Origin of the sequence: Caballeronia sordidicola (assembly GCF_000729995.1) — a bacterium.
GTDB classification, from domain to species: Bacteria; Pseudomonadota; Gammaproteobacteria; order Burkholderiales; family Burkholderiaceae; genus Caballeronia; species Caballeronia sordidicola_A.
On the sequence record NZ_JNFG01000205.1, the window covers coordinates 1 to 57,671 of the forward strand.

Consider the following 57,671-nt stretch of genomic DNA (forward strand, 5'->3'; position numbering starts at 1 on the left):
CCCCCGCCCTGATCCCCATCCATACCGGCAACCCAAACCCAAACCCCGAGTGCGAACGAAAACCCCACCCGAATGTCGCTAAACGCCACATCCGCGTCGCCTTCCGATAAATCTTCGCATCGCGCGCTGCCGTTATCTGATCAATCGACGCTTGATTCCAGTGGTTCCCTTCACGGTTCGCCCCAGATATCCGGAGGATACAGACCTGTTGCGCCGCGTACTACAGCGACGCAGTGGGGACTAGCCCTTATGCGCAAACACATGACTATTCGCGGCGGCCTGGTCGCGACGATCGCCGTATATACCGTCTTGCTCATTGCGGTCATCGCGGTGGGTGTCCTGGGTTTGTACGGCAGCAATTCGGCGCTCAGAGAGATGTATCGCGACGATACCGCTTCCGTGCTGCACCTTAAAACCAGCTCGGAGCGCTTGCTGTTGCTGCGTGCCGGGTTTGGCGAAGTCGAGCAGCTGATCAGCGCCGGCAAGCCCGCCCAGCGCGAAATCGCCCGGCAGCATGCGCTTCTCGACGAGAGCAACAAGGAACTGGAAGCTTTTCGGAAGCTTCACGAGCCGGCGCTGGCGGAGAAGGCGCTTATCGACGCAATGCAGGCTCGGCGCGAGCAACTGCTGGCCCAGGTGTTCCAGAAGGCGCTGACTGAGCTCGATCAGGACAATCTGGTGGATTTCCTGACCACCCAACGGGAAGCGCCGCCCGCGCTGTTCTCCGATTATCAAAGCGCGCTGAGCGCGCTGGAAAACTTTCAGGTCGAACGCCAGAAAGCCCGCTTCGATACCACCGATGCCCGTTTCGAAGCCATGCTATGGACGCTCGGCGCCGCTGCGGTATTCGCCCTCGTCATCGGCTTCTTCGCGCAGAGGATCCTGACCCGGGCGATCGTGCGGCCGATCGACATGGCCGTCGATTATTTCGGCCGGATCTCGGCCGGTGACCTGACCAGCACCGTGACGGTCCAGCGCAACAACGAGATGGGCTACATGCTCAATGCGTTGAAGGGCATGCAGGAGGGGCTCGCGCAGACGGTGCGCAAAGTGCGTTTGAGCGCGGAGACAATCGTGCGTGACGCCCAGGCGATCTCGGGCGGCAATCTCGATCTGTCGGCGCGCACGGAGCAGCAGGCGGCGTCGCTTCAGGAAGCTGCATCCAGCATGGAGCAGTTGACCGCCACCGTTAGGCATAACGCCGACAATGCGCGCAACGCCAGCGAACTCGCGGCCGGCGCATCCGACATCGCGCTGCGCGGCGGGGATGTGGTGAACCGCGTGGTCGCGACCATGGACGCGATCTCGGGCAGCTCCGACAAGATCGTGGGCATTGTCAGCGTGATTGAAGGGATTGCGTTCCAGACCAACATCCTCGCGCTGAATGCGGCCGTGGAAGCCGCCAGGGCAGGCGAGCAGGGGCGGGGTTTCGCGGTCGTTGCAAGCGAAGTGCGAAGCTTGGCGCAACGCTCGGCATCGGCGGCGAAGGAGATCAAGGAATTGATCGGTACGTCGACATTGAGCGTGAAGGACGGCAGCCAGCTCGTGGCTCATGCGGGCGCAACCATGGTGGAAGTCGTGGAAGCGGTCAGGCGTGTGAGCGCGATCATGGCGGAGATCAGCCTGGCTTCAGGCGAGCAGACCACGGGGATCGAGCAGGTCAACGTGACGGTGGCGCAAATGGAAGAGATGACGCAGCAGAACTCGGCGCTGGTGGAAGAGGCGTCGGCTGCCGCGGTGTCGCTGGAAGAACAGAGCAAGCAGTTGAACGATGCAGTTGCGCTGTTCCGGCTGAAAGCCATTGCGTGAAAATCCGGTTTTCAGCGTTCGCGCTAAGCGATGAGGGAGCGCCAGCTAGCCAAAATGTAATCTTGCATCTTGTCTATACATATATAAAAAATGGCCGCCGATACGAAACACATGCCTCGCAACAAAATTAAGATTAACGCGTTGATTTAAAGGCATTCAAGCCGATATCACCTGAGTTTTGATCAATATCGGTTAGGGGTAAACATCGATAATAGCGGACTTGTATATACATATCGGTTCCCATACAGTCGCACTGAATCGCGAATTTCCGCTTGGCGGCGATTGCGTTTCGGGCTGTCGCGCAGGCGTATTTGCGCGATGACGTATTGAAAGAAGCTGGCGACACACGCTTCACGCGACGCCACTTACTCGAGGGTATCCATGTCCGCTTCACAGACCGGCGCACAGAGCGGCGTCATCGCCGAACGCCGCACCATCGACTACATCCCCGAAGCTGAACGTCATGGCGGCCTTGCGAGCCAGTTCACGCTATGGCTGGCCGCCAACCTGCAGATCACCGCTATTGTCACTGGCGCGCTTGCGGTCGTGCTCGGCGGCGATGTGTTTTGGTCACTGATCGGCCTGATGGTCGGCCAGCTGTTGGGTGGTGGTGTGATGGCGTTGCACGGAGCCCAGGGGCCGCAACTCGGACTGCCGCAAATGATATCGAGTCGCGTGCAGTTCGGTGTGTACGGTGCGGTGATCCCCATCGCGCTGGTGTGCCTGATGTACGTCGGCTTCTCGGCGAGCGGTTCGGTGCTCGCGGGGCAGGCGGTCGCGCAGCTCCTGCACGTGGACGACGCGGTCGGCATTGTCGTGTTCACGGCGGTGATCGTCGGCTTTACCGTGTTCGGATACCGCGTGATTCACGCGATCGGCCGCGTCGCCAGCGTGATCGGCGTGCTGGCGTTCGTGTACATGTTTGCGCGGTTGCTGACGGGGCATGATATTGGCTCCCTGCTCGCGAACCGTCACTTCACGTTGAGCAGCTTCCTGCTGTCGATGTCGCTATCCGCATCGTGGCAGATTGCATTTGGGCCCTACGTTGCCGACTATTCCCGCTATTTGCCTTCTTCCACGTCGCCGCGCAAGACGTTCTGGGCCATCGGACTGGGCTCGGTGATCGGCGCACAGGTGGCGATGGTCTTCGGCGTGTTCGCCGCCGCGCTTGCCGGCAAGCAGTTCTCGCATCACGAGGTGTCGTTCGTCGTCAGCCTGGGCGGGAGCGGGGCGATTGCCGCGCTGCTTTACTTCGCCATTGCGTTCGGCAAGATCACGATCACGACGCTGAACGCATACGGCAGCGTGATGTCGATCGCGACGGTGGTCAGCGGTTTTCGCGGTGAGCAGCGTCTGTCAACGCGCAATCGCGCGATCTACATTGTCGCGATGGTCGGACTTGCGATGGGCCTCGCGCTCGCCGGCCGTCACGCGTTCCTGAAAGAGTTCTCGTCGTTCATCCTGTTCCTGCTCGCGTTCTTTACGCCGTGGAGCGCGATCAACCTAGTCGACTATTACTTCATTACCAAGGATCGTTACGACGTTCCCGCACTTTACGATCCGGATGGCCGCTATGGTCGCTGGAGCATGACCGGTATCGCGGTGTATGCAATCGGGGTGCTCGTGCAATTCCCCTTCATTTCGAGCGCGTTCTATACCGGCCCACTGGTGGACAAGCTCGACGGTGCTGACATTTCGTGGATCGTCGGGCTCGTGGTGCCGGCGCTGCTGTATTACTTTGCGGCCCGCCACAAGGCACATGTTGCGCCTGCGCATTTGATTCTGCCTGCTCAGCCGGCGTCTTCAGCAAAGTAGTGGGGCGTCTGCCGGTGCGTTGCATTGTCCCGTCAGGCGGTCACCAAGGGATGTCGTGGATCAGAGCCGAATGCACCCGCGCGGATCCCGTGTATCGAAGATAGAGCCGGCTGCATTGCGCGCATTGCCACCTGGTGCAGCGGTTATAGGGGAAGAAACGCGGTGTGATCAGGAGCCGTCAACAGACACGCATCGAGGCGCCCGGACATCACGGTGAGCTCCCGGACCATGACGTCGGACGATTTCCCATCGCGTCGTGCCAGACGGGCGATATCGAACAACTCCCCAACCTTCTTTGCACACTGCTGCGATGCTCCGATCTGTCGATGCATCGCCGAAGTTCCGACGTTTATCATGCGGCTGCCGACAGCCAGTGCCACTATCGTCGCAACGATCAGCATTGCCGATACGCCCGTTTTGCATAATAGTTTGCACTGCGATTTAAGACCTGGATATACGAGCGTCACGCCGTCTTGCCCTTCCGTCATTTTCCGGCTGATTCGCGTGACCATGCTGCTGGTCATGCTCTGCAAGTCATCGTTCATGACCAGTGCGCCGCTACCCAGACGTTCCCGACCCAGTGACCTGGTACCCACACTACGGGGCGCGGCACAGGCGTCATGTAGACGACGCGCGGAGCAACATAAACGGCCGGCGGCGGGGGCGGTGCATAGACAACCGGAGGCGGCGGCACATACGCAACCGGGGGAGGCGGCACATACACTACCGGAGGCGGCGGAACATAGACCACAGGTGCAGCGACAACCACCGGCTTCGGTGCAACGACGACCGTTGTGCCGCCCGTCGTGACAACGCCGCTGGTCGTGACCAGACCACTTGTCGTCACGGTGTGGCCATAGGTGCCTGTCGCGCTGGTCGAGGTCGTGACAACGCCCGGAGCGACTCTTGTCGCCGTACCAGAGTGATAGACGGACCCGCCGTCCGAACCGGTCACCGTGCCCGAACGGGAGCACGAAGCCCCTGCACAATTCGTCGATGCCGAATGATCGACCGTGTTGCCGTTCGAGCCAGTGATCGATCCCGATGATGAATACTGGCCCGGTGCGGTTCTGGTCACGTCGCCGGAGGTGGAGGCCGTCTTGCCGTCCGGTCCGGTGAGGGTGCCGGTGTGTGAGCAGGTGCCGCCTGCGCAGTTGGTATCGCCGGCATGCTGCACCGAATTGCCATAGCGTCCGGTTGCGGTGCCCGAATTCGAAAACTCGCCCGGTGCGTTGCGGGTTACCGTACCCGTGTTGGTCGCGAAGCCGCCGTAAGGGCCAGCGACGCCGCCTGCATGCGAACAGCTGCCGCCGCCGCACGAGCCGTATCGAGCGCCGTTATAGGTGCCGCGTGACGTGTATGCGGTGCCGTGTTGCGACCAGGCGAAAGCGGAGGCGCTGCTGAGGGCAAGCATGGCGATGGTTGCTGCGAGCACGCACTTGCGCAGGGCGCCAAGTGCGGATGCCGTGGTCGTGGCGAAAGCGGTGGTGATCGAGGGGGCGAACGAGCGGGTATTCACACTATCTCCTTGGTAGTCCTGGGCCACTTCCAGCGCACTGCGGCGTGGCGATGAGCGGACTATAGGAGTGCGCGCGAATTTAATCATTAGCGAAGATATGTCACGCGGTGTCACCGCGGCGGAAGCCCGCCAGACGGGGGTTTGCGAGCGGACGAAGCGCACCGTGACATATTTCGACATGAATTGATGCGAGTCGAAATGCGATGCAGCCGCCTGGGTTGCTGCCTGGTGACTCCAACACCAGGGTGTGGCCCCGACGATTAGTCGACCGGACACCACCGGCCAGAATCCGGGCACACAATGACCCGTGCGCCGTTCTGCAGGACTTGCTCTTCATCGAGTTGCAGCGAGGTCGAAGGGTCGACGTCGAAGGTAACCCCAAGCGCGTCGCCAACATGGGCATCCTCGATGGGAAGCTCCCAGGTCAGAAAGATTTGGGTGCAATCCTGGTCGGGTGCGAAGTCAGCCACATTAAAACCGCGGCTGCCGCGTTGTATGACGCCATGAGGCTGGCCGGTATCGAATATCACGGCCGTACCCCGGGTCAGCGGGATTCGATAATCCATGGAGGGGAAATGCAAATCCAGACCCTTGTCCTCGCTCATGAAGAGATTGCAAAACGCGGCGCCCCCATATTGCGAGCCGTCATGATGGTACTTCGCGCCACGGCAGGCCATGAGCGCTACGTCACTGGAGGCCAGCACGTCAGGCAGTCCAAGCGTGCGGGTCCAATCGGACATAGCTTGCACGCAGCGCTTGTAGTCCGGCCAGCGCATTCTCGCTCGCGCCAAAGGCATGACCTCGACGTCTCCGGGCTCAAGGACCATGCGCGATGTTGTCTCGCGTTCCCAATCTGCAAGCAGACGTGCGGAGGGCATGGGCACGTCGACTGTGCCTGTCAGCACGATGTCGCTCACGCACCGGCTGCGGATGGCGTCGCCACTCCAGAAATAGGAAGTGAGGAGGTCTCGTACCGGATGCTGTTGAGGAGGGGTGTTCATCTCTGCGCTATTGCTCGCGCTTGGGCGGTTGCGGGTTGTTTGCCGGGTTGGTGTCAATCTTGACTACCCGCTCTATTCCGGGGGCACCTGCCAGAGCTGATAGTTCTGCTTGCAGCAGATCGGCGATTTCTCCGGGGTAGACCTCGTTACTATTTACATAGACAGTGAAAGACCGTAGATACTTCGCTTTTTTATCAGGATTCCCGATCGTTTCTTTTGTCCATTGATAAAGCGAATACTTTTCCGGGCCGAGTCTTTCCGCTTCATTGACGTAGTCCGAAAACGCGTCGAACTGGCATGTCAACGAGGCGTCATGCCGACGCAGCAAATCACGTAGCGCAGGGGGCATGCACTGTGGATCTCCGCGCAAGGTCGCGGCCGCCTCGGGTGAGACGGTGATTCTGATCTGGAACAGCCATGTGTCGCTCATCGCTATCACTCCACCGTGGGCCATGCCAGATGCGGCGACGTCCAGTCCAGTTCACTGCCGACAACCATCACCCGTTCGTCGCTCGTGAACGCCATGGTCACGCCGACCGACGCGCGTCCGCTGGTCAGCGATAAATACGGTTGGCAGAACACCGCCGTTCCCATGTTCGCCACCGCCTTCCAGTAATACGGCCGATGGTCCCATCGCCCCGATTGCGCAGCAAATAACGGCCCGAGCCGGAAGCCCGCACCCGAGCGCGCGCGGCCCGTAATTTCCTGCCCCAAAACGCGCCCGGTTTCGTCGAGAACAAAGCAGCGTTTGCATAGTTCCAGCGTCGCCATGGGCGCGATGGCCTCTTCTACACTGACACCGTTCGTCAACGCCGCCGCCGCCGTGTCGAGCATGGCGAGATACGGCGCCAACTGCGCTTCGAAGCGCGCGGTGCGCACGGCGCGGCCTTCGGCAATCACATCGAATGCATGATCGATGCGTCGCGTCACAGCCACCGCCGGGGGCAGCGTGGCGCTCGGTCTGCCCAGCAAGAACCCTTGCGCGAAATCGACGTTCGATTCCACCGCCAGGATGAGCTCCTCGGTCGTCTCGATCCCTTCCACCACCACCATCATGTCCGCCCGATGCAGCAGCGACACAATGGTCGGAAGGAGAGGCTGATCCGAGGCACGGCTCTTCGCGCGGATCAACGCGCCATCGAGCTTGACGAAGTCGGGCTGGATGCGCAGCAGGCGGTCGAGGTTGGAATGGCCGGTGCCGAAGTCATCGACAGCGATCAGGAAACCGCAGCCGCGATACCGCCACGCGGCCAGCGCAAGCTCCTCGACGTCCACCCCCTCGGACTCGAGAATCTCCAGCACGACGCCGCGAGGATCGAGTCCCGCTTCGAAGACGATGGCCGCCAGCGTCTGCTCGTAACCCGGCTGGATGAAGGTGGACGGGGCGACGTTCAGGAACAGCCAGGAGTCGAGCGGCAGGCGCTTGCGGGCGTTCGCGAGATGGAGATGGTGGGTCAGTGAATCCAGGTCGCTGATGCCGGGGTTCGACTGCGGGGCGAACAGCCTGTCAGGCCGCACCGGCGTGCCATGCTGGTCGAAGCCGCGGAGCAGGGCTTCGAAACCAACCTGCTTTTGATGCGACAAGCTGTAGACCGGCTGGTAGTGGGTGAACAGGTCGAACGCACCCCAGCGGGTGACAACGACCGGCTCTTCGTCGACCCGCGTGTCGTTGTCTTCATCAAGAGCGGTGGCGCGCACACGCTCGACCCGTCGCGCCTGCTCGACGAACACCCGGTTATGGCCCGCGTGTTTCGCGCGCAATAGCGCTTCATCGGCACGGTCGAGCAATTCGATGGCGGTCTCGTCAGGCCTGCGATGCGCCACGCCGAAGCTGGCGGTGAGAAAGCCGTCGGGCCGGAGTATCGATGCAACGAGGATGCGCAGCGTGTCGGCAAGGCTGATTGCGCGGTCAGGACCAGGCAAATTGATAAGGACCGCGAACTCCTCGCCTCCCAGCCGTCCGACCACCGCGTGCGCGGGCACGGCGTCGTTCAGGACCTTGGTGACGTCCATCAGCGCTTCATCGCCGCGCGCGTGGCCGTACTGGTCGTTCAGGGACTTGAAGCGATCGATGTCCAGGAAGATTGCACTGACGACTTCACCGGGACCTTTCGTCTCGCTCAACATCTGCTCCGCTTGCTCGAGAAAAGCGCGCCGGTTCAGGAGCTGGGTCAAGGGATCGGTTGCGGCGAGCGCCCGTAGTTTCTCTTCGAGCAGGAAGTGGTTGAGCCGGAACCAATAGAAGCAGAAATGAAATGTAGTTGCTGTCGGGATGCCAATAGCTACCCACATTGCGCACAAGACATAGTCGTCGTGCGTGAAGGGCACGGCCATCACGAAGGGCAGCCCGGCCAGGTAGAACGCAATCGTCCCCAGGATGAAATGCCGCGGCGTCAGCCACAGTGGCGCCGCACAGATAGGGATGACCATGCCGGCCGGCAGCATCCAGAAGAGCGGTTTTTCCACGCCCTCGACGTTGATCACAATGCCGATCTGCAGAACGACCACATACAGCACGCCGATCAGGCCGAACAAGAAAGTAGACGGCGCCTTGGGGATGGCCGAGACCAGCAGCAGCATGGCAAGAGCACAGGTCAGGCGCGGCCAGAGCGGTAGATCGGTTCCCATTACATGGGAACGGGCGATGACGAAGATCAGGAACGCCACCACGGTAAAAGCCATGGTGACCGTTGACAGCGGCCGTTGCTGATCCATCGAACGGCGGTGGAAAGCGAGTCGAAGCTCGGGCGTGATCGTTGGCGGGAGCAAGGAGGTGAGCATGTTTTCGGGTAAGTTTTAGCAGCCTCATTAATTCATGATGACTGTCGGCTGTGCCGGGCCGAGTTGTTTGAATTACCGCAGGTTCTGAAATCACATGATCCGTGTATCGTCGGATGAAATGGATTGTCTTACTAGGCGCGATTCGGCTCAAGTGAATGTTTGCTTGACCGTATCGTTTAGTAAATAAGGCCGGGAGTGCTTTTGGGCGGCGCCGGATTGTGCGGGAGGGAGAGCGGGCGATTCGAGCGCAATGCAGTTTTTTGCGGCAAGGGGTTGCCGCGGCTGTTCACGTGTAGAGGCTCGCGGCAGCTTCGATAAATTCAGCCGCGCGTCAGCCGGGAGCGAGAGTTGCGGCGCATTTCAGCGAGTTGCCAACCAGCAAGCGCGATGCAGCCAAACAGCACTTCACGCATCCGCTTGACCAGCGCGAGCGCAATAGCTGCTTGCCGGTCCGCGCCGGCCATCTGCGCCAGCACCATGATCGCGGCCTCCTGCACACCCAACCCTGCCGGCAAGAAAAACGCAGCATGCCGAACCGCCTGGGTGAGCGCTTCCACGGCAAGCGCGCTGGCAATCGACACCGGATGACCGAAGAACGCGAGCGCCCAGTACACCTCGAGCGCACCGAGCATATATCCGCTTAACTGCCACGCGAACGCGGAGGCTAGTAAGCCCGGGCGCCGCATCAGCGTGTCTATTTCCCGGTCGAGCCGGACACCATCCAGCTTCGACAAAAACCCGCGCGACGATCCGAGCCAGCGCGCCGCCAGTTTTTCGAGCGCCTGGAACAAGCCGCCGCGCCTGACCAGAATAAAAAACACAACGGGAACGGGCAATGACAGCAACAACGCAAGACCGATCAGCCGCACGCCCGCGAACGCGTGAGAGGTGCTCGCCATCAACAACAAGCCGAGCGCTGAGAACGCATATTGGACGACTACCGTCACCAGCACTTCCACGATGACCGATGCGCTGACGCGGTTGATATCGGCGACATACCAGTGCGCGAGCCGGATCCCAACCAGCTCACCACCTACGCCCGCCGCCGGCAGCAGACGGCTGACCGACTCGCGCACGATTGCTATCCACCACAAGACGTGCAGAGGCGCGAGCCGGCCAAGGAGAACTCGCCATCCGCATGCATCGAGCAACAAGGGCAGCGCGTGGAACGGGACGAGCCAGAGCATGGTGACACCGGCTTGCGGAAACCCTCGCAGCACGTCGGCGAGACCCTCGTGGACGGCGAAAATGGTCAGCAAGCCGAACGCCGCCGGCCAGCGCGCCCAGGCAAGCCAGCGCAGTGCTGCGGTCATAGAGAACGCAACGCCGGTTCGACGGCTGACGCAGCGGCCGGGAAGACGTCGCTGAAACCGCCGCGAAGGAGGCCCGTGGTATCCATCGCCGCAGCCACACGCGGGGAGAGCAGTGCCGCGAGCTCATCGGCGTGACGATAGTCCGACATGGACGGCGCGAGCGGACTGTCGCCCGGCATGGCGGGGTGGCAGTAGATTTCGCTCACGCCGTCGGGGAGGGTGGCGAGCGCCTTGATAAAGGCCGCTTCATCCATCTGTCCACTCTGCGCGAGACCCGCGACGTGATCGTTATGCGCGATCCCATAACGGTCCAGCCGCGCTCGCACCAGCGCAATCCACGGACGCAACAGAAGCGTGCCGGGCGCCTCGCACGGCAGGCGCATCGCCCGCATACCGTACTCGCTTCCTATCTCGATCAAGAGCGACAGCACCGTCGGGTGAAGATGGAAATGCTTGTGCGTATTGACGTGATCGAGCGGCAGACCGGTCGCGGCAAAAGCCTCGAACTGCGCGCGAATTTCGTGGGCGAGTTGGGCCCGTACGCGGGGAAGAAAGAAAAAGCGCACGCCGTCGCGCACCATCGCGTTGCCAAAACGGCCCTGGTCATCGACTAGCTGTGGAATGTCGCTACGTGGCGAGCTCGCCCGGCCGTCTGCCAGGACGATATGCAAACCCACCCGCAAAGTCGGCAGACGCCGCGCGCGCTCGACGGCATCCGCAGCGGCGTCGCCCGCGACCATCAGGCTGGCAGAGGTCAGCACGCCGTTGCGATGGGCACGCTCGACCGCGTCGTTCACGCGTGTGTGCAGCCCGAAATCGTCCGCGTTCACAATCAATGCGCGCCGTGCCGGACGGGCCGCTGCTTGCGGTCGGATCATGCTTCGTGCGCGCGCAGGAAATGGAAGAACTCGACGCCTTCACGCAGGCGCCGCTTCATCATTTCCCAGCTCATCAGCATTTCGCGCACGATCTCCCAGATCTTCGATGGCCGGAAATAGAACTGTTTGTAGAACCTTTCCAACCCGTGATAGATCTCTTCACGCGACAAATGCGGATAGCCGATAGCCGCCAGTTGCACACCTTCCGCACTGACCAGGTTGATGACCTTGTTTTCTTCCAGCCAGCCGTTGTCGACCGCTTGCTTGTAGAGCGTGGTACCCGGATAGGGGGCGGCGAGCGACACCTGGATGGTATGCGGATTGATTTCCTTCGCATACCGAATGGTATTTTCGATTGTCTCGCGCGTTTCGCCGGGCAGGCCCAGGATAAAGGTGCCGTGAACCTTGATGCCGAGCTTGTGGCAATCAACGCTGAAGCGCCGCGCCATGTCCGTGCGCAGTCCTTTCTTGATGTTCAGCAGGATCTGGTCGTCGCCCGATTCGTAACCTACCAGCAGCAGCCGCAGGCCGTTCTCCTTCATGATCTTGAGCGTTGAATACGGCACGTTGGCCTTTGCATTGCAGGACCACGTGACGCCAAGCTTGCCCAGTCCCCGTGCGATCTCTTCCACACGCGGCTTGAAGTCGGTGAAGGTGTCGTCATCGAACATGATCTCCTTGACTTCAGGCATGTTGTCGCGAATCCACTTCACTTCTTCCAGCACGTTTTCCACAGAACGGGTGCGATAGCGGTGACCTCCAACCGTCTGCGGCCACAGGCAGAAGGTGCAGCGTGAGCGGCAACCGCGGCCCGTATAGATCGACACATAAGGGTGTGACAGGTAGCCGATAAAATAATTGTCGATCTTCAGATCGCGCTTGTAGACCGGTGCAACAAAGGGCAACGCATCCATGTCCTCAAGAATGGGACGCGCTTCGTTGTGTTCGATCGAGCCGTCGGCAAGCCGGTAGCTCAGACCCTTGATCCGCACGAAGGGTATGCCTTCGGATACTTCCAGGCAGGTGAAGTCGAATTCTTCGCGGCAGACGAAATCGATTGCATCGCTTGCGAGCAGTGAATTGAGCGGATCTACAGCGACTTTCGCTCCCACCATGCCGATCAGCAGCGACGGCTTGCGCTCCTTCAGCTTCTCGGCGAACAACGCATCGCTTGGGAACGAAGGGGTGCTCGTATGAATGATCACGAGTTCGTAAGCCTCGGCAATCTGGAGCGTCGCGTCGACCGACAAGCCGTCGGCGGGGGCATCGAGCACCCGGCTGCCCGGGACGAGCGCCGCGGGCTGGGCGAGCCAGGTCGGGTACCAGAACGAACGGATCTCGCGCTTCGCCTGGTAGCGCGAACCCGCGCCGCCGTCGAAGCCGTCGAACGAAGGGGCCTGCAAGAACAGCGTTTTCATGGGTGGCTCCTGAGACTCGGAACTTGCCGTGTGGAATGGCTTCATGGATTTGCTTCGTGATTCGCGACGCGCGCGGGTCCGGATGCGGCGTCGTAGCGCTCGTCGGACACGTCCGTCAGATTGACCTCCGGCGTGACGGCCTGCGGCACAATAGGGATGCGCACGCCCCGCCAGATCACGTGCGAGCCAAACGCCGCCGCGATCCATTCGGCGGACAACAGCAGGTCGCGTAGCGGAATCAGCGGCAGGTCGCGCCAGAACGAGCGCCAGCCGCGCGTGGTTCTCCAGTGCAGCAGCAGCCGCGCGCTGAGGCCGAACGAAGTGCTCAGGTCGACGATCATGTCGGCGGTAGAGTCGGCGATCGCGCCGCCGCTCCAGTCGAAACCGAGGCCCAGCAACCAGCTCGCCATCAGCCACGGCGACGTGAACGTGATGAAGAGAAACGCGAAACCCAGCGGGTTGATCGAGCGGATAGTGCGCAGCCAGCGGGTCTCGCGCAGCCAGAGCGAGACCAGGTCGCGTTCGGTCACATCGGTTACGACAGTGAGCTCGGACACATGCGTGCGAAGCCCAAGCCCACGCACGTATTCGGCCAGCCAGAAATCATCCGCAACACAATCCTTCAGTTCGTGAAAACCGCCGATTGCGTCAAGCGTCTCGCGACGCAGCGCGAGTGTTGCGCCGAAACCGAAACGGCGCCCGCCGGCCGCTCGCGCGACATGCACCGAAGGCACGAACCATTCGTCAATGAAAAGCGCGCCAAGCCGCGCCCACAGTTCACCCACTCGCCGCGCGCGATAAAGACAGGTGACCACGCCGATGTGACCGGAGCTAAGCGGGTCAGACACGGTGTGCAGGTAATCCGGCGGGACCGCGATGTCGCTGTCCGCAATCACGATGACTTCGTGGCGCGCGTGCTGCGCAAGGTTGATCAAGTTGCTGACCTTGAGGTTGACGCCGTGCACGGCGTCGTTGACGACCAGCGTGATGTCCAGGTCGGGATACGCCTCACGCAGCCGGTTCACGACCCCGACCGCGGGGTCGGTGGCCGACGACACGCCAAAGAGCAATTGAAAGCTCGGATGCGTCTGCCGGCAGAAGGTTTCGAGGTTGGCGTAAAGACGTGGCTCAAGGCCGCACAAGGGCTTGAGCACGCTGATGGTGGCAGGCCTCGTTCCATGGCTGCCCGGGCGTGTCATGCTCCAGGGCCGTGAACCGTGACGCATGAGCGCCGCGACCGTTATGTAGACGGATGAGAGGCAGCAAAGACCAATCAGCATCCATTCGGTAACGGGTAGCGGCGTCCAGGTCATGCTGTTCCCCTGCATCTATCGGTGGCCTGTCTCGCTCAGACGAGACGAGCCGGTTAGCGGGATAGTGGACCGAGCTTTTGCATTCGAGGATCACGTCCTCCTTCGGTCGATGTTCGAGCCTAGATGGGTGTCAGCGTGGGTTCCAGTGGTAGACGCTGTCGCCCGTAAATATATCGTGCACTGAATCGAGTCATCAACTGAATTTGTCGCGCTATACGGACGGAATGCGGGAGAAAAATTTCGATTTGCTTTCGTAGGGAAGGGGTGGCTGACACAATTGTAGGGATGCTTGTGATGGCATCTGCGACGGTTGGTCATCTTTATTAAGTGGGACGCAATAAGTGGATGATTGTGGATGGACCCACCGATTGCGCACTGAACGCTATCTGCGTTTCTTCATATGCATGGGCGCCAGATCGAGAGGTTCGCACCCTTAATTTTCACCCGCCTTGGCGGACGTGTTCAGGATCTTTGGCAGGTGCACGATCATTCACATACACCGCAGCATTGTTGCCTTTTCGACGGTTCAAATTCGTGTATTCATCTAGACGTCTTGCAAGCGTCACCGCGACGTCATGTTGGGTTCCTAGAATCCGTCTCGACGCTGCAAAGCTTTGACACGCGATTGTGAGGACACCATGGATGCAATTCATATTGAACGTCTCTGCAAGACGTTCAATAACGGCCGCAAGGCGCTCGACTCCATCGACCTGAAAGTCGGTGAAGGAGAAATGATCGCGCTGATTGGTGCATCGGGTTCAGGGAAGTCCACGCTGTTGCGGCACATTGCCGGCTTTACGGCATCCGACCCCGCGCCCTCGCATGTCACGCTGCTCGGCCGGCCCATCCAGCAAAACGGCAAGGTCGCGCGCGAGGTTCGTCGAATCCGCCGCGATGTCGCGTTTGTCTTTCAACAGTTCAATCTCGTAGGGCGTCTCACCGTGCGCACTAATGTGCTGCTCGGCGCGTTGTCGCGGGTGCCGTTGTGGCGGCGTCTTATCGGGCGGTTTCCGCGGGTGGAGCATGAGCTTGCGATGGCGTCGCTCAACGCCATGGGCATTGGCGACCACATCAACGAGCGCGCCAGCACGCTGTCCGGCGGTCAGCAACAGCGCGCCGCGCTGGCGCGCGCGCTTGTGCAGCGAGCCCGCATTGTCCTCGCCGACGAACCCATTGCATCGCTGGACCCCGAGTCGTCGCGGCGTGTCATGGAACTGCTTCAGTCGCTGAATGAGGATCACGGCCTGACTGTGGTGGTGTCCTTGCATCAGATCGACGTAGCGATGAAATACTGCGCGCGCACCGTGGCTTTGCGCGACGGTCGCGTGGTCTACGACGGGCCGTCCGCCAGCCTCACGCCGGCCCTGTTGCGTGACCTCTATGGTGCGGCAGCCGAAGAGCTGCTGACCGACACGGAGAGCGCACTGCGCGACGTGGAGAAGCAAGCCGAACGTGCCGTGGACCGTGCCGCTGCGAGGCCCGAAGGTGCGTCGGCACGCTCCGCTGCATTCGCGTCTGCGTCCGCCGCCAGCTCCTGAACGTGTGCGCTCATTGCGTCTTGTACATCCCGCTTTGAACACCTGCTTTGACCTCTCTCAAACCTGGACTTATTCGATGAAATCAGCCCGTCTTCTTCTGGCCGGCGTAGCGCTTGCCGCCTGTTTTGTCACGCAGGTGGCGCGAGCCGAAACGCTCAGCTTTGGCATTATCTCGACCGACAACTCGTCGGCGCTCAAGCAGCGCTGGCAGCCGCTGATCGATGACCTCAACAAGCAGACCGGTCTCGACGTCCAGCCGTTCTTCGCGACCGACTATGCCGGCATTATCGAAGGCATGCGCTTTAACAAGGTGCAGATCGGCTACTTCGGCAATGCATCCGCGATCGAAGCGGTCGACCGCGGCAATGGCGAAGTGTTCGCAAAGGTGAAGTACAAGAGCGGCGAAGCAGGGTACTACTCGCTGCTCATCACGAACGTGAACAGCAAATGGAAGACAGTCGATCAGGTGCTGAAGAACACGCACGATATCAACCTCGGTTTCGGCGATCCGAACTCGACCTCGGGCACCCTGGTGCCGTCGTATTACCTGTTTGCGAAGAACGGCATCTCGGTGCGCAGCGACTTCAAGAGCGTGCTTCCGTCGAGCCATGAAGCGAACATGCTGGCTGTGGTGAACAACCGTGTGGACGTGGCGACCAACAACACCGACATGGTCGAAACGCTGAGGCAAAATCACCCCGACCTGCTCAAGCAGGTCCGCATATTGTGGAAGTCGCCGCTGATTCCGTCTGACCCGCTGGTATGGCGTCGTGACCTGCCGCAGGCGACGAAGGACAAGCTGCGCAACTTCTTCGATCACTACGCGCAGAGCGATCCGCGCGAGCAGGCGATCATGGCGGGGATCACGGGCTTGTCGGGCTTCACGGAGTCCAGCGATGCCCAGCTCGTACCGATCCGTCAAATGGCCTTGTTCCAAAAGAAGCAGCAGGTCCAGAACGACGCGCATATGTCCGACTCGGACAAGAAAACGCAAATCGCGGCGCTTGATCAAAAGCTCGCCCAACTGGATAGCGTGGCCGCGAAGTGAAGCACAACGCCGACGCCTTTTCCCTCGACAGTGCGCGAGGCGGTTCGTTGCCGCTGAAGCTCGAACTGCGGCAGCCCAAGCGAAGCTGGTTGTCCATGTTTGGATGGCTGGTGGTAGTGGCTGTGCTTGGGCTGTCCTGGCACAGCGCGGACATGCGCCCACTCGATCTCTTCAGTGATTCCGGCAACATGCTGCAGTTCGGCAGGGATTTCTTCCCGCCGGATTTCTCCGACTGGCGTACCTACGTTCACGAGATGATCGTCACGCTGGCGGTTGCCGTATGGGGCACAGCGCTCGCGCTGGTGTGCGCCGTGCCGTGCGGGCTGCTGTCGGCCTCCAACATTGCGCCAATGTGGATCGCGCAGCCCGTGCGTCGCCTGATGGATTCATGCCGTGCGATCAACGAGATGGTCTTCGCGATGCTGTTTATTGTCGCGGTGGGCCTCGGGCCGTTCTCGGGCGTGCTCGCGCTTTGGGTGCATACCACCGGCGTGCTGGCGAAGCTGTTCGCGGAAGCGGTTGAAGCGATCGATGCACGGCCGGCAGAAGGCGTGCGTGCAACGGGCGCAAGCAGCCTTGATGAGGTCCTCTACGGCGTGCTGCCGCAGGTCCTGCCGTTGTGGATCTCGTACGCGTTATACCGGTTCGAGTCGAACGTACGCTCGGCGATGGTGGTCGGCATGGTCGGCGCGGGCGGGATTGGTGTTGTGTTGTACGAAGCGATCCGCTCGTTCAACTATGCCCAGACCTCAGCCGTGCTGCTGATGGTGATCGTGATTGTGACACTGATTGACCTGGCATCCGCGTGGCTTCGTGAACGCGTGATCTGAACCATGGGCCGGCTCCAGCCGGCCTATCGTTCATCAAAGCTGCTGCTGACTGATTGCGGCCAGCAGTTGCTGGCCTGCTTCGGAAAGCAGACCCGAATTGTCGATGGTGATGAGCCGTGCCTCGTCGGGAAGCGACAAGGCGGGACGACGCGCAAGCCGCGCTTCCATCTGCCGGGAATCTTCCCGGCCGCGCCGCTCAAGCCGGGCAGCCAGGACCGTGGGGTTTGCGTGAATGTGGACGAACTGCGTGAACGGATAACGTTCGAGCGCAGCCGGTGCATGTTGGCGCGAACCGTTGACCACGACCGGCAAGCCGCGCGTGAGCCACGTATCAATCTCGACGCCGATGCCATAGTGCAGTCCGAGACTTTCCCAATGCATCGAGAAAACGCCGTTGGCCAAACGCGCGAGGAATTCCTCATGGCTCAATGCGACATGGTTCTCGCCATCGGAAACGGGGCGCGTGATGTAGCGATGCGCGAACATCACCTGCGCGCCAATGCGTTCACGAACGAAGCCAAGCAAGGAGTCCTTGCCGGCGCCCGACGGCCCCATCACGTAGATCAGTCGACCGGTTTCCATGCTCATTCGAGGGCCTCCGAGCGGGCATTCGCGAAGGGCAGGCGCTGCCATAGAGTGAAAGGCGCATCTGGCTGCGGTTGAACAAAAAGCGCCGCTCCGTGGAAGGGCAGCGGTCCGAGCGTCTCAGCGCGGGTTTGCCACAGCGAGACAATTGCCGCACGCACCGAAGGCGAATCAAGTGCATTGGAGAGGGTCATGTGGAAGCGGAATTCATCGAGCACATACGGGTAGCCCCATTCGTGCAACAAGGCTTGCTGCCGCGCGCTCAAGCTTGACGCCAGACGTCGTTCGGTGTCTTCTGCCGAAGGACGCGCACGCAGCGAGGTGAGCGCATGCAACGCGCTGGCAGCAACCTGGCGGATGGATGCGTCGTCGTCCGGACGCGCAGCCTTCAACGCGACAAAGCGGCCCATCTCGACGACGGAGAGGGAGGCATTGAATCGATTGATGTGGCTAGCCCACTCGCGAGCCTCGGACAAAACCTGCTGGGGCGTAACACCGTCGCCAGTATGAAACGGCGCGACGAGTGTTCCGTGCCAACCATAGCGGCGCGGTGAGCCGGTCAGCGCGGCAACGGTCTGCCCGAGTGCGGTAATGGCGGTTTCCTCGGGCGTCTCGATCGAGCGTCCGGTCTCGGCATCGCGGCCAAGCCATTCGCACCCCGCGCGCCACCACGCCGAAGACGCAGGGGGTGCGTAGTAGAGCGCAATGCGCGAAGCAGGCGTCCAGGTGTTCAAGACGCTGTCGTTCGCATCGCCGCTCATATACCGTCCTCGACCAGCAATTGCACTCGGTCGGCGGCGAAGTGGGTAATGCCGTATTTGATAGGCACGCCGGCTTCGTCTACGTCCACGCTTTCAACCCACATCACCGGTTGCGCACGATTGATCTGCAAGCGCCGCGCGACGTCCGAGCTAGGCAGGATACAGCCGATACGGCTCCATTTACGCGTGTAGTCGACCACGCCGAATTCCACCAACGCCGCGCTGACTCCTTGCACGCCGGCAAGCACGCCAGGCAGGTCGGTGAAGCGCATGGCGGGGAACCAGCTGCGCGCATAGGTCAACGGTACATCGTCGGAATCATGCCGCGTCTCGATCTCGTACACGAACGTCCCTGCACGGATGGAAAGTGCTTTCGCGGTGACGGGATCGGCCTTCACTTTCGCGCTTGAAAGAACCACGCCCACGGATGCCTGGTTGTTGCGCCGCAGGTTCTCCGTAAAGCGCGTACGACGCCCAATCTGATAGTCGATCGCACCCGGTTGCACAAACGTGCCGCGGCCCTGTTCGACGCTCACCAGCCCCGTGGCGGCCAGCCGTAGCATTGCCCGGCGGACAGTGTGCCGGTTGACGTCGAAACGCCGGGCAAGTTCAGCCTCGCTGGGCAGGCGGCCATCTTCGCCAAAGCTTTTGGCCGTGATCTCCGCCGAAAGAATCTGTTCGATCTGACGCCATACCGCAACGCCCGCGCCGCGCTCCACGGCCAGGCCCGGTGTGCCAGTTGCGCCAGTTTCGTTGGATGTCATGTCGCTGTCATTCCTGTCGGTTTGAATATCGTTTTCGGCATTGTAGTGTGCCGCCGATGGCGAAAATGTGAAAGCGGGGTACTAAGAAGGAATTCTTATCCGGTTGCACAAACGTCTAGACGACCGGATGACTATTCTAGTACCGTTCAGGCTCGACAGGACGATGAAATCACGGACGCGGCTTGGGCTTCAAATGCGCCCTTTATAAACGAGGATTGACCAATGAGTACATCTGCGCAGACGCCCGCGCCGTCCGGTCCCGCGACGCGGCGGGAATGGCTGGCCATCCTGGCGCGCACGCCGCGGGCCAGGATGAAGGACGCGCTTGATACCGCACTGGACGGCGCACCGGCGCCTGAGTTCGACTGGCTGCGTGCCCCCGATATCGGTCTCGCCATGGTGCGCGGACGGGTTGGCGGCAGCGGGGATGCGTTCAACCTGGGTGAAGTGACTGTGACGCGTGCGACGCTGCGCTTGCGGGTTCGCGAGGGGCGCGCCGCGGTGGGTATCGCGGTTCACATGGGGCGGGACAAGGAGCGAGCGACGCTCGCCGCGCTCGCCGACGCGCTGCTGCAGACACCTGCTTTCGAAGCCCGGATGCAGGAGCATTTGCTGGCTCCGCTCGCTGCGCGCATCGTTGAAAACCGGGCGCAAAAACAGGCCCGCGCCGCGGGCACCAAGGTGGAATTCTTTACGATGGTAAGGGGCGACTGATGTTACCTGACAAGCTTTCAAGCAACTTTCGTAGTGCGGATGTTACGAGCATCGACCTTGCCACCCTGACTCCCGGCTTCAACGACACCGTCCATGATTCGCAGGGCGTGTTCCGTGCATTGCTCGACGCGCTGTCCCGGCCCGGCAAGGTCGTTTCAATCGATGCCGTGTTACCTGGCCTGGATCAGGAGGGCGGCACAGCGGCGACCCATGTGCCCATGGCCGCGTTCGCCGCACTGCTCGCACTCGCCGACTACTCGACGCCCGTGCTGCTGCAGCACGAGCATCGCGGCTTGAGCGACGCGCTGCGTTTTCACACCGGCGCACCGCTGACGCACGATCACGCGCAAGCGGTTTTCGCCTACCTGCACGATGCGCAATCGATGCCAGCGCTCGATGCATTCTCGCTCGGTGACCCTGAGACGCCCGAGAACGCCGCCATGCTGTTCATCCGCGTGGACTCTCTCACGGATGGCACGCCGATGACCTGGCGCGGCCCCGGTATCCGGGATACGCAATCTGTCCACATCACCGGCGTACCGGCTTCGTTCTGGCATGAGCGCGCGTTGTTGGCGAGCCAGTTTCCTTGCGGTATCGACTGTTATTTTGTGCACGGCGGATCGGTGATTGGCCTGCCGCGTACTACTCGCGTGGAGGTGGCCTGATGTACGTTGCAGTCAAAGGCGGAGAACGCGCGATCGAACGTTCATGGGACCTGCTCGCAACCAACCGGCGCGGCGATGAAGCATTCGCGGAGCTCAGTGTGGACCAGATCCGCGAGCAGCTTGGGCTGGCGGTCGCACGGGTGATGACCGAAGGTTCAGTCTACGACGAAGAGCTTGCTGCACTGGCGATCAAGCAGGCAGCGGGGGATCTGGTGGAAGCAATTTTTCTGCTGCGGGCGTATCGCACGACGCTGCCTCGCTTCGGTTATACCGTGCCGCTCAATACCGAAGCGATGCTGGCGGAACGACGCATTTCTGCTGCGTTCAAAGATATTCCGGGCGGGCAGATGCTCGGCGGAACGTACGATTACACCCAGCGTCTCCTTGATTTCAGCTTGCTCGCAGAAGGCGGCCCGCGCACGTCCAACGTCGGCATCCCAGGCACGATCGCCCCGCAGCAGGAAGCGATGCCGCGCGTGCTCGCCCTGCTCGACAAGGAAGGGTTGATCGAGCAGGAGAAGGTGCACGCGGACGCGCCCGAACCCGGTGATCTCTCGCGTGAGCCGCTGATGTTTCCGGTCCAGCGCCCGGTCCGTTTGCAGAATCTCGCCCGTGCCGATGAGGGCTTCCTGCTGGCTATCGGCTACGCCACGCAGCGCGGTTATGCAAACTCGCATCCATTCGCCGGCGAGATTCGTTACGGCGAAGTCGCCGTCGAACTGGAACTCGAAGAGTTGGGATTCGCGGTGGAGATCGGCGATATCGACATCACCGAGTGCCAGATGATCAACCAGTTCGCGGGCAGCGGCGACGTGCCGCCCACGTTCACGCAAGGATACGGCCTCGCGTTTGGCCACTCGGAACGCAAGGCCATGGCGATGGCGTTGGTCGACCGTGCACTGCGTGCGCAAGAACTGGGCGAGACGGTTTCGTCGCCGACGCAGGACCCGGAATTCGTGCTCTATCACAGCGACAATGTGGAAGCATCGGGCTTTGTGCAGCATTTGAAATTGCCGCACTACGTCGACTTTCAGTCTGAGCTCGAGTTGCTGCGACGCCTGCGTGCGGGCATCGAGAAAGATGCGCAACGTGAACATGCTGCTCAGGAAGATCTTGAAGCGCAACCCGAGCCCAGCGAGGAGAACGCCGCATGAATGCGCGTATCGAAGAAACTGCCATGGCTGAAGGCTATAACTTCGCCTACCTCGATGAACAAACCAAACGCATGATTCGTCGCGCGCTGCTGAAAGCCGTGGCCGTGCCGGGTCATCAAGTGCCGTTTGCATCGCGGGAAATGCCCTTGCCGTATGGCTGGGGAACGGGTGGCTTGCAGGTGACGTCCGCGATCATCGGACGCAGCGACACGCTGAAGGTGATCGACCAGGGGTCGGACGAAACCACCAACGCCGTGAATATCCGCCGCTTCTTCGCGCGCACGGCTGGTGTTGCGACCACCACACGTACGGTGGAGGCGTCCATTATCCAGACTCGCCACCGGATTCCGGAAACGCCGCTGACTGAAGCGCAGATTCTCGTGTACCAGGTGCCGATGCCCGAGCCGCTGTTCCGTCTCGAACCTCGCGTCACTGAGTCCCGGAAGCTCCATGCGCTGGCGGACTATGGGCTGATCAACGTGAAGTATTACGAGGACATCGTGCAGCACGGCAGCATTGCGACGACCTACGATTACCCGGTGCTCGTCAACGACCGCTATCTCACTTCACCGTCGCCTATCCCCAAGTTCGATAACCCGAAGATGCACATGAACCCTGCGCTGCAACTGTTCGGCGCGGGCCGCGAACGCCGCATCTACGCGATCCCGCCTTACACGAAGGTACGGAGTCTCGACTTCGAAGATCATCCGTTCACCATTCAGCGCTGGGATCATGAGTGCGCGTTATGCGGTTCGCGTGAGAGTTTCCTCGACGAAATGATTGTCGACGACGCGGGCGCGCGCATGTTCGTGTGTTCGGACAGCGACTACTGCCAGGAACGTCGAGCAGCACAGGAGGACGCATGAATCTCTCGACACCCGCACTCCCTCTGCTCACCGGCCGCGGACTGACGAAACGCTATGACGGCCGCGGCGGTTGTGTCGATGTGGACATCGATATCTACCCGGGCGAAGTGCTTTGCATCGTCGGTGAATCCGGTTCCGGCAAATCCACGTTGCTGAACGCGCTTGCGCTGCGTACGCCCGTGAACGACGGCGCGTTGCACTATCGAACCGTGGAGCATGAACTGCTCGATCTGTTCACGTTGCCCATGCCGCGCCGCAGAATGCTCGCACGTACCGACTGGGGTTTTGTGCATCAGAATGCACGGGACGGACTGCGTCACGGCGTGTCGGCCGGCGCGAATATCGGCGAGCCGTTGATGGCGAACGGGGCGCGCCACTATGGACGTCTTCGCGAAACAGCTTCGGACTGGATGAACCAGGTCGAACTCGATGCCGCGCGTATCGACGAGTTGCCTTCCGCGTTTTCAGGCGGCATGCAACAGCGGCTTCAGATTGCGCGCAATCTTGTGACGAAGCCGCGCCTTGTGTTCATGGACGAGCCCACAGCGGGGCTGGATGTTTCGGTGCAGGCGCGGCTGCTGGACTTGCTGCGTACGCTGACCGCCAAGCTTCATCTCGCTGCCCTGATTGTCACGCATGATATTGGTGTTGCGCGTTTGCTTGCGCATCGCCTGATGGTGATGAAGGACGGGCGCGTGGTGGAGAGTGGACTGACCGACCAGGTGCTCGATGACCCGCAACATCCCTATACACAGACGTTGGTTGCGTCCGTGCTGCCAGTTTGAGGTACGAGAATGAATGCCAATGCCGATCTTTCCAATGAGCTTGCGTTTGCTGAACGCGCGGCGCTGATGCTGCGTGCGCGAGGGGTCGAGAAGACCTTTACGCTGCACCAGCAGGGTGGCGTGCGCATTGCTGCGCTGAGCGGTGTGTCGCTCGATGTAGAACGAGGCGAGTGTGTCGTGTTGTCGGGGCCTTCGGGTGCCGGCAAGAGCACGTTGCTGCGCTGCATGTACGGCAATTACCTGCTCACGCGTGGCACGGTTGCCATCCGCGACGACAGTCGGACATCGCGATACCTGTCGCTGTCCGATGCGCTGCCGCATGACGTGATTCGCTTGCGCCGTACTACCATGGGCTATGTAAGCCAGTTCTTGCGCGCTATTCCGCGGGTGTCGTCGCTCGACCTCGTCAGCGAGCCGCTGATCTCCCGCGGCATGGATGAGGAAGACGCACGGGCACGTGCCGGCGCGCTGCTTGAACGCCTCAACGTGGCGCGGCGTCTGTGGACGCTTGCACCGGCTACGTTCTCCGGCGGTGAACAACAACGCATCAATATCGCGCGCGGGCTGATCGCTGAGCAGCCGCTGTTGCTGCTTGACGAACCCACGGCGTCGCTCGATGCCGAGAACCGGCAGGTGGTGGCGGATCTGATCGTGGAGGCACGCGAGCGGGGCGCGGCAATCGTCGGTATTTTTCATGACGAGGACACGCGTGAACGTGTTGCGACTCGACTGATTCAACTCAACGCTCCCGCCGGGCAGGCGGCAACGGCGTCAACGGCGCCAACGGCGCCAACGATTACGGAAACCTTGCAGACATGCTGATCAAAAACGCGCGCATCGTCACTCGCGATGAAGAGTTCACAGGCGTAGTACGAGTAGCCGACGGCCGCATCACCGAGATAGCGCCCGGCACCACGTCAGTTACCGAAGCCGAGGACTGGGGCGGCGATTATCTGTTGCCCGGACTTGTCGAGCTGCATACCGACAACATCGAAAAGCATATTGCGCCGCGCCCCGGCGTGTTGTGGAATCACGACGCAGCCATCCTTGTGCACGACGCCCAGGTGGCTACGGCCGGCATCACGACGGTCTTCGATGCACTCGGCATCGGCTCGCGTGGCGGCGTAGGCGTACGAGGCAAGGAGATACAGACCAACTGCGCGCGCTCGATCGAGCGGCTGGCGGAGACCGGCATGCTGCGTGTCGATCACTTCCTGCATCTGCGATGCGAAGTGGCGGCAGCGGACGTGCTCGAGGTATTCGAGGGGCTGGTATCGCATCCTTTATTGCGCCTCGTCTCCGTGATGGACCATACGCCCGGTCAACGCCAGTGGCACGATCCGGTGCAATGGCGGAAGTACCAGGAGCGTCACGGCAAATGGACCGATGACCACGCGAGCACGGTGCTCAATGAACTGACTGACGACCAGCATCGGTACGCGCGGGTTCATCGCAGCGAGATCGTTGCGCGCTGCAAGACGCTCGGTCTGCCACTTGCGAGTCATGACGACACGTCTGTCGAGCATGTGCTGGAAGCGGTGGGTGACGGTATTGTCCTCGCCGAATTTCCGACGACGCTGGCCGCGGCGCAAGCGGCAAGGGATCATGGCATTGCGACGATCATGGGAGCGCCGAATGTCGTGCGCGGCGGCTCGCACTCGGGCAATGTATCGGCGCTAGAGATGGCACGGGCGGGATTGCTCGACATCCTGTCGTCGGACTACGTGCCTTCGAGTTTGCTGACCGCGACGTTCGATCTCGTCGATAAGGCCGGCTGGTCGCTACCGCAGGCTATGCGCACGATATCGTCGGCTCCGGCCAAGGCAGCCGGGCTGACGGATCGCGGCGCGATCGGCCTTGGCCTCAGGGCTGATTTCGTGCGCGTCGCAATGGCAGGTCGCTTGCCGGTGCCGCGCGCGACATACCTTGAAGGGCGACGCGTGGCGTGATTGCAGGATTGTTGATTCTGACTGAAGAATCTCCTGCCTTTCGCGGGGTTCTTCAGAAAGAGCAAAGCGCTGGCACATGCGAACTTCGAAGCATCGAATGAGCGTCGCCGTGATGCCGCTTGCTCTTCTCGCGCCGACCATCAGTGCGATCGCCATTGGGACCATCGAGTTCGTTAGGCTAAACGCGTTAAAGCGTCGCGCTCAGAATCGGTCGGCCCTGAATGGGTGCAGATCGACGAGGGGTTTTTCGCCCGTCACCAATTCCGCGATAAGCCGCCCCGTAATCGCACCGAGCGTCAGCCCATGATGCGCGTGCCCGAATGCAAACCACAGGTCGTCATGCTTGGGCGCGGCGCCAATGATCGGCATCATGTCAGGCGTGCAGGGACGGTTGCCCATCCAGGGTGCATCGTCGAGACGTCGTTCCAGCGGGAACAAAGTGCGTGCGATCGGTTCAACCGCATCCAGTTGCACGGGCGTCCTGGGTGCGTCGCGAAGTGCGAGTTCCGCGCCCGTCGTCAGGCGGATACCGCGTGACATCGGCGCGATCAGGTAACCGTTTTCAACATCGAGTACCGGATGGTTCAGGTGCGCGTCCGACCTCGCCGCGTAGTGCATGTGGTAACCGCGCTTGACCGCGAGCGGCAGGTTGTAGCCGAGCTGCCTGGTGACATCGCCCGACCAGGGTCCCATCGCGATCACGGCCGTTCTCGCGCTCACCAGACCCGCCTGCGTATCGACGGTCCAATGGTCCCTGAGCGTGGTTGCATCGCCGATAAAAAACCGCCCGCCCAGCCGATCGAAATACTGCGCGTAAGCGGTGACCAGCGCGTTCGGATCGCTGACGGAATCGGCCGCGGTGTAGCGAAGGCCGCCTTTCAACGACGCGTCGAGATCAGGTTCAGTCTGACGGAGACGCGCTGGATCGAGGGCGTCGAAGCTCACGCCGAACTCGCGCTGCCAACGCTGCACGACGGCCATTTCCGAATCTTGTTTTGCACTCGTCCTGAACACCTTGATCCAGCCACTCGGCCGCAGCAACGCGCTCGCACCCGCTTCGGCCGCGAGCATCCGATGCTCCGTCACGCAATGCTCGATCAACGTCGCGTACCAGCGCGCGATCACAGCGTGCCGCGACGGATGTGAATTGCGCCAGTATCGCCATAGAAACGGCGCGAGCTTGAGGATGGCGTTGGGGTGATAACGGACATCGAGCGCAGTGTTGCGCGAATACTTCAGTAGAGCGCTCAACGCACGCGGAAACGCGTACGGATAAACCCCTTCGCGCTGGATCAGTCCCGCGTTGCCAAACGAGGTCTCGTTGCCCGGAGGCTTGCGATCCACGAGCGCGACCGAGCGGCCACGTTTTTGCAGATGCACCGCGATCGACACACCGACTATGCCGCCGCCGAGCACGACAGTATCGAACTTCATACGCGTTTCCTGGTGAGTTCAGGCAAGCGCGGTCACGGCGACTTCAACGTCGCAGCCGGGCTTCATCAGCAACGCCTGGACGCAGGCGCGAGTGGGAGCATGACCTTCGGGAATCCATGCGTCCCACACGGCATTGAATTCTGCGAAGTGCTTCGGGTCGCTCAGCCAGATACTGGCCGATATCAGCCGGGTCTTGTCGACACCGGCAGACGCCAGCAACGTATCGATTCGCGCGAGGATATTGCTCGCCTGCTCAGTGATCGATTCGTTGGCGTTGTCCGGGACCTGGCCCGCAAGATGGACATAACCATTCGCGATCACTACCTGACTCATGCGCGCGTTGGTTTGAAGACGTTTGATTTCGTTTGACATGATTTAGACGGCCGAAGTGCCGGTCGTGCTTTCACCGGCGGGATTGAATATGGGTGGCGCAGTGACAATCGATTTCAGCGATACCGTCGGTTGCGTCAGCTTCGATAAATCGGGCCGCGGGCGGCGTAGAACCGGCGAAGTTTCGAACGCTTGCTCAAGCGCATGAGCGACGGCGAGCGTCTTGTGATCGCCATGAAACGGCCCGACGATCTGCAATCCGAACGGCATGTTGGCGTGATCGACGCCGCATGGTATGGAGATAGCAGGATGCGTGGTCAGCGTGACCACGTAGGTGAGGGCAAGCCATCGATAGTAATTCTCCTGCGCCCGTCCGCCGATCTGCGCTGCATACAACTCCTGCCACGGGAACGGCGAGACCGGTGTGGTCGGCGAGAGGATCACGTCGTACTCGGCGAATGCAGATTGGAAACGCTTGAAGATGCGGGTCTGCTCGGCTTGCGCCCAGGCGCTGTCGGCAAGCGTCATGCTTGCACCCAGTTCGTAGTTCGCCCGGGTGTTGGGTCCGAGCGAGTTCGGGTCGCGCGCATAAGCGTCACGTAACCCCGCGACGAAACTTTCCGCGCGGATTACGTCGAAGCAACGGTGGACATCGCCGAGATCGAAGCTTAACGGCTCGCAGGTATGGACCATCGGCTTGAGCGCGGCCATGCGCTTGCGAAAAATCTGGCGGATGTTGTCATCGACATCGCAACTGTCGAAATCCTCTGTCCAGCCGATGCGCAACGTGCTCAGGTCAAGCGCTTGCGGCGTGGCGAAACTCAAGCTGTCGGACTCGTAGCCAAGCGGATCAGTCGCCGACATGCCCGCGGTCGCAGCGAGTTGCAGGCAGGCTTCGGCAACGGTCCTGCCCATGGGGCCGACGACGGATATGGGTGTCCAGCCCAGCAGCTTGCGTGAGTTCGGCACGAGTCCGGGCGACGGCCGGAAGCCGACCACGCCGCATTTCGATGCGGGTATGCGAAGCGAGCCGCCGGTGTCGGACCCGGTGCAGACCGGCAGCATGTCGCAGGCCAGCGCGGCCGCTGCGCCACCGGACGAACCGCCTGCATTCAGCTCGGGATTGAACGGGTTGCCGGTCGCGCCCCACACCGGGTTGCGCGTGTTCGCGCCCGCGCCGAGCTCCGGTACGTTGGTCTTGGCGACCAGGATCGCGCCCGCTGCGCGCAGGCGTTCGACGAGCAGGACATCGCGTGCCGGGACATTGCCGCGGGACATCGGCGAGCCGTAGGTCGTGAGAAGGCCTGCTGTATCTTCCAGGTCCTTCACGCCGAGCGGCAAGCCATGCAGCAAGCCGAGTGGCTCGCCGTTCAAGACCTGGCGCTCGGCGGCTTTAGCCGCGATGCGCGCTTCGGGGTAGCACGTGGCCGTGACCGCGTTCACCGCCGGATTGATGGCTTCGATCCGTTCGATGCAGGCTTCGAGCAATTCGACCGGCGATATCTCTTTCGAGCCGATCATGCGGCGCAGTTCAACAGCGGATCGGGTGATCAGTTCAGTGTTGTGACTCATGAAGTCTCCTTATTCAAGTCCTTCCCAGGCTCACGTAAGCTCACGTAAGCGACTGGCCGGTGCGGTCCTTCAGCCAGATTACCGGCACGAGCGAGATCGCGCAGGCCGCGGCGACATACCATGCCGGCGCGAGCGGATTGCCGGTTCGCGCCACCAGCCAACTCGCGATGAACGGCGAGAAGCCGCCGAAAAACGATGCGCTCACCACGTAGGTCAACGCAATGCCCGTCGCCCTTACATGCTTCGGAAACAGCTCGGGGATCATCACGAGGACCGGCACGATCTGGCCGGCGACGAACACCGCGAGCAAGCCCGACACGATGCATAGAGCGGTCATCGAAGGGTGGCTGCCGAGGAACGCAAACGCTGGGTACACGGCCAGCAACATGATGACACGCGAGATCACGAGCACGCGCTTGCGGGTGAAGCGGTCGGCGAGCTTGCCGGCCAGCGGCGCGGCCACGAACAGGACCAGCGAACTGACGACGCCCGATGCCACCGCTGCCGTCGGCGAAAGATGCAGCGCGCGAACTGCATGGCTCGGCAGGAAAAACGCCGTGATGTACACCGACACGGAACCGCCGAGTTCGGCGAAGGTGCCGAGTATCGTCAGCTTCAGGTGCGTGGTCAGCGCAGCTCTCAACGCGCTTTGAGGACGAGGCGCACCGGGGGCGCGAGGTGTGCGGGTTGTGCTAGTCACCAGCGTTTCTTCCAGGCGCCGGCGTATCAGCATGCCGGCCGGCGCCGCGATAATCCCAAGCAGGAACGGCAGGCGCCAGCCCCACTCGAGCACGGCCTGCTTTGGCAACGCGACGTTCACGATCGTGGCGACCAGCGCGCCGAGTGCGAGGCCAAGCGCCGTTGCCGCAAAGTTCCAGCTCGCGAAGAAGGCGCGGGTTTGGTCGGTCGCATACTCGACCAGCAACGTCGTGCCCGGCCCGAACTCCCCGCCCGCCGCGAAGCCCTGGATCAGCCGTGCGGCGAGCACGATCAACGGCGCCGCCATGCCCGCGACGGCGTAGGGCGGGGCGCAAGCGATCATCGCGCAGCTCAGCGCCATCATCATGATGGTCAGGACCATTGCCTTCTTGCGGCCCACGCGATCCGCATACGCGCCAATTACGATCCCGCCCAGCGGCCGCACGACAAAACCGACGCCGAACACGCCTATCGATAACAGGAACTGGTTGACCGGCGATGCGCCCGGGAAGAAAAGCTGGCCGATCTGGATCGCGAAATAGCTGTAGATGGTGAAGTCGTAGAACTCGAGCGCCGTGCCGAGCGTCGTCGCGGCAATGACGTGCGTCTTCGACAAACCGGCCTTGCCCAGTGCGAGTGTTGACACGATCAGCGTCCTTGAATATTGGCGAAAACGACGTGAGTTATCATATACGAGAAAAAATAAAATTCTCGTATCCGACAAAAATATCGAGCGCAGCTACAAAGGCAAACCGATGGCGAAAGCGGGTGTTGTGAGGGCAAGGACAGTGAAACGCGATGGGCCGCCGGCCTTGGATCACAAGACGGTCGGCGCGTGCATCCGTGAAGCTCGCAAGGCGAAAGGGCTGACGCTGATGGAGTTATCGGAGCGATCGGGGATTGCCGTGTCGACTATTTCGAAGGCCGAACGCGGGGACATTGCGTTGACCTACGACAAGTTCGCCGCGCTCGCACATTCCCTGCAGCTTGAGTTCGACGCCATTTTCGGGCGCACGCGGCCGTTGCCCAAGCTTACCGCACGACCGATGACACCTTCTTTCACGGCGTCGGGCAAGCAGGTGATCTACGACACGCCGAACTACGAGTACGGCATGCTGGCGAGCGACCTGACCGGCAAGCGCATGGTGCCGATGCGCGCGCACATCCGTGCCAGGGATGTGTCGGATTTCCCCGAATATATCCGCCATGCGGGCGAAGAGTTTGTGTTTGTGCTCGGCGGCTCGGTGGAGTTGCGTTTCGAGGATGGCAAGGCGTTCACGCTTGAATCCGGCGACAGTCTTTACTTCGATAGCGCGGTCGGACACGTGTATGTGACCACCAGCAAGGACGACGCGGAAGTGCTGGTATGTTGCGTCGATGCCGACGCGAATCGCCCACTGGACGCGATCTAGTTTTCATGAAACGGAACACGTGGTCGCGCCGTTCAGGATGCGCCTGTCAATGCAACAGCGAGCGCTGCGGGAACGCCCGCGCCGGCCGCTAGTTGCGGCGTTTTATGCCAGTCCGCACAACGCTGCAGCGCGCGGCGCAGGTCGGTGGTCAAGCCTGTTCCCACCCGCACGCCCGGCTCTATATACAGCGACTTGAGTTCGAAAATACCTTGCGTACGGTGGGCTTTTGCATCGACCCGTCCGATCAGACGCCCACGATGCAAGATGGGGAGTACGAAGTAACCGTACTTGCGTTTTGCGGCCGGCGTATAACACTCGATCACGTAGTCGAACCCGAATAACGTGCTCGCGCGCTTGCGGTCCCATACAACCGGATCGAACGGCGACAGCACCGTGGTCACCGTGGAAACAAGGCGGCCGGCGGCTACATCGTCCAGCTTGTCCGCGAGATCGCGGTGCACGAACGCGTCTGCCTTCCAGTCATCGACTCGCACGGGTATCAACTCACCGGCATCGGCCAGTTCATGTAGCGCCGAGGTGTACGGACGGCGCGGCATGCGGTAATAATCCGCTACCCAGTCGGCACGGACGACGCCGAGCGCGCGGCAGGCGCGCTTGAGCAGTTCCTGCGGGACCGCTTCGGCGGGAGGCAGGTCGCGCGCGTCATTCCAGTCCGGCAGCACGCGCTCGGTCACATCGTAGATCCGATGAAAATTGCGTCGTTCCGCGACCATCAGTTCACCGGTCGCGAACAGCACTTCCAGGTGACGTTTCTCGGGTTTCCAATCCCACCAGCCGGCGCCATTACCGCCTTCGCGAGCGAAGTCCGCTGAACGAATCGGACCGGTCGCACGAATACGCTCGAGCAGCTGCTCGATGTCGTCGCGATATTTTGCATGCCAGTCCGCCGCATATTTCCAGCCCATCCCGACAGGATCAAGCATCCGGTGACGCAACAGTCCGTAGTCTTCTATCGGCACGAGGCAGGCCTCATGCGACCAGTATTCGAACAGGGAGCCTTCGGCCAGATGCTCGTCGAGCCATTGCGGCTGATAGTCGCCAACGCGGCTGAATAACACAAGGTAAGGACTGCGAGCGACCACGTGGATGGTATCGATCTGCAACTGCGCCATGCGGCGAATTGCGCCAAGCACATCCGCTTTTGTCGCCTTGCGGCGCGGCGGCGTAAGCAGGCCTTGGGCTATCAGATGCAGGGTACGGGCGGCCGACAGGGGAATCGTCTTCATGCGGTGGGCTCATCAGCGGAGGCGCTTCGGTCGGATACGTTACCAGAGGACCGGTTCGGGCGCGCAGCGGCGAATCGCCTTTGCCGGATCTCCAGAGCATGCCGATTTCCGGGCTCAGTTTGCAATCTCGAAGGCGCTGCACACGCGGATCCTCTCCGTCATCTAAGCATTTTCCCCTACGTGCAAATCGCTTGACTGCGAAAAAATGGCAATCTACATTTTGAGCCTGTTCATACATGTACTTTTTATAACGCATAGGTAGGACGGCTTGTTCACTGCCGCAGCACGTCCGCTATTTTTACTACCGGGGGGTCTATGAAGCTGGGCCGATACGCTGCGTGTGCGGCGTTGTTGTCGTGCAGTTATGCTCACGCGGATTCTGGTGTAACGCTTTACGGTATCGTGGATGAGTTCTTTCAGTATGTTAATACTGGCAATCGCTATACCGCGGCCATCGGATCAAGTTCCGAATGGGCCAGTCGTTTTGGATTAAAAGGCTCCGAGGATATTGGCGGCGGCAATAAAGTCAATTTTCAAATCGAGAATGGCTTTAATCCAAACGATGGCACTTTCGCTTCCACGGGCCAGATGTTCAACCGGCAAGCGTGGGTGGGTTTGTCGGGTAACTGGGGTGAAGTGAGATTGGGGCGCCAAAATTCGCCAGTCTTTTACGACCAGGGTTATCTGGATGCATTTGGAGCAGCGACCCAGGCGTCCGGATTCAGCAACTTGATGACCTACGTTGTGCGCACGAGCAATACCGTGTCGTACCAGTCGCCGGTCATGGCAGGCCTGCAGGCGGGGGTCTATGCCGGGTTTGGCGATACTGGCGGATTGCGCTCGGCGGGTTCGAGCTATCAGGCTGATCTCCAATACAACAGCGGGCCGATCGCCGCTACCGTGGCATGGCAGGCCGTGAAGAACGCCACCAATTCCTCAACCGATACCGCCGTTGAGGCTGGAGCCTCCTACACCATCCAGAAAGCCACGATTTATGCCGGCTGGGCCGCCAGCAGATGGACCGACATTAATTTGAATGTCAACGTTTATGGTATTTCCGGAAAATATCAATTCACGCCCGCAGTCTTTGTCGCGTTAGGCTATACCGCGTTGCATGATAAAACCGCCGCTGCCGATAATGCGAATCAGATTGCCGCTATGGCTCAATACGATCTCTCTAAAAATACCAGTGTATACGGCACCGTTTCTTATCTGACCAATCATAATCAGGCGTCGTATACGCTGGCAGGATCGGCGAATTCAGGCTTGCCGCTGGCTTACCCGGGCGCGAATCCGCACGGCGTCTCGATAGGCATGTTCCATAAATTCTAATTTCATTTCGGCGTGACACGTACGAAACATGTTCATACATGTTCGCTAAAAATTATTTTCTTCCTGCCTACGCTTAGGACGGTAAGGTCGCCTCGATCGAGGGCGCTCCAATGAACAAGCGTTTGAACAATCTGGGCGCGTAGAAAACGGAAATGGTCAGCGGGGTCTTCCCCGCATCGTTTCCGGCCGATCTCGGGAAGCTGACACTGCTTTCTCCAATTGCGGGAACGGTAAGCGAAATGAAGGAGGGCACGATAAGCAAGGCACATGCTCTCACGCTGCCGCAGCGTGCCGACAGATCATCGGAAGCACCGACTTGATAGTGTCGGACGGGGATTCGGAAGTAAAATGCGCGCATACGACACGTGGAAGCTGGTGCAAATCCAGCACGGTCGCGCCACTGTGATCGGTTCAGCACGAACCGGAAGTCAGACCTCGGCGTCGTATACCTCTTTTCTGACTTTGGGGCGCGCACTCCCCGGGAGACATCCACATGACCGATAGCCGATACTGCCCGCCATCCCGGCTCACTGCCAGAGCCGCATCCCCTCGAGTAGACGGCTTGGCCGGCGTCGGTGTACAAGACCCCGCATAAGTGAATTCGGCCGCCCCCTTGCGGCGTGATCGATTGTGCAGGCGAGGTGGGCCGTCCGCCGTTTGCCAAGACCAGCATCCGCGGCATGGGCTGCATCTGCAAGGCGCGAGAACTCATCGCAACGCAAAAGCGGCTTGGCCGCTGCGTGCGTTCGCGGGTTGATCTTGCCTGTCGGAACGAGCCTTAGCGCGGCGGCATCTCCACAAAGTCCGACATCGACACGCTGCGTCCACGCTCGCAGCCTGTCATCCAATCTACCAATAACAAGGCATTTCCAGTATGAAGTTCCGTCATTTCATCCTCACCTCTGCGCTGACGGTTTCGGCATGGCAGGTTGCACAGGCCGCGGATGACTCATCGTTGCCGCAGCCGGAGCAGCTTCCGTCCGCCGCCACGCTGCCGAATATTCTCGTCACCGGCGATACGCAGCATCTGCCGCAATCGTTCGATCAACGCTACGCGTCGACACAGGTACTCACCCGCGCGGATCTCGACCGTCTGTCGCCTATTGAACCGAGCATCACGCAAGCCCTCGCAACCCTGCCGGGCGTCACCATTTCACAGAACGGCGGCCCCGGCTCCTCAGCCGCCGTCAGCATCCGCGGTTCATCGGGCAGTCAGGTCGCGGTGTTCATCGACGGTATCCGCGTTGGTTCGGCGACCACGGGCCAAGCCGCGTGGGCCGATCTACCGACCTCTGCCTTTGACCGCGTCGAGGTTATCTCAGGACCGGCGGCTGCCTCGTTCGGCGCGGATGCAGTGGGTGGCGTTGTGCAACTCTTCACGAACCGTGCGGCAAATCAGCCTAACCAAACCACGATCTCAACAGGCGGCGGTTCGAACAAAACGTTCGATACGCAGGTCCGCACTTCAGGCAGTATTTCGTCCACGGGTCCGCTCTCGGCTCTGGCCGGACTGACCTATTCGCTGGGTCTGCACGACTACAATACCGCGGGCATCGATGCGACCCAGCCCGGGGCCTACGGGCACGAGGATGGCCGCAATCCGTACCATGCTCAGGACGTGGATGCGCGTCTTGGCTATGCGCATGACAACTGGTCGATCTCCACATTCGCTCTTTATCACCGGTCCGACCTGTCCTACGACAATGCCGGCGGCGATAACCAGCAGCTCGATCATCAGTTGACGACGGGCGTTGCGTTTCATCTGGACATCACGCCGTTCACGCAGTTCGACCAGTCTGTCGGCTACGCGACGGACCGCCAGTTCCTCTATGCGAACAACCCGGCCATCCCGACCGATGAAATCGACTCCACGCGCTTCAGCACGTCGACATCGCTGACCCACCAGGAACGCGGGCTCGCGCTCTTCAGTCTGCCGCTGTCCGGCGAAAGCAAGCTCGCCTACGACTTCACCCGCGAGCAAGCCTTCCTCCCGGTCGATATCCCCATGGGCGTGCCGACGCGCAACGATTCAGCCGTATCGCTCCATCAGTCGGTCACGCTGGGTGCGTTGACGGTGTTTCTTGCAGGCCGCCACGAGATCATTCAGGGCCAGTCGGTTAATACGGGCAATGTTGCAGTTGCTTATGCAATTACGCCCGTTTATACGGCACGCATTTCGTATGGCAACGCATTCCGTCTGCCGACTTTCAACGACCTGTACTACCCGGGTTTCGCGAACCCGAACCTGCAGCCTGAGCGCAGCGATACGGTCGAGGCAGCACTTGATGCCGCCACGTCCTTCGGCACCTTTACGGCCGCGGTATATGACACCCGCGTGCATGACCTCATCACTTACGACTCGCTGACCTTTCTCCCGGTGAATGTAGGCCGCGCGCACATCCAGGGGATCGACCTGTCGTACAAGGGCACGCTTGGCAACTCGACACCCGTCAGTCTCGCGATCGGCATTTTGAATCCGCAGGATGTGACCGACCAGACGTGGCTTAACCGCCGTCCGCGCCAGACCGTCAGCCTGAACATCGATCACACGTGGGACGAGTTCCACCTGCATGCGCTGAGCACGGGCGTCTCGCTGCTATACGGCGGATCGACCTACGATGACCAGTTCAACGCAACGTACCTGCCGTCGTACACAACCGTTGCGCTGAGGGCCGCGTACAAGGTCAATTCGCATCTCACGGTGTCCGCCAATCTGTCGAACCTCTTTAACCGGCAGTACGTCACCGCCTACGGTTACAACACGTTGGGCCGCACGGCATTCGGCAAGGTCGCTTACACTTTCTAGTCACTTGTCGCCATGACCTTGCGAGCCCATTTATGAAGCGAATCCTGATCATTGGTATTGGCGCCGGCAACCCCGACTATGTGACGATTCAGGCGGTCAACGCGCTTAACGAAGTCGATGTCTTCTTCGTGATGGACAAGGGCATCGCCAAGGAAAAGCTGGTTGCGTTGCGTAAGGAAATTTGCCGGCGTTTCATCAAGCGCAGTGACTATCGCTTTGCCGAAGCAAGCAGTCCCGAGCGAGCACGAGACGCTGCCGATTATCGGGCGAGCGTCGAGGATCTCAATGAAGACAAGCAGGTCGTCTTCGAGCGGCTTATCTCCGAAGAGTTGTCCGATGGTGAGTGCGGGGCGTTCCTGACATGGGGCGACCCTACGCTTTACGACAGCACCATCCGGATCATTGACTCGATCATCAGGAAGGGCGGTCACGATCTCGTGTTTGAAGTGATCCCGGGGATAAGCAGCATCCAGGCTTTGGCCGCACAGCACAAGATACCGTTGAATCGCATTGGAGAGTCGATCGGGATAACCACGGGGAGGCGCATAGCCGAGGGTTTTCCGAACAACGTCGACAGCGTGGTGGTGATGCTGGATGCCGAAGGCGCCTACAAACGTTTCGCCGATCAGGACATCGACATTTACTGGGGTGCTTATATCGGCACGCCGGACGAGATTCTGGTGTCCGGAAAACTGAAGGATGTAGTCGGAGATATCGAACGGATTCGCGCGGAAGCGCGGAAGGAAAACGGCTGGATCATGGATAGCTATCTGATGCGAAGGAACTCAACTCGCGAGGATAACTAACGGTTATCACGCGGGACTCTGCCAATTGAATCCCGCACTCACGAACGGTGCTCTCAATAGAACCTCCGGGTGACGCCGACCTTGGGAACGTCTCGCGCGCGACCCGGTTTGCAGTCTGATCCCATCGGTCGAGTTGGCTTTTTAATCATTGGCTTGTTAATAAAGTCGAACATCGCATGCGTAGCCGTCATGCGGCATCGAGAACCCTCGGTCCGTCGTTGCTTTCGGGGCCTCCATCTCCTAATCTGATCGAAGAGGCTCGGGTCGAGGAAAGCCGGTGAGCCTTCATGTACTTTATTGGGGGTCCGAATGATCTTTGATCGAACCGAGACAGCCGTGGTTTTCATCGACCCGCAAGTCGATGTCTTAAGTAAGGAAGGCAAGAACTGGGGCGCGGTCGGAGCAAGCGTGACAGAGAATAAGACGGTGGAAAACATGCTGCGGATCTTCAAGGCGGCAAAGTCCGCGAGGCTCGCAGTCTTTATATCGCCGCACTACTTTTTTCCGACGGATCGCGCCTGGAAATTCAATGGCCCGTTGGAGACGGATGAATTCGCCACCGGTACGTTTGCGCGCAGCGGTGGGTTGAGTCTGGATGGCTTCGAAGGCTCTGGTGCGGACTGGCTCGACGTCTTCAAGCCCTACATCAACGACGGCGAGACAATCGTTGTCAGTCCACACAAGGTGTTCGGACCGCAGACCAACGATCTCGTTCTTCAACTGCGCAAGCGCGGAGTGAGGAGGGTGGTACTGGGAGGCATGCTTGCGAACATGTGCGTGGAGTCACATCTGCGTGATTTGCTCGAACAGGGATTCGAGGTTTTTGTTGTCAGCGATGCCACTGCCGGCCCGCGTCATCCGGTCTGGGGCGACGGGTACAAGGCGGCGATGATCAACTACGCGTTTCTCGCGCACGGCGTGGTCAATACCGACGAAGTCGTGGCTTCAATGCAATGAAATCCCCGTCAGGACGACAGCCCTGACGGGGGCGATGCGACCCCTTAGGCGAGGTCGAATCTGTCGAGATTCATCACCTTCACCCAGGCTGCGACGAAGTCCTGGACGAATTTTTCCTGCGCGTCCTCGGTTGCATAGACTTCACTCAGCGCCCGGAGCTGGGAATGTGCACCGAAGATCAGATCGACAGCGGTGCCGGTCCACTTCCTCTCGCCGGTCTTGCGGTTACGCCCTTCGAACGCGTCCCGAGCGGACGAAAGCGGCAGCCATTCCGTTTCCATGTCGAGCAAGTTGCGGAAGAAGTCGTTGGTCAGCGTTTCCGGTTGGTGAGTGAATACACCATGCGGACTTTTCCCCGCATTGACGTTCAAGGCACGCAAGCCACCGATCAGCACCGTCAGCTCCGGGGCGGTCAAGGTCAGCAACTGCGCCTTGTCGATCAGCAAAGCCTCCGGCCGAGCCTTGACCTTGCCCGACAGGTAATTGCGGAAGCCATCGGCAACCGGTTCCAGCGCCGCGACGGATTCCACGTCGGTCTGTTCCTGCGAGGCGTCCGCGCGACCCGGCGTGAACGGCACGGTGACCTGATGGCCGGCGTTTTTCGCCGCCAGCTCGATGCCGGCGCTGCCAGCCAGCACAATCAGGTCGGCCAGCGAAATCTTCTTGCCGCCGGACTGCGCGCCGTTGAACTCGCCCTGAACGCCTTCGAGAGCCTTGAGCACCTTCGACAGTTGCGCAGGCTGGTTGACCTCCCAATCCTTCTGGGGCGCCAGACGAATGCGCGCGCCGTTTGCACCGCCGCGCTTGTCGGAGCCACGGAAGCTAGACGCCGACGCCCAGGCGGTCGATACCAGCTCCGAGACGGACAGCCCTGACGCCAGGACCTTCTCCTTGAGCGAAGCGACGTCCGCTTCTGCGACCAGAGGATGGTCGACCGCCGGGATGGGATCCTGCCACAGCAGCTCTTCAGCCGGCACTTCCGTGCCGAGGTAGCGCACGCGCGGTCCCATGTCGCGGTGCGTCAGCTTGAACCAGGCGCGGGCGAAGGCGTCGGCTAACTGATCAGGATGCTCCCAGAAGCGCCGCGAGATCTTCTCGTAGGCGGGGTCGAGGCGCAGCGACAGGTCGGTGGTGAGCATTGTCGGCCGCTGCTTCTTCGACGCATCGTAAGCGTGCGGGATCGTTTCGGCGCTGTCCTTGGCGACCCACTGGTTGGCGCCGGCGGGGCTCTTGGTGAGTTCCCATTCGTGGCCGAACAGGTTCTCAAAGAAGCCGTTGCTCCATTGCGTCGGCGTGCTGGTCCAGGTGACTTCCAGGCCGCTCGTGATCGTATCGCCGCCCTTGCCGCTGCCGAAACTGTTCTTCCAGCCCAGCCCCTGGTTCTCGAGATCGGCCGACTCGGGCTCGGGACCCACATTGTCGGCGGGACCGGCTCCGTGCGTTTTACCAAACGTGTGGCCACCGGCGATCAGTGCGACGGTTTCCTCGTCGTTCATGGCCATGCGCGCGAACGTTTCCCGGATATCGTGCGCCGCAGCAAGCGGGTCCGGATTGCCGTCGGGACCTTCCGGATTCACGTAGATCAGGCCCATCTGCACGGCGCCCAGCGGATTTTCCAGGTTGCGTCCGTTATCGGTACGGCTGGCCTCTTCGCCGTGCTTTTCTTCGTCGGCTACGATCACGCCACCGTCGTTGTCCTTGCCGGCGGCACCCTTGCCGTAACGGACGTCGCCGCCCAGCCAGGTCTTTTCGTTGCCCCAGTACACATCCTGATCCGGCTCCCATGTGTCCTCGCGGCCACCGGCGAACCCGAAGGTCTTGAAGCCCATGGTCTCTAGCGCGACATTACCGGTGAGGATCAGCAGGTCGGCCCAGGAAATCTTCTGGCCATACTTCTGCTTGATCGGCCAGAGCAGGCGGCGGGCTTTATCCAGGCTGACATTGTCCGGCCAGCTGTTGAGCGGCGCGAAACGTTGCTGGCCGCGCCCGCCGCCCCCGCGGCCGTCAGCGATACGGTATGTGCCGGCACTGTGCCAGGCCATGCGGATAAAGAGCGGGCCATAGTGGCCGAAGTCCGCCGGCCACCAGTCTTGCGAATCGGTCATCAGCGCCGCGAGGTCCTTCTTGACTGCAGCCAGGTCAAGGCTCTTGAAAGCCTCGGCGTAATTGAAGCTGTTGCCCAGCGGGTTGGATTTGCCGGAGTGCTGGCTGAGCAGGTCCACCCGCAGTTGTTTCGGCCACCAGTCTCGGTTCGTCGTGCCGCCGCCGGCGGCGTGATTGAACGGGCACTTTGCGTCATTTGACATGCGTTGTCTCCTTGAGAGGACGGACCCACTACTTGTTTTAAGGACGTCTAGCCTTCATCGTGCGGAATTGATGACGCCGTGCCCGGTGGTCTGCCAGGAAATGCCGTGGTGGACTTTTACTGTTGATCACCGGAAGCGCCAACCTGTTACTCGGGCAAACACTGTCGTAGCCTACATTGAACGAGCGCTGCTTGCGTTGGCAAGCCTACTCCAGTTGAATATAGGCTTGTGTGACCATCAGCAGAATTAGATTCGTGCAATGCCAGTGATAGCTCACCGCTATATCGCAGCGGGCGCTTTCTTGCCTCGGCACGATCGTGCGAAACCCGCTTGCTCGAGAGCTCTTCAAGATTTGCGACGCTTCCTGTCATGGTCAAGCATAAGCCATGCGCTGATGGCGCTCGCAAGCGCAAGACCCGATGCAATTAGCACGATCACGCGGAACCCCAAAACAAATGACTCGCGCGTGGCCTCCATGACGCGGGCGTCGGGATTGACCGCGGCACCGAGAAGCGCGCGCTGCTCATTCACTTGCTGTTGCATGGCTTGAGAGAGGCCGAGTGGCAAAAGGTGCGCGTCGAGCGATTTATTGAATAACACCGATAGGACAAGGCCGAAGACCGCTACGGCGAGAAGTCCGGCGACGCGAGATATAGCGTTGTTCACCCCGGATGCGACTCCCGACTGATTCTCCGGAACGGCGTTCATGACCGACGTGGTGAGCGGGGCAACGCAAATCGCCATGCCCAGGCCAAGCACGACGACTGGCGCGAAGAAGGTCTTTAGGTACGAACCGCCCACTCCGGGCCATGCCAAAAGCGCAAATCCCGCAGCGACAATGATGGAGCCCACGGTGAGTGGCGCCCTCGCGCCATAGGTTGCGACCAGTCCGCCCGTCCATCGTGAAAGCACGAAGATAATCAGGATCAACGGCAATAGTGCGGCTCCGGCCTCAGCCGCTGAATAATGATGGATCTGAATAAGCGTGAACGGCAGGAAATAAAGTATTCCCCCGAGGCCAGAATAGAGAAAGAACGTAATCAGGTTTGCACCCGCAAATGTGTGCGATCTGAAGAGCGCCAATGGCACCATCGGAGCGGGGCATCGAGCCTCGCGAATCAGAAAGGCGATGAGTGCTATCACGCCGACCGACGCCGCTACCAGAACGCCCGACGCTTTTTCAGAAGCCTCGATGAGTGCGTATGTAATTCCGCCGAGTCCTATCGATGCTAATAACGCTCCTGTCCAGTCCAGCGCTGCATCGAGTTTTTCGTTTTTGCTCTCGTTGACCCGCCATAGCGTGATGCCCACAACGACCGCCGCCAATGGCAGATTGAGCACGAATACCGATCGCCACGAAAAGTGTTCGACCATCCAGCCGCCAAGCACGGGGCCTCCTGCGCCCATCATCGCGGTGAATCCCGACCAGGTGCCGATCGCGCGCCCGCGCGTGCTGGGCGGGTAGGCGGAGCTGATGAGAGACAGGCTGCCGGGCACAAGGAAAGCGGCGCCGATTCCCTGAACTGTCCGGGCAGCTATCAGTCCTCCGATAGACCCAGCGAACGCGCACCACGCCGATCCGATTGCGAATAAAACCGTACCGAACAGGAAGACCATTTTCCTGCCGTAGCTATCGCCGAACGAACCTCCGACGAGCAGCAGCGACGCCAGCGACAACGCATAAGCCTCAACCACCCACTGGAGGTCTTTCGAGGTCGCGTGAAGCCCACTCTGTATTGCAGGCAGCGCGATGTTGACGACCGTTCCGTCGATAAACGCCAGGCTGGAGCCAAGTATCGCGGCGATCAATACCCAGACGTTACCCGTCGATGTACTCTCGACAGCTTGAGTTGTTCTCGAATGTGACCCGTCGGGCGCGTGCCGATCTGATGGTTTCATGGGGCTCAAAATAACACGTTGTTATCCATGATCTTGCATGGGTTGCAAACGGTTTTCTGATGCCACCTTGACGGATTGACGCTATTGATTCGGAATGGGTGACAACTTCATTGTGGTCTGCGTCAGACCTGAAACTACGCAAGTGAAGCCCGACGCCACTGCATTCAACGCGATGTGCCAGCAGCGCAAGTATTTTTCAGCAGGACCAAAGTACCAGCGGCAGCCACCAAAACCCATCGCGCAGGGTGGTTATGCGGGCCTCGATCAGAAGAACGCGCCTGTCGGCGGAAGCTGTCCGGTCAGCAGGTTCTGCCCAAGCAGGCGCTCCTTGTAAAGGCGTGGATTGTGCGAGGCAATCACCTTGATGTTGCGCCAGTGCCGGTCCAGCGCGCCCACGCGCGAAACGACCGTGCCTGATCCAAGATCGATCAGCCAGGTGGCGATCTGCGGAGCGAGATCGTCGATCACGACCTTCGCTTCCGCCGCCGAGAGCGTGGCAGCAAGCGTGGTCTCGTACTCATCGCTTGTTCCGTAGCTGTCCCACGCACGTTGCAGCGCTTCGATCGCACGATCTGCCGTCGCTTCGACGCTGGCCGCGTAAGCGCGGATTCGGCCAAGCAACGCCTGCAACACAGGCTCGTCGGTGGGATGCGCGGCTTCGCCATGATAGAAATTGCGCCCGCGTGTACGCAAAACCTCGACGGCGTCCAACGTCACGCGCCGCGCGATGCCTGCAATGCAGTTGCTCAGGTAGACCTGATGAAAGGTGAATCCCCAAGGCGCGGCTTCCTCCGTCCTCGGTGGATCAACCGGATAGACCTGCGCGGCGGGCACACTCACCGCATGAAATTTCGCTGTACCCGAGCCTGTCAGGCGCTGGCCGAATCCCTGCCAGTCGTCATCGTTGCCGACGCCTTCGCCGCGATCGAGCACATATTGCACGGCCCGGCCTTCTCGGCTTTCCACGGTGACACCAACGAATGCGTCGTTATAGAGGTTGCCGGTCGCATAAACCTTCACGCCTGATCCGACGTAGACATGCCGGTTTTCGTCCCATTCGAGCTTGCTCAGCACCTGGCTTGGACGGGCGCCGGCCGCCACCGCATCGGTTTCGACAAAACTGAGTCCAACCGTTTTCTTCTGCCTCGTCAGATCGAGGACGTGCGCATGGAAGGGATGATCGCGCCGTCTGAGAGACGCTTCGACCTGCCACAGATGATTGCGAAAAGCATGGGCGATGTTTGAATCCGCCGCGGCAATATCGCGCGCTACGACGAGAAGTTCGCTTAACGAAAGACCTTGGCCGCCCGCATCGGACGGCAGGCGCAACGCGCCGAACCCGAGGGCCTTGAGTCGCGCGATCTCTTCGTGCGGCAGACGATGTTCCCGTTCCCGCGCGGCCGCACTCGACGCGATATCCGCGATGGCTTCGGAGAAACCGAGCGATGCGGACAATGGCGAGACGAGCTTGGGTCCGCCGCCGTGGTTAGTCGTCGTCTCAGACATGCTCATGCCGCCTCTGGAAGTGGGTGGGATCGTCCATTGCCCGTCAAACCTTGATGCTGTAATCCGCGACGTTGATTCGCGAGTGGATGATCTTGCGTTCCGCGAGCCAGTCGGCGGCGCGTTGGAGTTGCGCAATGAAAGCGGCGTCGTCGGGTTCGTGGAATTGATTCACGCGTTTCAGGTTGGTCAAATAGTCGCGTACCTGATCCGGGTATTTGGCTTCCTTCTGTGCGAGCTGCTCAGATTCGGCGGAGTGCGCCGATTGCCATGCGCCTTCGACGTAGTACGCGTCGATCACCGCGCGAATCAGCTCGGAATTCTCCTCGGTGAATTTCCGGCGTGTCACCAGCGAGCTGTAGTCGATCAGGAAATCGAGGTCGCGTCCCTCGTTGAAGATATCCTTTGCGTCGTTCGAATAGCGCGAGATGTCGACTGCCGGCGACCACATCGACCACGCATCGACTACGCCTTGCGCAAAGGCAGGTGCGGCATCGGGAGGATTCAGGTAGACGAACTCGACCTTGCTACGGTCGACGTGGTTCTTTTCCAGTGCGGCGATCAGCAGGAATTCGCCAAGTCCCGAGCGGTTGACGGCGACCTTGCGCCCCGCCAGATCGGCGACCGAATTGATGCCGCTCGATTTCTTCACGATGATCGCAGTCGAGCGAGGCGAATAGACGTCGAACGCATTGAAGACGATCGGTGAACCGGCCAGCATCGCCGCCAATGCGGGCGTGGTCGACCCCCAGAAACCGAAGTCCGCGCTGCCGCCCACCACTGCCTGAATCGACGGCGCGTGGTTCGGAAACGGTCCGACCCATTCGACCTTGATGCCTTTCGCGCCGAGCGTCTTGTCGAACACGCCGCGTTGCTTGGCAATGTCCGGAAGGCTGCCGTATCCCCAGCCGATGCGAACCGTATCGGTGTTGCGCGTCAGCTTGCGCGGTTCGGCTGCTTGAGATGCTTGAGCCGCTTGGGCTGGAAGCAGGCTGCTTGCGGCGACGCCGGCCAGCAGTCCACCCGCCGCGCGCAACAGTTGGCGGCGGCTCAGTGAAGAATCGTTCATCCTTGTCAGGTCCTTGGAGTCATGCAGAAAAGCGCTCAGTGAGACTGAACGCCAAGCTCTTCGAGCAATGTGGACCGCAGTTCCTGCGGCGTATGGTTTTTGGGTTGGAAGGAGGCAGCAATGCGTCCCGAGCGCATGACGAGAATCCTGTCGGCGAGCGTGAGCGCTTCGTCGACGTCATGCGTCACAAGCAGCACGCCCGGGTGATGACGCGCCACGAGTTCCTTCACGAGTCCGTGCATCTTGATCCGCGTGAGCGCGTCGAGCGCCGCGAACGGTTCGTCCAGCAACAGGAGCGCGGGTTCGGGAACGAGGGCCCGCGCCAACGCGACGCGCTGCGCCTGCCCGCCCGACAGGTTGCGCGGCCAGTCCTCCTCGCGACCAGTCAGCCCGACTTCGGCGAGAGCTTGCGCCGCACCGGCCCGACCGACCGTGGTTTCATGACCGAGCGCGACGTTCGCGGACAACGTCGCCCAAGGCAGCAGGCGAGGCTCCTGGAACACGACGGAAGGGCGCGCGGGCGCGCGGATCCGCCCTGCATCAGGCAGATCGAGCCCGGCCAGCGCGCGCAGCAACGTGGTCTTTCCACACCCGCTTTCACCCAGGAGCGCGACAAATTCACCTTCGTGGATGTCAAGATCGAGCGCGTCGATGACAACACGCGAGCCATAGCGGCGTTGCAGGCCACGTACCGATACAGCCAGCGGGGACTGGCTGACGCGATCTTCGATCAGCGCTGAAACGTCGGAATCCCGGGACAGGACAGTGCTTGATGTCATTTCTGCTCTCCTTTGGCGTAGTTCGCGTGCCATGAGAGGAGATGAGATTCAAGGAAGCGCACCAGCGCATCTGCCGCGACGCCGATGATCGCGTAGATGATCATGGTCAGCAGAATGACATTGGTCTGCAGGAATTCGCGTGCATCCATTGCGAGGAAACCGATCCCCTTTGTCGTTGCAAGCGTCTCGGCGATGACCAGCGCGAGCCACGCGTGAGCGAGGGCATAACGTACGCCTGTGAGGATCGATGGCATCGCTCCCGGCAGGATGATTCGTCGTACGATCGCGGTCCAGTCCAGCCCGACTACCTTGGCAAGCTCCATCAGCTTTGGATCGATCTGGCGGATGCCAAGCATGGTGTTGATATAGATGGGGAACAGGACCGCGAGCGCAACCAGGAAAATTTTCGCAACCTCGCCCACGCCGAACCAGACGATGACGAGCGGGAGCATGGCGAGGAAAGGAACCGCGCGCACCATCTGGATCGAGCGGTCGAAAAGCGCTTGTGCCAGCGGCGAGAATCCGACCGCGATGCCAAGTACGAGGCCGATCGCGCCGCCAATGACGAAGCCCGCGGAGGCTCGCAGAAGCGACACGCCGAGATGAACGAAAAGATCGCCGTTCCTGGCCAGATCCAACGCGGTTTCGGCGACGTTGCTTGGGGCCGGGAGTACCTGCGGGGAGATCAGTCCAATGCGCGCGGCAACCTCCCAAAGCACCAGCGCCAGAACGGGGACGAGCCAGGAAAGCCACCTGTAGAGCGCACCTTTTGAAATACCTGGGCGCATCCGTCTCGACGAGACATAGCTGTTGCGAGAAGAAGGTACGTCAGCCATGTCGGTTCCAGATTAACCATGAAAAAACTGCTCCGAGAGGGAGCTGTTACGAGTCGGTACCCCTTGGTGCGGCCGAGTTTCGCCCTCAAAACTCGGCTTCTCGGCTTCTTAATCCGATCTACTCAAGGCAGGAAATGGGCGCATCCGAGTACATGGCCGTATCAATGCGTCACGCCATTGTCAGGATCAGGTTCACCCGGGGACGTCGCTTTGGCGCGGGCGAACCGGGCGAACCATGAGCCCCTGATAAAACGAATGCCGCTCGGGCAACATCCGGGTATAGGGCGCGTTTCGGTAATGCCGGTACCTTGGCAGCGAGCCTGTTATTAGAGGCTGTCTTGTGCCACGATGACAAACAGTTTTTTATGCTTTGCTTTTCAGTTTCTGCACATTGCTCAACGAGCGGCTGTTTTCGCCTGCAAGCCTGGCGATCAAACCTCGCTCGAAAACATGGACGGGATTCGGGTTTGTTCCGCCCTCCGACGCTTATAAGAAAGCGTCCAGCGAGAACGCGAGCGCTACATCCCTCAAGGGGACTTCCTTCGGGGCATGCGTGGCTTTCGCGATCCTGAACGCACGCTAGCTTTCCTATCGTGCTTCGGCCCGATTCGGCAGCACTTCGCGCTCAAGCGACACCTGCTGCGCGCCTCGCTCTATCGCAAACAGCTCGCCGTACGTTTCGATGCGTGGCATCGATTCACTGAACTCACCCAGAATCCGTCCACATTCTGAGCCAAGGCCGTACTCTTTGAGCTGTTGCGTCGTCGAAAATCAACGTGACAAAGCGCTCAGAACAAGTGCTTGATGCCGGCGGATACTGCCACCTGTTTATTCGTCGCCGAGGGCGACAGATAACCGATTTGAGCGACCGCCGGCCGTCCCAATGAGTCAGTGCCGCTCGCGTGCTGGAACGCACTGGTCAAATATAGTTCGGTTGCCTTCGACAACGAATAGGCCGCACCCAGATTCAACTGTTCGTACTTGGCGCTGCTCTTGTCGCCGACGCTTCCGCCATCCGTGAAGTCGAACGATGTACCAAAGCGTAGGAACGGGGTGGCCTGGTAGCGCAAGTTGACGCCGACAGTGCTGAGCGTTGTCGATCCGCTGTAGCCTGACGTGTTAAGCGCGGCCGTGGAGCCAAGTCCGCGGAACTGGGTGTTCGAGTAGTTGGCGCCGACAATCACCGGGCCGGCCGTGTAGGTCGTCGCGACCGAGATAGTCTGCTGTGTGTGGGCAGATGCGAATCCGGCGATTGCCGGGTTGGATTCGGCCGCCGTCGCCGACCCCGCTGAACCAAGGTTATTGCCTGTGGCGCTGGCATTCGCGTTGGTGCCATACAGCGAGTTGTTCGGATTCCTGGCGTTTATGATTGATGCTGCAAACGAAAAAGCGGCACCGGTATAGCTGGCGCCCGTCGACCAGAACTGGTTCTGCGTGACGTTGCCGGCGACGCCGCCTAAGCTGTACAGCGCGCCAAACCGGAAGCCGTTGTACGGGTCCGACAGATACTTGATCGAATTGTTGATGCGGTGCGTAAAGTTCAGGTTGTCGTAGTCGCTGGGATGGATCGCGAGGTTGCCCCAATACCATGCGTAGAGTAACGGGGACACGAATTCGACAGAGGTGTCGCCCTGACGTCCCAATGTGACTGTGCCGTAGCGGTTCGCAGTCAAGCCGACCCAAGCCTGGCGGCCGAACTCGGTACCGCCTTGTCCGAGCGTGCCGTTGTTGACGCTAAAGCCGTTCTCGATCTTGAAGATTGCTTTCAATCCGCCGCCCAGGTCTTCGGCGCCCGTCAGACCCCAACGGCTTGAGGCTAGTCCCGACGAGCCGCTATCGAACTGAGCAACCTGTGCTCCACCGAGTGGTTTGCCTGAACCGGATGTCGCCGCGGTCTGCACATTATTTGCGTATGTGATGTTGCCGGTTACGATGCCATATAGAGTGACACTGCTTTGGGCACTCGCGGTTCCCGCCAGGATAGAAGAAATACTGAAAGCAAAAATCAATTTTTTCATAGTAATCCGAAATAGTTAATGAATTGGCCATGACTGACCGAGCGGCTCTATAAGAGACGCACAGTCTGCCGCGAGGATTTTGGTGCTTTGAGGGGCTTTTGATTCAATCAGGAACAGGTGTGAACGCATTGCCTGACATGTCATTCTCTTAATTATTCCGATGACCGGTCAATATTATTTCGTTATATGAATCAATTTATTTAAGATGCGGTTATGTGAAGGGCTCTGCTATGGATATTCTTGATGACGCTGATTGGCGGCGGCGCCTGAAGGGTTGGCCGCGCCGGCATTGCATGAGTACCGGGGCGCTGGCGATCCTGCATCAGGAGAACGCTTGCCTGAACGGAGACATCGAGCGCCTCGGTGGGCTCGTCGAGAATCTATAGCTTCGGTTCGGACGCAATGGCGCATGCTATGCCCGCGCGCGCGGCTTCCCCGCCTGAAGGCTGATGCGGACGTTGCCGTGTGAGGCCTTGAGGGGAAGCGGCTGGAGTGCATTACCGTGTATGCACGTGCCGGTTACTTTGATGTGGGCTACGTCGCCGATCCGCTCGGTTTTATCCCTGGAATTCCGTTGAGCGGCTGGCGGGATGAGCCGTGACGCTTCTGCATCACATCACCGTGACTGCTCGACGTGGATCGCGTCGCTTACCGCGTTGACCCCCGCGTTGACCCCCGCGTTGCCCCTTAAGGCGGGCAAAAGGGTTGAAGTTTCCGACTCCTCGGTAAGGAGCGACAATGCTTCATCGGCTGACATCGGCCTGCCAAACAAGTAGCCTTGCATCTTCCGGCAACCCAGGTCACCCAGGATACGGACTTGATCTTCTGTCTCGACGCCCTCAACAACGCAATCCAGATTCAGGTTTCGACATAGATCAACGACCGATTTCACCACTTTTTGACTCGTGGTGTTCGTCGCAATATCGGCGACAAAACTTCTATCAATCTTGATCTTGTCCAGTGGGAGCCTATGCACATAGCTCAGGCTCGAAAATCCTGTGCCGAAGTCGTCAAGCGAAATATGGACACCGAGTTGCTTCAGGCGTCGAAGTGAGTCGCTCGCCACGTCGAAATCACTCACCAGCGCTGTTTCTGTAATTTCCAGTTCGATTCGGTGCGCAGGCACGCGGCTCGCCGAGATGATTTCGACGATCCTCCGGGTCGCTTCGGGAGACGCGATATCGCGAGTTGACAGATTAAACGAAATTCGCACGTGATCCGGCCAGCGCTTCGCACTTTCAAGCGCTCTTTCCAGCAAAATATCGCTGATCAACAGGATGCGATTCGATCGCTCCGCGCGCCTTATAAACTCCGCTGGCGGAACCATGCCGAGCGTACTGTTAGTCCAACGCGCCAGCGCCTCGAAGCCCGCAATATGCTTTCCAGGTAACTCAATAATAGGTTGAAAATCCAACGACAATTCGCGCTCAAGATCAGCTTGCGCCAGCGCTTGCTCAATAAGCCCCGATCTCCGCCACTCAATTTCGTGATCTGTCGAGAATATGACCGGCTTGCCCCTCGAATTCTGCTTGGCGTTATATAACGCGTAGTCGGCTCGTTCAAACAGCACGTCGACGCGTTCGACGCTACCTCGCGATACCGCGAATCCGATCGAGGCAGACAGCCGGGCAGTCATATCCGGCAAATGGTAAGGCAGCCGCAGTACACGGCAAATCTCCGTTCCGCGCTGGGTAATGTCACCGTCGGAAAGGTCCCCGCGCAGCAACACACCGAACTCATCACCTCCGAGTCGCGCCAGAAAGGCGGACGCATCCTCGAATTGCTGCAATCTGCGTCCTACTTCCGCCAGCACCCAATCGCCCATGGCATGACCATAGGCGTCGTTCACCAGCTTGAAGCCGTCAAGATCCACCAGACCGATCACCGCACCGTGGCAATCCTGAAACATGGATGGACCAGCGCCATCCAGACAGGCAAAGAATGCGCGTCGATTCGGCAGTCCCGTCAACGAGTCGAGATTGGCCAACCGGAAGTTGTCGTCACTGAGACGCTGAGTCTCAATCTGCCTCAAACGCAACTCCTCTCGCGATTCTATCAATCGGGCAAAGTCCCGGTAATAGGTCAGCAAGATGACGACCATCGCAACCGATACGAGAAACAGGTTGACCGCGATCGAGACGAATACAAGTTTCCCGGTCAGCGAAAAGAAAATCACGAACGGTATGATCACAATCACAGTCAGCGATAGCGCCGCCGCACGCAGATGCATCAAACAAAAAATGCACCCGATGACAGTAATCGCCATGTAAAAAGCGACGTGACTTTGCTGATATGCATCTCCGTACGGATATAGGCTCAGACCCCACGCCGTAAAAAACACGGCCAGTACCGCTGCGAGACGGACCGTCCGGCGCAAGCGTCTTTCAGCCGTAGCCGCATCGACGTCATGATGGCGAGTGCGCAGCCACCAGGCGAAGCGGACAACGCAAACCAGGCAGAGGCAGGCCGGCACCCATATGGACAGCAGGGCTGGAGTCGAGTGGACGTGGGTGATTGCCAGTCCTGCAGAGTTCGTGGCCAGGATGAAGTACAACAGCGGTATCTGTCGAGAAAGCGCGATGAACTGCGAGCGTGCCAGCGCGGCGTTTTCCCCTGACACGCGGAACATCGATATACATGCGCTAAAGGCGCCTCGCCAGCGGGGAAGCCCCATGCGGTGAATTTGGTCGACCATGACTACGTTACATCCTTGAGGGGGAGTCCTTGGTTTGGCCCGCTCCGCTCCAGCGGCAGAGCGGCTTTTGCATGTGTTGGCCGGCGATTCACGGCGTGGACGCCGGGTAAAACAAGACCTCCCGGAACTCGGCTTCAAAAAGTGCCAGGGTCTCTCCCGTCCCGGTCAATAAGTCAATAATCCGGGCTGCTTTCTCCTGGAGTGGTCGTCATGACTTCTGGCAGGCCGTTGCCGTTGTGCACAAACTTAAGAATTCCGACAAGCTCCATGCTATTCAGTAACCGCGTATTATCGACTCTGTCCGGATCAGGATTCATTTGCAGGAACGTTCATTACGTATGTATACGGCCACTGCAAATTCTTCTGAAGGGATAGCGCATTTTTTTTGAATTCGGACAACGAATTTATTGAAATCTGAATATTGATTAAGGATTTTCCTACGCTGAATGTAGGTTAATCCTTAGCTCGGATTAAATTTGCCGAGACATGATTGCGTCCTCACTACCGCCGTGGTAAGGCAGATAATCAGGACATTGCCTGGCAGAAAACCCAACGGGTCGATTACTGTCCATCACGGAGGTCGTCACCATGAATCATGCAGCGGCCGACGCCCGCGAAGCGCCCGTCATCCTCATCGCGGACGACACGCCCGCCAACCTCGGCGTGGTCGTCGAGAGTTTTACGAACCGGGGCTTTCGTGTACTCGTGGCCCTCGACGGCACTGAGGCCATCGAGCGTGCGCAATTCTCAAAACCGGATCTGATCCTGCTCGATGTAAAAATGCCCGGCATCGACGGTTTCGAGACCTGCCGGCGCCTGAAGATGGACGAGCGCACGCGCGAAATTGCGGTGATCTTCATGACTTCGCTCGCCGGCAGCGAGGACATGGTTGAGGGATTTTCCGCGGGCGGTGTCGATTACATCACCAAACCGGTGCGGATCGATGAAATGATGGCGCGCGTGGGCACCCATCTGGCACTGGGCGCAATGCACAAGCAACTCGTGGCGCAGAACCGCCAGTTGATGGACGAAGTGGCCATTCGTCAGAAGGCCGAGGCGGCCCTGTCTCACGTGCGCGACGAACTCGAAGTACGCGTCGCGCAACGTACTGAAGAACTGGCGCGCACGAATGCGAACCTCACATCGGAGATCGATGAACGCAGGCGCGTCGAGGCTAAACTGCTTTCGAGCGAAGCACGCTTTCGCACCATCGTCGAGACGAGTCCCGTGCCGCTGTGCATTGCTTCGTTGAACGGCGGACAACTCCTCTATGCGAATGAGCCGTTGCGCCAACTGTTCGGCCTTGACGCGGGTGAAGAGGTGTCCGCCAATATCAAAGATTTCTATACGAATCCGGCGGAGCAGGACCAACTCGTCCAGCACCTGTGCGCGGAGGGGAACTTCCGCAATGCCGAAGTCCAGTTCAGGCGATCGGATGGCACCGTATTCTGGGCAATCGCGACTGCCCGGGTTGCTACCTACGGCGATGAGCCTGCCGTCTATGCCGGCCTTAATGACATTACGGAACGCAAGCGCATCGAGCAGGAACTGTTCGAGTCGCGCGAGCAGCTACGCGAGTTATCGGCCTACATGGAAGCGATTCGCGAAGAGGAAAGAAAGCGCATCGCGATGGAGATTCACGATGAGCTGGGCCAGTTGCTGACTGCATTGAAGATGGACGTGTCGTTGCTCAAGATGCACCTCGCCAACGACTCGAGCGCTGCCAGAAAAACCGACGACATGCGCGAGCTGGTCGAAAAGACGATCTGGATGGTACGCAATGTCGTAAGCCATCTGAGGCCAGCCGCGCTCAACTTCGGGATTGTGTCGGCACTGGAATGGCTGGCCGAAGATTTCGGGCGCCGTAACGGAATTCCCTGCCAGTTCCGGATCAATGGCAGCGAGCCGGTGCTGTCAGACGCGCATGCCACCGCCGTGTTCCGTATCGTGCAGGCCTCGCTGACCAACGTGACACGCCATGCCGGCGCAACGAGGGCCGACGTGACGCTGACACGCTCCGCGAGCGCACTCGAACTCCACGTTAGCGATGACGGTTGCGGATTCGATCAGGAAGCGGCGCTCAAAGGCGAGTCCTATGGTTTGCTCGGCATGACCGAACGCGCCCGGCTAATCGGCGGATCGCTGTTAATAGACAGTGCACTCGGCACGGGTACGGCGGTTTCAATTCACATTCCGCTGGATGGTGAACCGGCGCCTTGATCCAGACTCCGATTTCCCGGCCGCTCAGCCCGACTGACAGCCCCCTCACGAATGCCCGGTACGGTGGAATTAGACCGGGCCCATGTACTTCTCTGTCAGTCGCAGGATCTCCTGAGACTGGTAGCTCTGGGCCAGCTGACTCAACTGATGCGCAAAAGGACGATGGCGCTTGTCGAGTTCGCCGATCCGCTGCGCCCACAACTGGATTTCGAGCATATCGCCCATTCGTGCCAGATAGAGAAGCGCCTCCATGTCCGCCGCGGATGGAGCCACGACCGGTCCGTCCGTATCATGGTCCGCGACGAGCGTCGCATCGGGTTTGTACGTCCATTGAAGCTTTAACAGTGTCGCAATCTGCTCAAGCAACCGGTTCTGGTCAATCGGCTTGCTCAGGAAAGCATCGGCACCGGCTGTCAAGCTGCGGATCTTGTCACTGCCGGCCGCACTCGCCGACGTTGCAATAACCAGCACCTTGCCCAGGCTACCCGCTTTCGCGCGTAGTTCCCGGATACTGTCCTGACCGTTGAGCCCGGGCATGAATATATCCATCAGGATCACGTCCGGATGCAACCGTTCAGCCTCTTCAATTCCCGCATGGCCATCCGCGGCCTCGAACGTTTCGAAGCCCAGCGAGGCGGGCATGTCGACTGCGACGGCCCGGTTGGCCGGTACGTCGTCAACGATCACCATGACGCCCAGAATTTTCCAAGTGGACATCGCCTGAGTGCCGGTCTCAAGACACGCTAAAGAAAGCCAAAATATCTGCCGTTATGCCGCTTGGGTACGTAGCGCTCCGCACACGATAAACGCCCATACGATTCGCTCGAACGCAATGAAGAAAAACTATCTGCAAGAACTAGACTCTGCATACGCTTTCACCACAAAACTCGACGCGTCGTTTGGCCGGCTTCCAGTGCAGCATGGCAGCCTCTTTACACCGGAACTTGGCGAGGAGTTATACGCTGCGCTCCAGGATCTCGGTATTCGATCATTCATCAAAGCCGCAGGACAATGCATCAAGTGGAGTCATGCGCTTCGACCTGTTGTAGAAGAGGTTCTGGGTGTGCAGGCGCTGCTAACGATCGGGCAGGTTCGCACGCCAACGCGCACGTTCTTCGACCCCAGCTTCGACGATCTGGAACGATGGTATTACCATGGTCTCGACGCACGGAATATCGAAGAGAGATCGGGTATCAACATGCATGCATGGTGGACGCTGCCGACGGGGGAAATCCTGGATGTAACCTTATGGTCCACATTGGCCGTTGCGTGGAACGAGCCCGAGCGTCTTGGGGCGGTGGCCGGCGGGTGGCCTGACAAGATTGCCCCCAATCTGCTTTACGTGCCCATGGTGGTCGGCGATGACTACATTGAGAAAGTCGAGCGGCGAATGGCATACGGTCACTTTCTGGCGCGCGAATGCACGGTGGCGGAACTGGAGGCCGCACCTGTTATGGGGATGCGTTCCTGGCACGAACTCCCATGACCTGCGTAGATCCAGATTATTTGACCATTGCCGCACTCAATGACGAGCCGAATGAATCATCTTCGTATGCCGCTTCGTCATACGCTTCCTCCATGACGGGCTCAGGAATCCTGCGCACGACAGGCCGCCTCGCTGCGTCAATTGCCGCCGCTGTCTGCGAGACAATCTGCCCGGTGCTTTGTTGATCGATCCATTTGCGCGCCCAGTCCAGCGCATACTTCTGCGCCGCCTCGAACTCTTTGAAACGCGGCCCGATAAGACCGGACCGCTCAATGCGTCTTCCGTGCCTCATGATCTCCGCCCGCGCGCGAAACCATTCGTTCGACACCGGATCCGCAGATGCACGGATGACGTAACCGTCGTGGTTGGCAACCTGCGCGGCCGTCCACGGTGACCCGCACCATCGTTCCAACTGCCGGGGCGAGCTTGCGGCCATCACTGCGCTCGACTGCGTCCGGATGGGTGTACCGGCCGCGCGACCGGAAAGTTGCCGCGTGATTTCGTCAAATGGATCGATCAAATGCGGGCCGTCGATCTTGTGGGGCGGCGCCTGCCAAGACTCGGGACTTTTCCAAAGCACGCTACGCAGGCCGTCGTTGCACTGGCCGCGCCCATCACGTCGTAGTGTGGGCCTGGTCATCGCAGAAGAAGAGCTAGGGAGATAGGCGAACGTGCGGCCCATTTGCGTCAACAGCTGAATGATCTTCGCGAGCGTGCCGTTCAACTGCCAGTCTTCGAGCCGGCACCGGCATGTGGGCCCGGACGGGTACCGGCCTGGCAGGCTCGACCACGGCTCGGCGGTTGACAGAATCCACAGGATTGCATTTGCCACGATGCGCGGGTCCGCGCGGGGCCTGCCGCGTCGACTCAGACGGGTAGCAGGCTTATCGGCAAGTATGGGCTCGAGGACTTCCCATTCTTCATTGCTTAGCTCATCAAAATACATGGTTCCCTCCACACAGCGTGGCCAGGCTTCAGCCTTCGCACTTCCACGGATTCGTGACTTCCGATCCTCTCGATATCCTCAATTGCGCCTAAGCTCGTCCTTCTCGACAACTTGAAGAACGTCGCACGTGACGACTGAACACATCCACCAGGTCGAAGCAAGAAACGTGAACTCACCCGTGCGAGGAAGAATCTGCACATGAAACATATGACGAAGACGCGGCCGATAGGCCCTGTCGCGCTCTACACCGATCGACGCTGCATCGAACGGAGACTGCAAGTACGTGCCGACTCCGGGCGGAGTTGAATTCAGACCGTCCATCGGTTTCCCGATTCACGGGTCGAGTCGCTGGCGCCCCGTTGTGACAGAGCCACAGCACCCTTTAACTGCACCCATTAACTGCACCCAAACGTGCACCCAAACGTGCACCGGCAAATCCGGTTCTGACTATGCAGATAGCTCCGCGTGCGCCAGCCGCTTCCTGAGAGGAAGTCGTAGTGACGCGGCAGCGGGCGGTGATGACGTCGTGCTTGCGCAACACGCCGATGCCCGTACAGCGATCGTACGATGCAGGGCGCGAGGCAAATTCATTGAAAGATCACGGGTACCGTCTACACGAGGGCCATGGACGAAATGGAGTCCCGGGCTGTTTTAGCAATGCCATCAATTTTTATCGTACGCAGGCCAAGCCATTCTTTCGATCGGCAAAACCCGATATTGCTATACGGCTTGACTGATTTTTCTGTCGGGATTTCCTTACGGGTTGTCGCAACAAGATGGCCCGCCATGCTGGTGGCGACAACCATAAACAAGCTTTGTGGGCGAAAAATTAAACCGGGCACACCGGGCTCGAGCGAGCGGTTGATGCGGCGCCGTTGCCACCGTTGTGTTGCAGTAAGACGAGAGGGACGATCAAAGACAATATGTGATGGATTACATAGTAAATGGTCGTGTGGAACTGTTGGGTAGTGGGCAGTGGGCGGTGCAATGTTATACGAGCCTTTGCTCACAACGGCGCTCGGTCGTCGGTCGGCGAGGAGAACTTCGGCGAAGGCGCGCTGCCCGATCCGGAGTGCCGCTATGCGCGCGCGACAGAGTTCGTCGAGGTCGTCAACGCGCTGTTCGATGCGAACGATCCAGCGGCTGCGGGCTCGGTATCGGTCGACGGGGCTGGTCGATATAGTGTCGCTGCATGGCCTTGGTCAGTTGGACCAGGAAGATCTGCTGCTAAACGGGCTGTTGCCGGAATTGCGCCGGCGCGGCCTGATCGACACCGAATATCGCGGCGGCGATCTACGGTCGAATCTCGAACTGACGCCGCTGTAGACCGCTGCGTCCGACGAAGGGCGGCATGGCGGCATGGCGGCACGCGGCGAACGACGGCTGAAGCGCCGACGTTCGTTCGCTGACGCCCCACCCATCTTCAATCGCGGCATGGTCCCCAACATCAATCCGAACGCGCGCGGCAGGAAGCATCCCTTGCAGCGGCTAGCGCATCGCAACGTCCGGCAGTGACGTGAAGTGGGCGTCGCTTTCGGAACCCCTGAACCGGGATAACGATATTACAAAACATCGGTTCTCCGCCTCAAGGCGCACGACTATGATGCCCTACGCCAACGCTATTGGAGGAGCCAGATCGATGCCCACGTTCTTACGATTCAATCGCCATCCGCGATCGCCGTGCACAGCCCGCGCCAGCCGTTTCGAGGGTCGACGTCCGTGAGCGGCACATCCGCTCCCACACTCGATCATGTGGTTATCAATGTCCGCGGTGAACTCGATGAAGCAAGCGCTCAATGGCAAAAGCTTGGCT

General features: G+C 60.2%; 50 protein-coding genes, 1 pseudogene and 1 riboswitch (1 of these 52 running past the window's edge). Of the genes and pseudogenes, 23 read left to right on the forward strand and 28 right to left on the reverse strand.

Going from position 1 to position 57,671, the window contains the following annotated elements:
• The first annotated feature begins 249 nt into the window (after positions 1-249).
• Both FH08_RS0142925 and FH08_RS0142930 read left to right on the forward strand, forming a co-directional pair.
• The gene (locus FH08_RS0142925) at positions 250-1,809 is read left to right on the forward strand and encodes a methyl-accepting chemotaxis protein (protein ID WP_031364273.1); all 1,560 of its coding nucleotides are present in this window, start codon (positions 250-252) and stop codon (positions 1,807-1,809) included.
• A gap of 381 nt (positions 1,810-2,190) precedes the next feature.
• Positions 2,191-3,624 carry a purine-cytosine permease family protein gene (locus FH08_RS0142930; RefSeq protein ID WP_031364274.1) on the forward strand — a complete coding sequence of 478 codons (1,434 nt, stop codon included), beginning with the start codon at positions 2,191-2,193 and terminating at the stop codon, positions 3,622-3,624.
• A 143-nt stretch (positions 3,625-3,767) separates the two neighbouring features.
• On the opposite strand, the gene FH08_RS49850 is transcribed toward FH08_RS0142930, so the two are convergent.
• The 9 genes from FH08_RS49850 to hpnI form a co-directional block, all read right to left on the reverse strand.
• On the reverse strand, positions 3,768-4,169 hold the full coding sequence (locus tag FH08_RS49850) for a hypothetical protein (RefSeq protein ID WP_051888965.1): 402 nt from the start codon (positions 4,167-4,169) through the stop codon (positions 3,768-3,770).
• Positions 4,166-5,143 (reverse strand): hypothetical protein, encoded by a 978-nt coding sequence (locus FH08_RS0142940; RefSeq protein WP_031364276.1) that lies wholly within the window; start codon positions 5,141-5,143, stop codon positions 4,166-4,168. Before FH08_RS0142940 ends, FH08_RS49850 begins: the two co-directional genes overlap by 4 nt.
• A 260-nt stretch (positions 5,144-5,403) precedes the next feature.
• A complete protein-coding gene (locus FH08_RS0142945; RefSeq protein WP_031364277.1) occupies positions 5,404-6,144 on the reverse strand; it encodes a hypothetical protein in 741 nt (246 codons plus the stop codon).
• Positions 6,145-6,151: 7 nt separating this feature from the next.
• The gene (locus FH08_RS0142950; protein ID WP_031364278.1) at positions 6,152-6,574 is read right to left on the reverse strand and encodes a hypothetical protein; all 423 of its coding nucleotides are present in this window, start codon (positions 6,572-6,574) and stop codon (positions 6,152-6,154) included.
• A gap of 5 nt (positions 6,575-6,579) precedes the next feature.
• Complete coding sequence (locus tag FH08_RS0142955; protein WP_031364279.1) at positions 6,580-8,925, reverse strand: bifunctional diguanylate cyclase/phosphodiesterase; 2,346 nt, start codon at positions 8,923-8,925, stop codon at positions 6,580-6,582.
• Between the two features lie 320 nt (positions 8,926-9,245).
• The gene (locus tag FH08_RS0142960; protein ID WP_051888966.1) at positions 9,246-10,238 is read right to left on the reverse strand and encodes a lysylphosphatidylglycerol synthase domain-containing protein; all 993 of its coding nucleotides are present in this window, start codon (positions 10,236-10,238) and stop codon (positions 9,246-9,248) included.
• On the reverse strand, positions 10,235-11,116 hold the full coding sequence (hpnK, locus tag FH08_RS0142965) for a hopanoid biosynthesis-associated protein HpnK (RefSeq protein ID WP_051888967.1): 882 nt from the start codon (positions 11,114-11,116) through the stop codon (positions 10,235-10,237). The genes FH08_RS0142960 and hpnK overlap by 4 nt, the downstream gene beginning before the upstream one ends.
• On the reverse strand, positions 11,113-12,534 hold the full coding sequence (gene hpnJ, locus FH08_RS0142970; RefSeq protein ID WP_031364282.1) for a hopanoid biosynthesis associated radical SAM protein HpnJ: 1,422 nt from the start codon (positions 12,532-12,534) through the stop codon (positions 11,113-11,115). The genes hpnK and hpnJ overlap by 4 nt, the downstream gene beginning before the upstream one ends.
• Before the next feature lie 41 nt (positions 12,535-12,575).
• The gene (gene hpnI / locus FH08_RS0142975; RefSeq protein ID WP_051888971.1) at positions 12,576-13,847 is read right to left on the reverse strand and encodes a bacteriohopanetetrol glucosamine biosynthesis glycosyltransferase HpnI; all 1,272 of its coding nucleotides are present in this window, start codon (positions 13,845-13,847) and stop codon (positions 12,576-12,578) included.
• 638 nt (positions 13,848-14,485) lie between these two features.
• On the opposite strand from hpnI, the gene phnC reads away from it, so the two are divergent.
• The 3 genes from phnC (at position 14,486) to phnE (ending at position 17,263) form a co-directional block, all read left to right on the forward strand.
• Positions 14,486-15,385 (forward strand): phosphonate ABC transporter ATP-binding protein, encoded by a 900-nt coding sequence (phnC, locus tag FH08_RS0142980; protein WP_031364284.1) that lies wholly within the window; start codon positions 14,486-14,488, stop codon positions 15,383-15,385.
• A 76-nt stretch (positions 15,386-15,461) separates the two neighbouring features.
• On the forward strand, positions 15,462-16,433 hold the full coding sequence (gene phnD, locus FH08_RS0142985; RefSeq protein WP_031364285.1) for a phosphonate ABC transporter substrate-binding protein: 972 nt from the start codon (positions 15,462-15,464) through the stop codon (positions 16,431-16,433).
• A 95-nt stretch (positions 16,434-16,528) separates the two neighbouring features.
• Entirely contained in the window at positions 16,529-17,263 is a 735-nt protein-coding gene (phnE, locus tag FH08_RS0142990) for a phosphonate ABC transporter, permease protein PhnE (protein WP_081889781.1), read from the forward strand.
• Between the two features lie 33 nt (positions 17,264-17,296).
• Here phnE and phnN read toward each other — a convergent pair whose 3' ends face one another.
• Genes phnN through phnF form a run of 3 tightly spaced genes read right to left on the reverse strand, consistent with a single transcriptional unit; the run spans position 17,297 to position 19,373 of the window.
• A complete protein-coding gene (phnN, locus tag FH08_RS0142995; protein ID WP_235210684.1) occupies positions 17,297-17,851 on the reverse strand; it encodes a phosphonate metabolism protein/1,5-bisphosphokinase (PRPP-forming) PhnN in 555 nt (184 codons plus the stop codon).
• The gene (locus FH08_RS0143000; protein WP_035568727.1) at positions 17,848-18,609 is read right to left on the reverse strand and encodes a DUF1045 domain-containing protein; all 762 of its coding nucleotides are present in this window, start codon (positions 18,607-18,609) and stop codon (positions 17,848-17,850) included. The genes phnN and FH08_RS0143000 overlap by 4 nt, the downstream gene beginning before the upstream one ends.
• The gene (gene phnF / locus FH08_RS0143005) at positions 18,606-19,373 is read right to left on the reverse strand and encodes a phosphonate metabolism transcriptional regulator PhnF (RefSeq protein ID WP_031364289.1); all 768 of its coding nucleotides are present in this window, start codon (positions 19,371-19,373) and stop codon (positions 18,606-18,608) included. The genes FH08_RS0143000 and phnF overlap by 4 nt, the downstream gene beginning before the upstream one ends.
• 222 nt (positions 19,374-19,595) lie before the next feature.
• Here phnF and phnG point away from each other — a divergent pair, with 222 nt between their 5' ends.
• The 7 genes from phnG to FH08_RS0143040 are packed head-to-tail and all read left to right on the forward strand — an operon-like array spanning position 19,596 to position 25,506.
• Positions 19,596-20,087, forward strand: coding sequence for a phosphonate C-P lyase system protein PhnG (gene phnG / locus FH08_RS0143010; protein ID WP_031364290.1), 492 nt, complete (start codon positions 19,596-19,598; stop codon positions 20,085-20,087).
• Complete coding sequence (gene phnH, locus FH08_RS0143015) at positions 20,087-20,752, forward strand: phosphonate C-P lyase system protein PhnH (RefSeq protein ID WP_051888968.1); 666 nt, start codon at positions 20,087-20,089, stop codon at positions 20,750-20,752. The genes phnG and phnH overlap by 1 nt, the downstream gene beginning before the upstream one ends.
• Entirely contained in the window at positions 20,752-21,906 is a 1,155-nt protein-coding gene (locus FH08_RS0143020) for a carbon-phosphorus lyase complex subunit PhnI (RefSeq protein WP_031364292.1), read from the forward strand. The genes phnH and FH08_RS0143020 overlap by 1 nt, the downstream gene beginning before the upstream one ends.
• Positions 21,903-22,772: an alpha-D-ribose 1-methylphosphonate 5-phosphate C-P-lyase PhnJ gene (locus tag FH08_RS0143025; RefSeq protein ID WP_031364293.1), complete on the forward strand. Its 870-nt coding sequence runs from the start codon at positions 21,903-21,905 to the stop codon at positions 22,770-22,772. The genes FH08_RS0143020 and FH08_RS0143025 overlap by 4 nt, the downstream gene beginning before the upstream one ends.
• Positions 22,769-23,557 (forward strand): phosphonate C-P lyase system protein PhnK, encoded by a 789-nt coding sequence (gene phnK, locus FH08_RS0143030; RefSeq protein WP_031364294.1) that lies wholly within the window; start codon positions 22,769-22,771, stop codon positions 23,555-23,557. The genes FH08_RS0143025 and phnK overlap by 4 nt, the downstream gene beginning before the upstream one ends.
• 9 nt (positions 23,558-23,566) lie before the next feature.
• Positions 23,567-24,379, forward strand: a complete 813-nt coding sequence (gene phnL, locus FH08_RS0143035; protein ID WP_075583455.1) for a phosphonate C-P lyase system protein PhnL — start codon at positions 23,567-23,569, stop codon at positions 24,377-24,379.
• Positions 24,373-25,506: an alpha-D-ribose 1-methylphosphonate 5-triphosphate diphosphatase gene (locus FH08_RS0143040; RefSeq protein WP_031364296.1), complete on the forward strand. Its 1,134-nt coding sequence runs from the start codon at positions 24,373-24,375 to the stop codon at positions 25,504-25,506. The genes phnL and FH08_RS0143040 overlap by 7 nt, the downstream gene beginning before the upstream one ends.
• Positions 25,507-25,707: 201 nt before the next feature.
• On the opposite strand, the gene FH08_RS0143045 is transcribed toward FH08_RS0143040, so the two are convergent.
• From FH08_RS0143045 to FH08_RS0143060, 4 genes are read right to left on the reverse strand one after another with little or no spacing between them, the layout of a single operon-like run.
• On the reverse strand, positions 25,708-26,940 hold the full coding sequence (locus tag FH08_RS0143045) for an NAD(P)/FAD-dependent oxidoreductase (protein WP_031364297.1): 1,233 nt from the start codon (positions 26,938-26,940) through the stop codon (positions 25,708-25,710).
• 18 nt (positions 26,941-26,958) lie between these two features.
• A complete protein-coding gene (locus FH08_RS0143050; RefSeq protein ID WP_031364298.1) occupies positions 26,959-27,312 on the reverse strand; it encodes a RidA family protein in 354 nt (117 codons plus the stop codon).
• Positions 27,313-27,315: 3 nt separating this feature from the next.
• Entirely contained in the window at positions 27,316-28,842 is a 1,527-nt protein-coding gene (locus tag FH08_RS0143055) for an amidase (protein ID WP_031364299.1), read from the reverse strand.
• Between the two features lie 40 nt (positions 28,843-28,882).
• The gene (locus FH08_RS0143060) at positions 28,883-30,187 is read right to left on the reverse strand and encodes an MFS transporter (protein ID WP_031364300.1); all 1,305 of its coding nucleotides are present in this window, start codon (positions 30,185-30,187) and stop codon (positions 28,883-28,885) included.
• Between the two features lie 109 nt (positions 30,188-30,296).
• On the opposite strand from FH08_RS0143060, the gene FH08_RS0143065 reads away from it, so the two are divergent.
• Positions 30,297-30,953: an XRE family transcriptional regulator gene (locus FH08_RS0143065; protein ID WP_031364301.1), complete on the forward strand. Its 657-nt coding sequence runs from the start codon at positions 30,297-30,299 to the stop codon at positions 30,951-30,953.
• A gap of 32 nt (positions 30,954-30,985) precedes the next feature.
• Here the strand turns inward: FH08_RS0143065 and FH08_RS0143070 are convergent, their stop codons facing one another.
• Positions 30,986-32,200, reverse strand: coding sequence for a winged helix-turn-helix domain-containing protein (locus FH08_RS0143070; RefSeq protein WP_031364302.1), 1,215 nt, complete (start codon positions 32,198-32,200; stop codon positions 30,986-30,988).
• A 315-nt stretch (positions 32,201-32,515) separates the two neighbouring features.
• On the opposite strand from FH08_RS0143070, the gene FH08_RS0143075 reads away from it, so the two are divergent.
• From FH08_RS0143075 to FH08_RS0143095, 4 genes are all read left to right on the forward strand, one after another.
• Positions 32,516-33,532 carry a porin gene (locus FH08_RS0143075; RefSeq protein WP_035568730.1) on the forward strand — a complete coding sequence of 339 codons (1,017 nt, stop codon included), beginning with the start codon at positions 32,516-32,518 and terminating at the stop codon, positions 33,530-33,532.
• A 340-nt stretch (positions 33,533-33,872) separates the two neighbouring features.
• Positions 33,873-34,024, forward strand: a riboswitch (adenosylcobalamin (AdoCbl) riboswitch).
• A gap of 382 nt (positions 34,025-34,406) precedes the next feature.
• Positions 34,407-36,338, forward strand: coding sequence for a TonB-dependent receptor domain-containing protein (locus FH08_RS0143085; RefSeq protein ID WP_031364304.1), 1,932 nt, complete (start codon positions 34,407-34,409; stop codon positions 36,336-36,338).
• Between the two features lie 32 nt (positions 36,339-36,370).
• Positions 36,371-37,144: a precorrin-6A synthase (deacetylating) gene (gene cobF / locus FH08_RS0143090; RefSeq protein ID WP_031364305.1), complete on the forward strand. Its 774-nt coding sequence runs from the start codon at positions 36,371-36,373 to the stop codon at positions 37,142-37,144.
• Positions 37,145-37,453: 309 nt separating this feature from the next.
• Positions 37,454-38,101: a cysteine hydrolase gene (locus FH08_RS0143095; protein ID WP_031364306.1), complete on the forward strand. Its 648-nt coding sequence runs from the start codon at positions 37,454-37,456 to the stop codon at positions 38,099-38,101.
• A gap of 44 nt (positions 38,102-38,145) precedes the next feature.
• On the opposite strand, the gene katG is transcribed toward FH08_RS0143095, so the two are convergent.
• From katG to FH08_RS0143125, 6 genes are all read right to left on the reverse strand, one after another.
• Positions 38,146-40,407 carry a catalase/peroxidase HPI gene (gene katG, locus FH08_RS0143100; RefSeq protein WP_031364307.1) on the reverse strand — a complete coding sequence of 754 codons (2,262 nt, stop codon included), beginning with the start codon at positions 40,405-40,407 and terminating at the stop codon, positions 38,146-38,148.
• A gap of 345 nt (positions 40,408-40,752) precedes the next feature.
• Positions 40,753-42,306 carry an MFS transporter gene (locus FH08_RS0143105; RefSeq protein ID WP_081889776.1) on the reverse strand — a complete coding sequence of 518 codons (1,554 nt, stop codon included), beginning with the start codon at positions 42,304-42,306 and terminating at the stop codon, positions 40,753-40,755.
• Positions 42,307-42,570: 264 nt separating this feature from the next.
• A complete protein-coding gene (locus FH08_RS0143110; protein WP_031364309.1) occupies positions 42,571-43,812 on the reverse strand; it encodes an acyl-CoA dehydrogenase family protein in 1,242 nt (413 codons plus the stop codon).
• 43 nt (positions 43,813-43,855) lie between these two features.
• Positions 43,856-44,878, reverse strand: a complete 1,023-nt coding sequence (locus FH08_RS0143115; protein ID WP_031364310.1) for an NrtA/SsuA/CpmA family ABC transporter substrate-binding protein — start codon at positions 44,876-44,878, stop codon at positions 43,856-43,858.
• Positions 44,879-44,913: 35 nt separating this feature from the next.
• The gene (locus FH08_RS0143120; RefSeq protein ID WP_031364311.1) at positions 44,914-45,657 is read right to left on the reverse strand and encodes an ABC transporter ATP-binding protein; all 744 of its coding nucleotides are present in this window, start codon (positions 45,655-45,657) and stop codon (positions 44,914-44,916) included.
• A complete protein-coding gene (locus FH08_RS0143125; protein ID WP_031364312.1) occupies positions 45,654-46,493 on the reverse strand; it encodes an ABC transporter permease subunit in 840 nt (279 codons plus the stop codon). The genes FH08_RS0143120 and FH08_RS0143125 overlap by 4 nt, the downstream gene beginning before the upstream one ends.
• 543 nt (positions 46,494-47,036) lie before the next feature.
• On the opposite strand from FH08_RS0143125, the pseudogene FH08_RS54555 reads away from it, so the two are divergent.
• A pseudogene (locus tag FH08_RS54555) lies at positions 47,037-47,225 on the forward strand (IS6 family transposase); the annotation flags it as partial.
• 56 nt (positions 47,226-47,281) lie between these two features.
• Here FH08_RS54555 and FH08_RS0143135 read toward each other — a convergent pair.
• Positions 47,282-48,511, reverse strand: a complete 1,230-nt coding sequence (locus tag FH08_RS0143135; RefSeq protein ID WP_031364314.1) for a porin — start codon at positions 48,509-48,511, stop codon at positions 47,282-47,284.
• Between the two features lie 230 nt (positions 48,512-48,741).
• On the opposite strand from FH08_RS0143135, the gene FH08_RS52805 reads away from it, so the two are divergent.
• Entirely contained in the window at positions 48,742-48,897 is a 156-nt protein-coding gene (locus FH08_RS52805; RefSeq protein WP_160172557.1) for a hypothetical protein, read from the forward strand.
• Between the two features lie 230 nt (positions 48,898-49,127).
• Here the strand turns inward: FH08_RS52805 and FH08_RS0143145 are convergent, their stop codons facing one another.
• A complete protein-coding gene (locus tag FH08_RS0143145) occupies positions 49,128-51,344 on the reverse strand; it encodes a putative bifunctional diguanylate cyclase/phosphodiesterase (RefSeq protein WP_235210685.1) in 2,217 nt (738 codons plus the stop codon).
• Positions 51,345-51,794: 450 nt separating this feature from the next.
• Between FH08_RS0143145 and FH08_RS0143150 the strand changes: the two genes are divergently transcribed.
• Entirely contained in the window at positions 51,795-53,426 is a 1,632-nt protein-coding gene (locus tag FH08_RS0143150; RefSeq protein ID WP_031364316.1) for a response regulator, read from the forward strand.
• A 69-nt stretch (positions 53,427-53,495) separates the two neighbouring features.
• On the opposite strand, the gene FH08_RS0143155 is transcribed toward FH08_RS0143150, so the two are convergent.
• Positions 53,496-54,143: a response regulator gene (locus FH08_RS0143155; protein WP_081889778.1), complete on the reverse strand. Its 648-nt coding sequence runs from the start codon at positions 54,141-54,143 to the stop codon at positions 53,496-53,498.
• Between the two features lie 115 nt (positions 54,144-54,258).
• On the opposite strand from FH08_RS0143155, the gene FH08_RS0143160 reads away from it, so the two are divergent.
• On the forward strand, positions 54,259-54,912 hold the full coding sequence (locus FH08_RS0143160) for a hypothetical protein (RefSeq protein ID WP_031364318.1): 654 nt from the start codon (positions 54,259-54,261) through the stop codon (positions 54,910-54,912).
• Between the two features lie 16 nt (positions 54,913-54,928).
• Here the strand turns inward: FH08_RS0143160 and FH08_RS0143165 are convergent, their stop codons facing one another.
• Entirely contained in the window at positions 54,929-55,858 is a 930-nt protein-coding gene (locus tag FH08_RS0143165) for a transposase (RefSeq protein ID WP_051888970.1), read from the reverse strand.
• A 611-nt stretch (positions 55,859-56,469) separates the two neighbouring features.
• Positions 56,470-56,868, reverse strand: coding sequence for a hypothetical protein (locus FH08_RS52310; RefSeq protein ID WP_152603061.1), 399 nt, complete (start codon positions 56,866-56,868; stop codon positions 56,470-56,472).
• Between the two features lie 115 nt (positions 56,869-56,983).
• Here FH08_RS52310 and FH08_RS0143175 point away from each other — a divergent pair, with 115 nt between their 5' ends.
• Entirely contained in the window at positions 56,984-57,184 is a 201-nt protein-coding gene (locus FH08_RS0143175) for a hypothetical protein (RefSeq protein ID WP_235210686.1), read from the forward strand.
• A gap of 393 nt (positions 57,185-57,577) precedes the next feature.
• Positions 57,578-57,671, forward strand: partial view of a VOC family protein gene (locus tag FH08_RS0143185; RefSeq protein WP_031364322.1) — the 5' portion only. 761 nt of this gene lie beyond the right edge of the window; the window shows 94 of its 855 coding nt (coding positions 1-94); it begins with the start codon at positions 57,578-57,580; its stop codon lies off the right edge, out of view.

Bases quoted from the DNA above. Each gene is read 5' to 3' on its own strand.
- FH08_RS0142925 (WP_031364273.1), top strand. From the start codon at position 250: ATGCGCAAACACATGACTATTCGCGGCGGCCTGGTCGCGACGATCGCC.
- FH08_RS0142930 (WP_031364274.1), top strand. From the start codon at position 2,191: ATGTCCGCTTCACAGACCGGCGCACAGAGCGGCGTCATCGCCGAACGC.
- FH08_RS49850 (WP_051888965.1), bottom strand. From the start codon at position 4,169: ATGAACGATGACTTGCAGAGCATGACCAGCAGCATGGTCACGCGAATC.
- FH08_RS0142945 (WP_031364277.1), bottom strand. From the start codon at position 6,144: ATGAACACCCCTCCTCAACAGCATCCGGTACGAGACCTCCTCACTTCC.
- FH08_RS0142950 (WP_031364278.1), bottom strand. From the start codon at position 6,574: ATGAGCGACACATGGCTGTTCCAGATCAGAATCACCGTCTCACCCGAG.
- FH08_RS0142955 (WP_031364279.1), bottom strand. From the start codon at position 8,925: ATGCTCACCTCCTTGCTCCCGCCAACGATCACGCCCGAGCTTCGACTC.
- FH08_RS0142960 (WP_051888966.1), bottom strand. From the start codon at position 10,238: ATGACCGCAGCACTGCGCTGGCTTGCCTGGGCGCGCTGGCCGGCGGCG.
- hpnK (WP_051888967.1), bottom strand. From the start codon at position 11,116: ATGATCCGACCGCAAGCAGCGGCCCGTCCGGCACGGCGCGCATTGATT.
- hpnJ (WP_031364282.1), bottom strand. From the start codon at position 12,534: ATGAAAACGCTGTTCTTGCAGGCCCCTTCGTTCGACGGCTTCGACGGC.
- hpnI (WP_051888971.1), bottom strand. From the start codon at position 13,847: ATGACCTGGACGCCGCTACCCGTTACCGAATGGATGCTGATTGGTCTT.
- phnC (WP_031364284.1), top strand. From the start codon at position 14,486: ATGGATGCAATTCATATTGAACGTCTCTGCAAGACGTTCAATAACGGC.
- phnD (WP_031364285.1), top strand. From the start codon at position 15,462: ATGAAATCAGCCCGTCTTCTTCTGGCCGGCGTAGCGCTTGCCGCCTGT.
- phnE (WP_081889781.1), top strand. From the start codon at position 16,529: ATGTTTGGATGGCTGGTGGTAGTGGCTGTGCTTGGGCTGTCCTGGCAC.
- phnN (WP_235210684.1), bottom strand. From the start codon at position 17,851: ATGAGCATGGAAACCGGTCGACTGATCTACGTGATGGGGCCGTCGGGC.
- FH08_RS0143000 (WP_035568727.1), bottom strand. From the start codon at position 18,609: ATGAGCGGCGATGCGAACGACAGCGTCTTGAACACCTGGACGCCTGCT.
- phnF (WP_031364289.1), bottom strand. From the start codon at position 19,373: ATGACATCCAACGAAACTGGCGCAACTGGCACACCGGGCCTGGCCGTG.
- phnG (WP_031364290.1), top strand. From the start codon at position 19,596: ATGAGTACATCTGCGCAGACGCCCGCGCCGTCCGGTCCCGCGACGCGG.
- phnH (WP_051888968.1), top strand. From the start codon at position 20,087: ATGTTACCTGACAAGCTTTCAAGCAACTTTCGTAGTGCGGATGTTACG.
- FH08_RS0143020 (WP_031364292.1), top strand. From the start codon at position 20,752: ATGTACGTTGCAGTCAAAGGCGGAGAACGCGCGATCGAACGTTCATGG.
- FH08_RS0143025 (WP_031364293.1), top strand. From the start codon at position 21,903: ATGAATGCGCGTATCGAAGAAACTGCCATGGCTGAAGGCTATAACTTC.
- phnK (WP_031364294.1), top strand. From the start codon at position 22,769: ATGAATCTCTCGACACCCGCACTCCCTCTGCTCACCGGCCGCGGACTG.
- phnL (WP_075583455.1), top strand. From the start codon at position 23,567: ATGAATGCCAATGCCGATCTTTCCAATGAGCTTGCGTTTGCTGAACGC.
- FH08_RS0143040 (WP_031364296.1), top strand. From the start codon at position 24,373: ATGCTGATCAAAAACGCGCGCATCGTCACTCGCGATGAAGAGTTCACA.
- FH08_RS0143045 (WP_031364297.1), bottom strand. From the start codon at position 26,940: ATGAAGTTCGATACTGTCGTGCTCGGCGGCGGCATAGTCGGTGTGTCG.
- FH08_RS0143050 (WP_031364298.1), bottom strand. From the start codon at position 27,312: ATGTCAAACGAAATCAAACGTCTTCAAACCAACGCGCGCATGAGTCAG.
- FH08_RS0143055 (WP_031364299.1), bottom strand. From the start codon at position 28,842: ATGAGTCACAACACTGAACTGATCACCCGATCCGCTGTTGAACTGCGC.
- FH08_RS0143065 (WP_031364301.1), top strand. From the start codon at position 30,297: ATGGCGAAAGCGGGTGTTGTGAGGGCAAGGACAGTGAAACGCGATGGG.
- FH08_RS0143070 (WP_031364302.1), bottom strand. From the start codon at position 32,200: ATGAAGACGATTCCCCTGTCGGCCGCCCGTACCCTGCATCTGATAGCC.
- FH08_RS0143075 (WP_035568730.1), top strand. From the start codon at position 32,516: ATGAAGCTGGGCCGATACGCTGCGTGTGCGGCGTTGTTGTCGTGCAGT.
- FH08_RS0143085 (WP_031364304.1), top strand. From the start codon at position 34,407: ATGAAGTTCCGTCATTTCATCCTCACCTCTGCGCTGACGGTTTCGGCA.
- cobF (WP_031364305.1), top strand. From the start codon at position 36,371: ATGAAGCGAATCCTGATCATTGGTATTGGCGCCGGCAACCCCGACTAT.
- FH08_RS0143095 (WP_031364306.1), top strand. From the start codon at position 37,454: ATGATCTTTGATCGAACCGAGACAGCCGTGGTTTTCATCGACCCGCAA.
- katG (WP_031364307.1), bottom strand. From the start codon at position 40,407: ATGTCAAATGACGCAAAGTGCCCGTTCAATCACGCCGCCGGCGGCGGC.
- FH08_RS0143105 (WP_081889776.1), bottom strand. From the start codon at position 42,306: ATGAAACCATCAGATCGGCACGCGCCCGACGGGTCACATTCGAGAACA.
- FH08_RS0143110 (WP_031364309.1), bottom strand. From the start codon at position 43,812: ATGTCTGAGACGACGACTAACCACGGCGGCGGACCCAAGCTCGTCTCG.
- FH08_RS0143115 (WP_031364310.1), bottom strand. From the start codon at position 44,878: ATGAACGATTCTTCACTGAGCCGCCGCCAACTGTTGCGCGCGGCGGGT.
- FH08_RS0143120 (WP_031364311.1), bottom strand. From the start codon at position 45,657: ATGACATCAAGCACTGTCCTGTCCCGGGATTCCGACGTTTCAGCGCTG.
- FH08_RS0143125 (WP_031364312.1), bottom strand. From the start codon at position 46,493: ATGGCTGACGTACCTTCTTCTCGCAACAGCTATGTCTCGTCGAGACGG.
- FH08_RS0143135 (WP_031364314.1), bottom strand. From the start codon at position 48,511: ATGAAAAAATTGATTTTTGCTTTCAGTATTTCTTCTATCCTGGCGGGA.
- FH08_RS52805 (WP_160172557.1), top strand. From the start codon at position 48,742: ATGGATATTCTTGATGACGCTGATTGGCGGCGGCGCCTGAAGGGTTGG.
- FH08_RS0143150 (WP_031364316.1), top strand. From the start codon at position 51,795: ATGAATCATGCAGCGGCCGACGCCCGCGAAGCGCCCGTCATCCTCATC.
- FH08_RS0143155 (WP_081889778.1), bottom strand. From the start codon at position 54,143: ATGTCCACTTGGAAAATTCTGGGCGTCATGGTGATCGTTGACGACGTA.
- FH08_RS0143160 (WP_031364318.1), top strand. From the start codon at position 54,259: ATGAAGAAAAACTATCTGCAAGAACTAGACTCTGCATACGCTTTCACC.
- FH08_RS0143165 (WP_051888970.1), bottom strand. From the start codon at position 55,858: ATGTATTTTGATGAGCTAAGCAATGAAGAATGGGAAGTCCTCGAGCCC.
- FH08_RS0143175 (WP_235210686.1), top strand. From the start codon at position 56,984: ATGCGAACGATCCAGCGGCTGCGGGCTCGGTATCGGTCGACGGGGCTG.